Source organism: Pseudomonas sp. NPDC088885, from assembly GCF_044750025.1.
GTDB lineage: Bacteria > Pseudomonadota > Gammaproteobacteria > Pseudomonadales > Pseudomonadaceae > Aquipseudomonas > Aquipseudomonas rustica.
In genome coordinates, this window is record NZ_JBIVJB010000006.1 from 40,816 (window position 1) to 96,981 (window position 56,166).

The 56,166-nt window shown below is 60.0% G+C and carries 55 protein-coding genes and 1 tRNA gene (1 of these 56 only partly in view); 29 read left to right on the plus strand and 27 right to left on the minus strand.

Features of this window, described 5'->3' with window-relative positions; translation table 11 throughout:
• Nucleotides 1-166: 166 nt before the first annotated feature.
• The 9 genes from ACIP1X_RS06065 to ACIP1X_RS06105 all read left to right on the plus strand — a co-directional run bounded on the left by ACIP1X_RS06065 (nt 167) and on the right by ACIP1X_RS06105 (nt 9,731).
• The gene (locus tag ACIP1X_RS06065) at nt 167-1,045 is read left to right on the plus strand and encodes an acyl-CoA dehydrogenase (RefSeq protein WP_400750308.1); all 879 of its coding nucleotides are present in this window, start codon (nt 167-169) and stop codon (nt 1,043-1,045) included.
• A gap of 168 nt (nt 1,046-1,213) precedes the next feature.
• Entirely contained in the window at nt 1,214-2,287 is a 1,074-nt protein-coding gene (locus ACIP1X_RS06070; protein ID WP_400750311.1) for a serine hydrolase domain-containing protein, read from the plus strand.
• Nucleotides 2,284-2,580, plus strand: a complete 297-nt coding sequence (locus ACIP1X_RS06075; protein ID WP_159815367.1) for an amidase — start codon at nt 2,284-2,286, stop codon at nt 2,578-2,580. The genes ACIP1X_RS06070 and ACIP1X_RS06075 overlap by 4 nt, the downstream gene beginning before the upstream one ends.
• A 293-nt stretch (nt 2,581-2,873) precedes the next feature.
• Nucleotides 2,874-4,049, plus strand: coding sequence for a M20 aminoacylase family protein (locus ACIP1X_RS06080; RefSeq protein ID WP_400750314.1), 1,176 nt, complete (start codon nt 2,874-2,876; stop codon nt 4,047-4,049).
• A gap of 78 nt (nt 4,050-4,127) precedes the next feature.
• Nucleotides 4,128-5,438: a citrate-proton symporter gene (locus ACIP1X_RS06085; RefSeq protein WP_053117911.1), complete on the plus strand. Its 1,311-nt coding sequence runs from the start codon at nt 4,128-4,130 to the stop codon at nt 5,436-5,438.
• The gene (locus ACIP1X_RS06090) at nt 5,435-6,892 is read left to right on the plus strand and encodes an amidase (protein ID WP_400750317.1); all 1,458 of its coding nucleotides are present in this window, start codon (nt 5,435-5,437) and stop codon (nt 6,890-6,892) included. The genes ACIP1X_RS06085 and ACIP1X_RS06090 overlap by 4 nt, the downstream gene beginning before the upstream one ends.
• Before the next feature lie 59 nt (nt 6,893-6,951).
• Nucleotides 6,952-7,722: an IclR family transcriptional regulator gene (locus ACIP1X_RS06095; protein WP_400750320.1), complete on the plus strand. Its 771-nt coding sequence runs from the start codon at nt 6,952-6,954 to the stop codon at nt 7,720-7,722.
• A 259-nt stretch (nt 7,723-7,981) separates the two neighbouring features.
• Nucleotides 7,982-8,572, plus strand: a complete 591-nt coding sequence (locus tag ACIP1X_RS06100; RefSeq protein ID WP_400750323.1) for a YceI family protein — start codon at nt 7,982-7,984, stop codon at nt 8,570-8,572.
• A gap of 1 nt (nt 8,573) precedes the next feature.
• Nucleotides 8,574-9,731, plus strand: coding sequence for a phosphatidylserine/phosphatidylglycerophosphate/cardiolipin synthase family protein (locus tag ACIP1X_RS06105; RefSeq protein WP_400750326.1), 1,158 nt, complete (start codon nt 8,574-8,576; stop codon nt 9,729-9,731).
• Between the two features lie 264 nt (nt 9,732-9,995).
• On the opposite strand, the gene bglX is transcribed toward ACIP1X_RS06105, so the two are convergent.
• Nucleotides 9,996-12,287 (minus strand): beta-glucosidase BglX, encoded by a 2,292-nt coding sequence (bglX, locus tag ACIP1X_RS06110; RefSeq protein ID WP_400750329.1) that lies wholly within the window; start codon nt 12,285-12,287, stop codon nt 9,996-9,998.
• Between the two features lie 262 nt (nt 12,288-12,549).
• Here bglX and ACIP1X_RS06115 point away from each other — a divergent pair, with 262 nt between their 5' ends.
• The 4 genes from ACIP1X_RS06115 to ACIP1X_RS06130 all read left to right on the plus strand — a co-directional run bounded on the left by ACIP1X_RS06115 (nt 12,550) and on the right by ACIP1X_RS06130 (nt 16,066).
• The gene (locus ACIP1X_RS06115; RefSeq protein ID WP_159815360.1) at nt 12,550-13,158 is read left to right on the plus strand and encodes a LemA family protein; all 609 of its coding nucleotides are present in this window, start codon (nt 12,550-12,552) and stop codon (nt 13,156-13,158) included.
• A gap of 115 nt (nt 13,159-13,273) precedes the next feature.
• Nucleotides 13,274-14,029: a YgcG family protein gene (locus ACIP1X_RS06120; protein WP_053117926.1), complete on the plus strand. Its 756-nt coding sequence runs from the start codon at nt 13,274-13,276 to the stop codon at nt 14,027-14,029.
• Between the two features lie 33 nt (nt 14,030-14,062).
• Entirely contained in the window at nt 14,063-14,680 is a 618-nt protein-coding gene (locus ACIP1X_RS06125) for a TPM domain-containing protein (protein ID WP_159815848.1), read from the plus strand.
• A gap of 168 nt (nt 14,681-14,848) precedes the next feature.
• A complete protein-coding gene (locus tag ACIP1X_RS06130; RefSeq protein ID WP_400750332.1) occupies nt 14,849-16,066 on the plus strand; it encodes a class I SAM-dependent methyltransferase in 1,218 nt (405 codons plus the stop codon).
• Nucleotides 16,067-16,139: 73 nt separating this feature from the next.
• Here ACIP1X_RS06130 and ACIP1X_RS06135 read toward each other — a convergent pair whose 3' ends face one another.
• Entirely contained in the window at nt 16,140-17,030 is an 891-nt protein-coding gene (locus ACIP1X_RS06135; RefSeq protein ID WP_400750334.1) for a DMT family transporter, read from the minus strand.
• A gap of 200 nt (nt 17,031-17,230) precedes the next feature.
• Between ACIP1X_RS06135 and ACIP1X_RS06140 the strand changes: the two genes are divergently transcribed.
• Nucleotides 17,231-17,812 carry a DJ-1/PfpI family protein gene (locus ACIP1X_RS06140; RefSeq protein ID WP_159815792.1) on the plus strand — a complete coding sequence of 194 codons (582 nt, stop codon included), beginning with the start codon at nt 17,231-17,233 and terminating at the stop codon, nt 17,810-17,812.
• A 13-nt stretch (nt 17,813-17,825) separates the two neighbouring features.
• Entirely contained in the window at nt 17,826-18,131 is a 306-nt protein-coding gene (locus ACIP1X_RS06145; RefSeq protein ID WP_159815793.1) for a ribbon-helix-helix domain-containing protein, read from the plus strand.
• A 124-nt stretch (nt 18,132-18,255) separates the two neighbouring features.
• On the opposite strand, the gene ACIP1X_RS06150 is transcribed toward ACIP1X_RS06145, so the two are convergent.
• From ACIP1X_RS06150 to ACIP1X_RS06160, 3 genes are all read right to left on the minus strand, one after another.
• The gene (locus tag ACIP1X_RS06150) at nt 18,256-20,814 is read right to left on the minus strand and encodes a TonB-dependent hemoglobin/transferrin/lactoferrin family receptor (protein ID WP_400750337.1); all 2,559 of its coding nucleotides are present in this window, start codon (nt 20,812-20,814) and stop codon (nt 18,256-18,258) included.
• 123 nt (nt 20,815-20,937) lie between these two features.
• Complete coding sequence (locus tag ACIP1X_RS06155; RefSeq protein ID WP_400750340.1) at nt 20,938-21,897, minus strand: FecR family protein; 960 nt, start codon at nt 21,895-21,897, stop codon at nt 20,938-20,940.
• Complete coding sequence (locus tag ACIP1X_RS06160) at nt 21,894-22,430, minus strand: RNA polymerase sigma factor (RefSeq protein WP_159815796.1); 537 nt, start codon at nt 22,428-22,430, stop codon at nt 21,894-21,896. Before ACIP1X_RS06160 ends, ACIP1X_RS06155 begins: the two co-directional genes overlap by 4 nt.
• Before the next feature lie 157 nt (nt 22,431-22,587).
• Between ACIP1X_RS06160 and ACIP1X_RS06165 the strand changes: the two genes are divergently transcribed.
• A complete protein-coding gene (locus ACIP1X_RS06165; protein ID WP_159815797.1) occupies nt 22,588-22,932 on the plus strand; it encodes a YegP family protein in 345 nt (114 codons plus the stop codon).
• 305 nt (nt 22,933-23,237) lie between these two features.
• Here ACIP1X_RS06165 and ACIP1X_RS06170 read toward each other — a convergent pair whose 3' ends face one another.
• Both ACIP1X_RS06170 and ACIP1X_RS06175 read right to left on the minus strand, forming a co-directional pair.
• The gene (locus ACIP1X_RS06170; protein ID WP_400750343.1) at nt 23,238-24,119 is read right to left on the minus strand and encodes a dihydrodipicolinate synthase family protein; all 882 of its coding nucleotides are present in this window, start codon (nt 24,117-24,119) and stop codon (nt 23,238-23,240) included.
• A 23-nt stretch (nt 24,120-24,142) separates the two neighbouring features.
• Complete coding sequence (locus tag ACIP1X_RS06175; RefSeq protein ID WP_116254492.1) at nt 24,143-24,925, minus strand: aldolase; 783 nt, start codon at nt 24,923-24,925, stop codon at nt 24,143-24,145.
• A gap of 106 nt (nt 24,926-25,031) precedes the next feature.
• Between ACIP1X_RS06175 and ACIP1X_RS06180 the strand changes: the two genes are divergently transcribed.
• On the plus strand, nt 25,032-25,574 hold the full coding sequence (locus tag ACIP1X_RS06180; protein ID WP_159814246.1) for a helix-turn-helix domain-containing protein: 543 nt from the start codon (nt 25,032-25,034) through the stop codon (nt 25,572-25,574).
• A 186-nt stretch (nt 25,575-25,760) separates the two neighbouring features.
• On the opposite strand, the gene ACIP1X_RS06185 is transcribed toward ACIP1X_RS06180, so the two are convergent.
• Nucleotides 25,761-26,780 (minus strand): DUF4917 family protein, encoded by a 1,020-nt coding sequence (locus ACIP1X_RS06185; RefSeq protein WP_400750347.1) that lies wholly within the window; start codon nt 26,778-26,780, stop codon nt 25,761-25,763.
• A gap of 156 nt (nt 26,781-26,936) precedes the next feature.
• Here ACIP1X_RS06185 and yiaY point away from each other — a divergent pair, with 156 nt between their 5' ends.
• Nucleotides 26,937-28,085 carry an L-threonine dehydrogenase gene (gene yiaY, locus ACIP1X_RS06190; RefSeq protein ID WP_400750350.1) on the plus strand — a complete coding sequence of 383 codons (1,149 nt, stop codon included), beginning with the start codon at nt 26,937-26,939 and terminating at the stop codon, nt 28,083-28,085.
• On the opposite strand, the gene ACIP1X_RS06195 is transcribed toward yiaY, so the two are convergent.
• Both ACIP1X_RS06195 and ACIP1X_RS06200 read right to left on the minus strand, forming a co-directional pair.
• Entirely contained in the window at nt 28,082-29,248 is a 1,167-nt protein-coding gene (locus ACIP1X_RS06195) for an MFS transporter (protein ID WP_400750352.1), read from the minus strand. The two genes, yiaY and ACIP1X_RS06195, sit on opposite strands and share 4 nt — an antisense overlap.
• 15 nt (nt 29,249-29,263) lie before the next feature.
• A complete protein-coding gene (locus ACIP1X_RS06200) occupies nt 29,264-30,499 on the minus strand; it encodes an aminotransferase class I/II-fold pyridoxal phosphate-dependent enzyme (protein WP_400750355.1) in 1,236 nt (411 codons plus the stop codon).
• 232 nt (nt 30,500-30,731) lie between these two features.
• Between ACIP1X_RS06200 and ACIP1X_RS06205 the strand changes: the two genes are divergently transcribed.
• The 4 genes from ACIP1X_RS06205 to ACIP1X_RS06220 all read left to right on the plus strand — a co-directional run bounded on the left by ACIP1X_RS06205 (nt 30,732) and on the right by ACIP1X_RS06220 (nt 35,507).
• Nucleotides 30,732-31,637, plus strand: a complete 906-nt coding sequence (locus ACIP1X_RS06205; RefSeq protein WP_400750358.1) for a LysR family transcriptional regulator — start codon at nt 30,732-30,734, stop codon at nt 31,635-31,637.
• 253 nt (nt 31,638-31,890) lie between these two features.
• A complete protein-coding gene (locus ACIP1X_RS06210) occupies nt 31,891-33,084 on the plus strand; it encodes a CaiB/BaiF CoA transferase family protein (RefSeq protein WP_400750361.1) in 1,194 nt (397 codons plus the stop codon).
• A complete protein-coding gene (locus tag ACIP1X_RS06215; RefSeq protein WP_400750364.1) occupies nt 33,081-34,007 on the plus strand; it encodes a hydroxymethylglutaryl-CoA lyase in 927 nt (308 codons plus the stop codon). Before ACIP1X_RS06210 ends, ACIP1X_RS06215 begins: the two co-directional genes overlap by 4 nt.
• A gap of 168 nt (nt 34,008-34,175) precedes the next feature.
• Complete coding sequence (locus tag ACIP1X_RS06220; protein ID WP_400750367.1) at nt 34,176-35,507, plus strand: MFS transporter; 1,332 nt, start codon at nt 34,176-34,178, stop codon at nt 35,505-35,507.
• Nucleotides 35,508-35,628: 121 nt separating this feature from the next.
• Here the strand turns inward: ACIP1X_RS06220 and ACIP1X_RS06225 are convergent, their stop codons facing one another.
• Nucleotides 35,629-36,117, minus strand: a complete 489-nt coding sequence (locus ACIP1X_RS06225; protein ID WP_400750370.1) for a DMT family transporter — start codon at nt 36,115-36,117, stop codon at nt 35,629-35,631.
• A gap of 77 nt (nt 36,118-36,194) precedes the next feature.
• Between ACIP1X_RS06225 and ACIP1X_RS06230 the strand changes: the two genes are divergently transcribed.
• The 6 genes from ACIP1X_RS06230 (at nt 36,195) to ACIP1X_RS06255 (ending at nt 39,925) form a co-directional block, all read left to right on the plus strand.
• A complete protein-coding gene (locus ACIP1X_RS06230; RefSeq protein ID WP_400750372.1) occupies nt 36,195-37,106 on the plus strand; it encodes a LysR substrate-binding domain-containing protein in 912 nt (303 codons plus the stop codon).
• Nucleotides 37,107-37,127: 21 nt separating this feature from the next.
• Nucleotides 37,128-37,862, plus strand: coding sequence for a hypothetical protein (locus ACIP1X_RS06235; protein ID WP_400750373.1), 735 nt, complete (start codon nt 37,128-37,130; stop codon nt 37,860-37,862).
• 42 nt (nt 37,863-37,904) lie between these two features.
• Complete coding sequence (gene fos / locus ACIP1X_RS06240) at nt 37,905-38,321, plus strand: fosfomycin resistance glutathione transferase (protein WP_400750376.1); 417 nt, start codon at nt 37,905-37,907, stop codon at nt 38,319-38,321.
• 60 nt (nt 38,322-38,381) lie between these two features.
• On the plus strand, nt 38,382-39,020 hold the full coding sequence (locus tag ACIP1X_RS06245; RefSeq protein ID WP_400750379.1) for a LysE family translocator: 639 nt from the start codon (nt 38,382-38,384) through the stop codon (nt 39,018-39,020).
• A 168-nt stretch (nt 39,021-39,188) separates the two neighbouring features.
• Nucleotides 39,189-39,347 (plus strand): KGG domain-containing protein, encoded by a 159-nt coding sequence (locus ACIP1X_RS06250; protein WP_082341401.1) that lies wholly within the window; start codon nt 39,189-39,191, stop codon nt 39,345-39,347.
• A 74-nt stretch (nt 39,348-39,421) separates the two neighbouring features.
• Complete coding sequence (locus tag ACIP1X_RS06255) at nt 39,422-39,925, plus strand: DUF4142 domain-containing protein (RefSeq protein ID WP_053117998.1); 504 nt, start codon at nt 39,422-39,424, stop codon at nt 39,923-39,925.
• Between the two features lie 180 nt (nt 39,926-40,105).
• Here ACIP1X_RS06255 and ACIP1X_RS06260 read toward each other — a convergent pair whose 3' ends face one another.
• Nucleotides 40,106-40,516 (minus strand): low affinity iron permease family protein, encoded by a 411-nt coding sequence (locus ACIP1X_RS06260; protein ID WP_212545232.1) that lies wholly within the window; start codon nt 40,514-40,516, stop codon nt 40,106-40,108.
• Nucleotides 40,517-40,654: 138 nt separating this feature from the next.
• On the opposite strand from ACIP1X_RS06260, the gene tam reads away from it, so the two are divergent.
• Nucleotides 40,655-41,470, plus strand: a complete 816-nt coding sequence (tam, locus tag ACIP1X_RS06265; protein ID WP_400750440.1) for a trans-aconitate 2-methyltransferase — start codon at nt 40,655-40,657, stop codon at nt 41,468-41,470.
• A gap of 222 nt (nt 41,471-41,692) precedes the next feature.
• On the opposite strand, the gene ACIP1X_RS06270 is transcribed toward tam, so the two are convergent.
• From ACIP1X_RS06270 to ACIP1X_RS06340, 15 genes are all read right to left on the minus strand, one after another.
• A complete protein-coding gene (locus ACIP1X_RS06270; protein ID WP_400750382.1) occupies nt 41,693-42,421 on the minus strand; it encodes a class I SAM-dependent methyltransferase in 729 nt (242 codons plus the stop codon).
• A gap of 73 nt (nt 42,422-42,494) precedes the next feature.
• Nucleotides 42,495-42,902, minus strand: coding sequence for a type II toxin-antitoxin system HicB family antitoxin (locus tag ACIP1X_RS06275; protein WP_400750385.1), 408 nt, complete (start codon nt 42,900-42,902; stop codon nt 42,495-42,497).
• 36 nt (nt 42,903-42,938) lie between these two features.
• Nucleotides 42,939-43,118, minus strand: coding sequence for a type II toxin-antitoxin system HicA family toxin (locus ACIP1X_RS06280; protein ID WP_159814214.1), 180 nt, complete (start codon nt 43,116-43,118; stop codon nt 42,939-42,941).
• A 236-nt stretch (nt 43,119-43,354) separates the two neighbouring features.
• A complete protein-coding gene (locus ACIP1X_RS06285) occupies nt 43,355-43,711 on the minus strand; it encodes a type II toxin-antitoxin system HigA family antitoxin (protein ID WP_053118008.1) in 357 nt (118 codons plus the stop codon).
• Nucleotides 43,711-44,013, minus strand: coding sequence for a type II toxin-antitoxin system HigB family toxin (locus ACIP1X_RS06290; RefSeq protein ID WP_400646664.1), 303 nt, complete (start codon nt 44,011-44,013; stop codon nt 43,711-43,713). The genes ACIP1X_RS06285 and ACIP1X_RS06290 overlap by 1 nt, the downstream gene beginning before the upstream one ends.
• Nucleotides 44,014-44,237: 224 nt before the next feature.
• On the minus strand, nt 44,238-45,503 hold the full coding sequence (locus ACIP1X_RS06295) for a type II toxin-antitoxin system HipA family toxin (protein WP_400750388.1): 1,266 nt from the start codon (nt 45,501-45,503) through the stop codon (nt 44,238-44,240).
• Nucleotides 45,496-45,813 carry a helix-turn-helix domain-containing protein gene (locus ACIP1X_RS06300; protein WP_400750391.1) on the minus strand — a complete coding sequence of 106 codons (318 nt, stop codon included), beginning with the start codon at nt 45,811-45,813 and terminating at the stop codon, nt 45,496-45,498. The genes ACIP1X_RS06295 and ACIP1X_RS06300 overlap by 8 nt, the downstream gene beginning before the upstream one ends.
• Nucleotides 45,814-46,078: 265 nt before the next feature.
• Nucleotides 46,079-46,152, minus strand: a tRNA-Gly gene (locus ACIP1X_RS06305).
• A 156-nt stretch (nt 46,153-46,308) separates the two neighbouring features.
• Nucleotides 46,309-47,193 (minus strand): alpha/beta fold hydrolase, encoded by an 885-nt coding sequence (locus tag ACIP1X_RS06310; protein ID WP_053118011.1) that lies wholly within the window; start codon nt 47,191-47,193, stop codon nt 46,309-46,311.
• A 318-nt stretch (nt 47,194-47,511) separates the two neighbouring features.
• Nucleotides 47,512-48,204 (minus strand): pseudouridine synthase, encoded by a 693-nt coding sequence (locus ACIP1X_RS06315; protein WP_400750394.1) that lies wholly within the window; start codon nt 48,202-48,204, stop codon nt 47,512-47,514.
• 33 nt (nt 48,205-48,237) lie between these two features.
• The gene (locus tag ACIP1X_RS06320) at nt 48,238-48,468 is read right to left on the minus strand and encodes a cysteine-rich CWC family protein (protein ID WP_053118015.1); all 231 of its coding nucleotides are present in this window, start codon (nt 48,466-48,468) and stop codon (nt 48,238-48,240) included.
• Nucleotides 48,461-49,948, minus strand: coding sequence for a sensor domain-containing diguanylate cyclase (locus ACIP1X_RS06325; RefSeq protein WP_159814206.1), 1,488 nt, complete (start codon nt 49,946-49,948; stop codon nt 48,461-48,463). The genes ACIP1X_RS06320 and ACIP1X_RS06325 overlap by 8 nt, the downstream gene beginning before the upstream one ends.
• A 214-nt stretch (nt 49,949-50,162) precedes the next feature.
• Entirely contained in the window at nt 50,163-51,935 is a 1,773-nt protein-coding gene (gene atzF / locus ACIP1X_RS06330) for an allophanate hydrolase (RefSeq protein WP_400750397.1), read from the minus strand.
• 24 nt (nt 51,936-51,959) lie between these two features.
• Nucleotides 51,960-55,595: an urea carboxylase gene (gene uca / locus ACIP1X_RS06335; RefSeq protein WP_400750400.1), complete on the minus strand. Its 3,636-nt coding sequence runs from the start codon at nt 55,593-55,595 to the stop codon at nt 51,960-51,962.
• A gap of 282 nt (nt 55,596-55,877) precedes the next feature.
• On the minus strand, nt 55,878-56,166 hold the end of the coding sequence (locus tag ACIP1X_RS06340) for an urea amidolyase associated protein UAAP2 (protein WP_053118023.1). It continues 353 nt past the right edge of the window; the window shows 289 of its 642 coding nt (coding positions 354-642); its start codon lies beyond the right edge, outside the window — the gene reads right to left on this strand; its stop codon occupies nt 55,878-55,880.

Consider the following 56,166-nt stretch of genomic DNA (forward strand, 5'->3'; position numbering starts at 1 on the left):
CGATATGAGTCATGTGAATCTCCGTACGGGCCTTGAACCCGTCGTGGGTTGCAGCCGATCGACTTTCTTTATGCAGCCGTGTTGTGCAAAGTCAGGCTATGTAGCCCCGGTGTCATCGCCATGAACGTTCGGTGATGCTTATATGACAGCCCACAAGGAGCCTCTTATGCCCTGGCCAGATCTGCTGCACAGCCGTGAACGATTGCCCGCCGTTGCTGACCTTGCCGAGGGTTTTGCGACGTTGTTGCAGCAGTTGGGCAACGTCACGCCGTTCGAATTGGCGGTCGCCGGTGGGCGGCGAATGGCGACGCCGGGGCTGGCGTTTCTGGTCGGTTATCAGGCGGCGTTGCGCATGTTGTGGCCGAGTGCACCGCTGAGCCTTGGCGCTTTGTGTGCGACCGAACAGCGCAGTCTGCGCCCGGCAGACATGCAGACGCGGCTGACGGATTTGCGTCTGAGCGGACGCAAGGATTTCGTCACCGCCGGTGATGCGGCGGATTGGTTGTTGATCGCGGCGCGCAGTGAAGAGCCCGGCGAAAGTCCGCGCCTGAGTCTGGCCGTGGTCTACCCCGGCGAGCCCGGCGTGAGCGTGGAAAAACTGCCAGCGCTGCCGTTGATGCCGGACATCAGTCATGGTCGGCTGTTGCTCGATGGTGCGCTGTGTGAGTTGTTGGCCGGGGATGGTTGGGATGCTTACGTGAAGCCGTTTCGCACGCTGGAAGATGTTTATGTGCTGAGTGCGATGACCGCGTGGCTGTATGGCGTTGGGCAGGACAGCGATTGGCCGCAGACGCTGCAATTGCGTTTGCTGGCGCTGTTGGCCGGGTGTGCGGAGGCGAGTCGGCAGCCGCCGAATAATCCGGCCGGGCATGTGTTGTTGGCTGGGTTGTTTGCGCAGTTTGATGCGCTCAAGCCTGAGGTTGATCAGGCGCTGGGGGAGAGTGGCTCGGAGTGGGCGCAGATGTGGCGGCGGGATCAAGGGGTGATGCAGTTGGCGGCGGGGGCTCGGGCTAAGCGATTAGCCAAGGCTTTGGCGGTGGCCTGACTGGCGCTTTCGCGAGCAAGCCCGCTCCCACAGTTGATCGAGTTCCCTCAGCTGGAATGCAATCAAACTGTGGGAGCGGGCTTGCTCGCGAAGGCGGCCGAAAAATCACCACACCCCTGTCATAAACCCCGACTAATCTCAGCAGGTTCATCCCCAGAGCCCCTCACCATGTTCAAAGGCCTGACCCTGCTTCTGCTGCTGATCAGCTTCACCGTTCAGGCCGAACCATGGCCCGGTGAGCAATGGCCGACTGGCGCGACAATCACCAATACTGAAGCGCTGGAAAACTACGCCTTCCCACCCCGCGACGACACCACCCGCAAAGGCATCCGCACCGATGCGCTGCTGATCATCCGCGACGGGCAGATCATCTACGAACGCTACGCCGGCCCGACCAACGCGCAAACCCCGCACCTGACCTGGTCAATCAGCAAAAGCCTGATGGCCGCCGTCCTCGGTGTGGCGTACGGCGAAGGCCTGTTCAAACTTGAGGATCCGGCAGCGAAGTTTTACCCGCCGCTGGCTAAACACCCGCAGATAAAAATCGCTGACTTATTGCATTGGGCCTCAGGCCTCGACTGGCAGGAAGATTACGAATACGCCCCGCTGAAATCCTCGGTGGTGGCGATGCTCTACACCCGTGGTCACCGCGACATGGCGGCTTTTACAGCGGATCACGACAGCTACGCGCCACCGGGTCAGGCTTTCCGTTATTCCAGTGGCGACAGCAATCTGCTCGCCGCCGCACTGAAAAACATCGTCGGCCCGCAGCGCTATGCGGACTATCCATGGACGGCGCTGTTCGAACCCTTGGGCATCCGCCACGCCGTGTGGGAAACCGATGCGACGGGCACGTTTGTCGCGTCGTCTTACGCCTATCTCACCGCGCGCGATCTAGCGCGAGTGGGTCTGTTGATGGCGCGTGATGGGCGCTGGAATGATCGGCAGTTATTGCCCAAGGACTGGCTCGCGTTCAACCTCACACCGTTCGCCGGTTACAAGGCGCATCAAGACGAAGCCGTGCCCGGCGGGCAGTGGTGGCTCAACCGTGCGGCGGATGGCGCGGCGTCTCCGTGGCCCGATGCACCGCCCGACACTTTCGCTGCTCTCGGCCATTGGGGGCAGGCGCTGTATGTGGTTCCCAGCGAAAAACTGCTGATCGTCCGTTATGGCGATGATCGCGATGGCAGTTATCGGCATAACGAGCTGCTCAAACGCGTGCTGCAGGCGGTGCGGCCATGAAGCGCTTTTTGCTGTTGCTGCTGGTTTTGTTGCTCGGCTGGATCGTCTACGAACGGGAAAATTTGTGGGCCTTCCCCGACATCATCAGCGCCTACACCGCCAAGGAGTATTGTTCGTGCCGGTACGTGATGAACAACGATGCCGAGTATTGCCGTGGCTACGTAAAACAATGGCTGCCGACCAGCCAATTCAGCGATGACCCAGCCCGCAAAACCATCACCGTCAGCGGCATGGGGCGCAGCAACAGCGCCCAGTGGCAAAGCGAACGCCAGGGCTGCCGCCTGAATCCCTGAAAACAGACACACAATCCCCCTGCAAACCAACCCCCCCTGTGGGAGCGGGCTTGCTCGCGAAGGCGTCGTGTCAGTCAATACAGTTGTCGCCTCATACACCGCTTTCGCGAGCAAGCCCGCTCCCACAAGGATCTGTGTCGTTTCCCGAATTGCGTTCCACTCTGCGGAACCACATTCGATTGTCCTCGCGCGCGTCTCGCGGTTATCTGGCGGTGAGCACGACCTGCCTTCCAACGTGTCGTGAATTCATTGCGAACAACAAGACCGGGAAAACCCGCGCGAGGAGAACCGTCATGACCCGACATCAGCACATTCTGGCCTGGCTCAGCGACGTCGCCAGCGACCTGCACGCCACCCGCCAGGACATCCACGCCCACCCCGAACTCGGCTTTGAAGAAAGCCGCACCTCGGCGCTGGTCGCCAAATCCCTCGAAAGCTGGGGCTACGAAGTCCACACCGGCATCGGTAAAACCGGCGTTGTCGGTGTGCTGCGCAACGGCAGCAGCTCGCGCAAACTCGGTCTGCGTGCCGACATGGACGCTTTGCCGATCATCGAAAATACCGGCGTCGCCTACAGCAGCCAGCACAAGGGCTGCATGCACGCCTGCGGTCACGATGGCCACACGACCATGCTGCTCGGCGCCGCGCGTTATCTGGCGGCGACACGTCAGTTCGACGGCACCCTCACGCTGATTTTCCAACCCGCCGAAGAAGGTCAGGGCGGCGCCGAAGCGATGCTCGCCGATGGTCTGCTTGAACGTTTCCCCTGCGATGCGCTATTCGGCATGCACAACATGCCGGGCCTGCCCGCTGGGCATCTGGGCTTTCGCGAAGGGCCGATGATGGCTTCGCAGGATCTGCTCAACGTGGTCATCGAAGGCGTCGGCGGCCACGGCTCGATGCCGCACCTGACCGTCGATCCACTGGTCGCTGCGGCGAGTGTGGTGATGGCGCTGCAAACCGTGGTCGCGCGCAACATCGATGCGCAGCAAGCGGCGGTGGTCACCGTCGGTGCACTGCAAGCGGGGGAGGCGGCCAACGTCATTCCGCAGCAGGCGATTCTGCGTCTGAGCTTGCGCGCACTGAATGCCGATGTGCGCGAACAAACCCTCAATCGCGTGCGCAACATCATCGAAACCCAGGCGCAGAGTTTCGGCTGTACTTCGACAATCGAACACCGTCCCGCCTATCCGGTGCTGGTCAACCACGCCGCCGAAACCGAGTTCGCCCGCAGCATTGGCGTCGAGTTGGTCGGCGCCGACGCCGTCGATGGCAACACGCCAAAACTGATGGGCAGCGAAGATTTCGCCTGGATGCTCCAGCGTTGCCCCGGCGCCTATCTGTTTATCGGCAACGGCGTGTCGCGGCCGATGGTGCACAACCCCGCCTATGACTTTAACGACGACATCCTGCTGACTGGCGCCGCCTACTGGGGCGCGCTCACCGAGAGCTGGCTCAAGCCGGCCTGATTTCTTCACGTTCTGCTGCCGCTGAATCCCGAGCGTACTCGCGCACGGGCTCACCCAACAGCTTTTGGAGAATCTCCCATGCAGGCTTCAGGCACAGGTGTTTCGCGTACCCGGCAAGTGGTCGCCGCCGTGATCGGCAACGCGCTGGAATGGTATGACTTCATTGTTTACGGCTTTCTGGCGAGCATCATCGCCCGGCAATTCTTCCCCTCCGAAGACAGCTACGCCTCGCTGCTGATGGCGCTGGCGACCTTCGGCGTCGGCTTCTTCATGCGCCCGGTGGGCGGCATCCTGCTCGGCATGTATTCCGACCGCAAAGGGCGCAAAGCGGCGATGCAGATGATCATTCGTCTGATGACCGTGTCCATTGCAATGATCGCTTTCGCGCCAAGTTACGCCGCCATCGGCATGGGCGCGCCGTTGCTGATTGTGGTCGCGCGGATGCTCCAGGGCTTCGCCACTGGCGGCGAATACGCTAGCGCCACGGCGTTTCTGGTGGAAAGCGCGCCGGCTCATCGCAAAGGTTTGTACGGTTCGTGGCAACTGGTCGGGCAATGCCTGGCAGTGTTTGCCGGCGCGGCGATGGTGGCGTTGGTCACGCACCTGTTTACCCCTGAGACGCTGGACAGTTGGGGCTGGCGTATTCCGTTCGTGCTCGGCCTGTTGATCGGCCCGGTCGGCTTGTGGATTCGCAAGCACATGGAAGAGCCGGAAGAGTTTCTCGAAGCGCGCAAAAAAGCCAAAGGCGCAGCGCCGGGCCTCTGGCAAGTAGTTCGCGAACATCGCCGCAGCCTGCTGGTCTCGATGGGCCTGGCCAGCGGTGCGACGGTGGCGTTTTACGTGGTGCTGGTGAACATGCCGACCTTCGCCCACACCAACCTCGGCTTGCCGCTGGATCAGGTGTTGCTGGTGCAGATGCTCGCGGTGGCGCTGATGACCGTGGTGATTCCGTTCTCCGGCGCACTGTCGGATCGGGTCGGCCGGCGACCGGTGTTGATGGCGTTCACCCTGGCGTTTTTCGTGATGATTTATCCGCTGTACGTGTGGGTCGCGGCGGCGCCTTCGATCGAACGTTTGCTGGTAATGCAGCTGCTGTTGTGCGGCGCGATTGGCGGCTTCTTCGGCCCGGCACCGACGGCGCTGGCCGAGCAATTTCCCATCGAAGTGCGCTCCACCGGCGTGTCGATTGCCTACAACATTTCGGTGATGGTGTTCGGCGGTTTCGCGCCGCTGATCGTGACCTGGTTGAGCAAGGTGCTGGAAACCCCGGTGGCGCCTTCGTTTTATGTGTTGTTCGCTTGCCTGCTGACCTTGCTCGGGATTTATTGCATGCAAGAGGCGCCCCGCGCCAAAGCCCCCAGCGCGCTCAACCTTGGAGTGAAATCTTGAGTCCGTTAGCCATCGATCCGATTGTCGCGCTGGACGCCGATGCGTTGTCCCGCGCGATCCATGCCCGCAAAGTCTCGTGCCGTGAAGTGATGCAGGCGTATCTGCAACACATCGAGCGTTTCAATCCGCAGGTCAACGCGCTGGTGTCGTTGCGTCCGGCGGAGGAGGTTTTGCGCGAGGCCGATGAATGCGATCGGCAACTCGATCGCGGCGAATCCCGAGGCTGGATGCATGGCATGCCGCAGGCGATCAAGGATCTGGCCGCCACCGCTGGACTGCGCACGACCATGGGTTCGCCGTTGTTCGCCGAGCAGGTCCCGCAGCACGATGCGATCAGCGTGGCGCGGGTGCGCGAGTGCGGCGCGATCATCATCGGCAAGAGCAACGTGCCGGAATTCGGCCTCGGTTCACAGACCTACAACAGCGTGTTCGGCACCACCACCAATGCCTACGATGCCAGCCGGATTGCCGGCGGCAGCAGCGGCGGGGCGGCAGTGGCGCTGGCTCTGCGATTGCTGCCGGTGGCCGATGGCAGCGACATGATGGGCTCCCTGCGCAACCCGGCGGCGTTCAATAACGTCTTCGGTTTTCGCCCGTCCCAGGGCCGCGTGCCATATGGGCCGACGCCGGAAGTGTTCGTCCAGCAACTGGCCACCGAAGGGCCGATGGGCCGCAGCGTCACCGACATCGCACGATTGCTGTCGACGCAGGCGGGTTACGATCCTCGCGTGCCGCTGTCGCTGAAAGATCAGCCGCGCAACTTTGCCGAAGGCCTGCAACGGGATTTCAGCGACGTGCGCATCGGCTGGCTTGGCGACTACAACGGCTATCTGCCGATGGACGACGGTGTGCTCAGTTTGTGCGAATCGGCGCTGGCGGATTTCACCGCTCTGGGCTGTCAGGTCGAAGCCTGTCAGCCAGACTTTTCCATGGAGCGTTTGTGGCAAACCTGGCTGACCCATCGGCACTTTCTGGTGCAGGGCAGTCTGGGTGCCGCATACGCCGATCCGCACAAACGCGAGTTGCTCAAACCGGAAGCACAGTGGGAAGTCGAGGGCGGTCTGCGTCTGAGCGCTGCCGATGTTTACAAGGCCTCGGTCGACCGCAGTGAGTGGTATCGCGCGCTGAGTGAATTGTTCGAACGTTACGATTTCCTGCTGTTGCCTACCGCACAAGTGTTCCCTTTTGATGCACAACAGCCATGGCCGCGCGTCGTCGGTGGGCAGACCATGGACACCTATCACCGCTGGATGGAGGTGGTTATCGGCCCGACGTTGGCCGGGTTGCCGAGCATCAGCGTGCCGGTCGGGTTCAACCCGGCGGGGCTGCCGATGGGCCTGCAAATCATCGGCCCGGCGCAGGCGGATCGCGCAGTTCTGCAACTGGCGTATGCCCATGAACAGCTGACCCGTTGGGTCGAACGACGACCACCGCCATGCCTGCAATCGGCTTGAGCGGCCCGCATTTTGCTGCAAAAAGTGTTCATCCATCTGTGCGCAGGGAGATCGAACACATGGGCAGCAAAACAGATACCGGCAGCGTGCGTTCGGTCGAACGCGCGCTGGCGATCGTCGAATTGCTCGGCGAGCATCAGGCGCTGGGGCTGGAGGAATTGCACTACCTCACGAGTCTGCCGAAGGCCACGGTGTCACGGATGCTCGCGACGTTGCAGGAGCAGGGCTGGATCTATCGCGGCCTCAGCGACCGGCGTTATCGCCTGTGCGCCAAGCGTCTGTTTGGTGATCGTCAGCAACGTTTCAAACGGCATCTGGTGGAGAGCGCGGCGCCGATGCTGGTGGAGTTGTGCGAGCGCACCGGGCTGGTGGCGGATCTGTCGTGCTTCGATGGCGAGCGGGTTGAGGTGATGGAGAGCGCGATTCCGCAGGTGTTGCGCAAGCGTTATCCGAACAACTGCCAGATCGTCGGGCATCACGCGAGTTTGTTTCACTCGGCGATGGGCCGGGCGTGCCTTGGTGAGTTGGACAGTGATGAGGTCGAACGGCTGGCCCAACGTGAGCAGTTGAGCGCGGAAAGCTTGGTCAGTGCGACAGAGCAGGCGTTGCATCAGGGTTTTGGTCAGCGCACGGAGGGTTATTGGGAATACCCGGTGCGCCTGCCATTTCTGATTCGTGCGGTGGCGTTGCCGATTCGTGCTGAAGGCAAATTGGTGGGCAGCATGGCGCTGCACTGGCCGATGGATCAGGCGCCGGTGGAGCGGGTGTTGAGTCTGCATTTGAACAGTCTGGCGGCGACGATTGGCGATGTGCAGCAGGTATTGGCCTGACAGCCAAAAGATCGCAGCCTGCGGCAGCTCCTACAGGGGAATGCATTTCAAATGTGGGAGCGGGCTTGCTCGCGAAGGCGTCGTGTCAGTCAATACATGCGCAGTCTGGCACACCGCTTTCGCGAGCAAGCCCGCTCCCACAGGGGATCTGCGCTTTAGGCAGGAGCTGCCGCAGGCTGCGATCTTTTGATCTTGATGTTTGCAATAACCCCATGGCCAGTTAAGGTTCGTGCAGGTTTATCGGCCCCACGAGTCCTCAATGTTCAACCGCTCTCTCATTGCATCCCTGTCCAGCCTGCTGCTCGCCGCTGTCGCGTTGCCGGCGCAGGCCAATTGGTATCTGGACGGCGAGTCGTCGCGGCTGTCGTTCGTCAGCACGAAAAATGCCCACATTTCCGAAGTGCAGCGCTTTCTGGTGCTGCACGGCAAGGTCGATCCCGACGGTCGCGCCGAAGTCGAAGTCGAGCTGGACTCGATCAACAGCGGCATCCCGCTGCGCGATGAGCGCATGCGCAAGGAGCTGTTCCAGATCGAGCAATTCCCCGAAGCGACCATCACCACCCAGATCGACCTGCGCCCGATCAACGATCTGGCCCCCGGCGCGCAGCTGGAGTTGCGCCTGCCGCTGACCGTCAACCTGCATGGCAAACAACACGAATACCCCGCCGAATTGCTGGCGACGCGGCTCGATGATCGACGCTTTCAAGTGGTCACCCTCGAGCCGCTGGTGATCAACGCCGAAGATTTTGACTTGGCGCCGGGCCTGGAAAGCCTGCGCAAACTCGCCGACCTGTCGGCCATCAGTCTGTCGGTACCGGTGGGTGCGGTGCTGATTTTCACGGCGCGCTGACATGCGCGGCGCGGTGTTCCCATGGCGTGACGGCAACCGTTTCGAGCTGTTGATCGACGGCCCGCAATTCTTTCCGCGCATGCTCGAGCAGATTGCTGGCGCTCAAGAGCAGATCGAACTTGAGCTGTACCTGGTCGAGGCCGGTGCCTGTGCCGAAACCATCGTGCAGGCACTTGTGCTGGCCGCCGAGCGTGGGGTGCGCGTGCGCTGTCTGTTCGATGATTACGGCAGCCTCGCCTTCACCCTTAATCTGCGTCAGCGCCTGACCCACGCCGGGGTTGAACTGCGCTTTTACAATCGGCTGAACTGGCGGCGCTGGGTCGGCAACTTCTATCGCGATCACCGCAAATTGTTGCTGGTCGATCAGCGTCTGGCGGTGGTCGGCGGCACCGGTGTCACCGATGAGTTCTGGACGCCGGGCCACGACACCAGTGAATGGCATGAAGTGATGGTCGAGATCAGCGGCCCGTTGGTGATCGACTGGCAATTGCTGTTTGATCGTCAATGGATTGCCAACCGCTACCGCCGCGCCTGGCGCCCGGCTGCGCATTTCGGTCTGCCACGGTTGCCGCGCGTGCCGGACAAGGGCGAGGGCATGGGCCGCGTGGCGTATGCCGATGCCCGTCAGCATCGCGACATTCTGCAGTCGCTATTCCGTGCCCTGAACAGTGGGCAAAAACGCGTGTGGATGGCCACGCCGTACTTCCTGCCAACGTGGAAAATCCGCCGCTCCTTGCGCAAGGCTGCCGCGCGTGGTGTCGACGTGCGTTTGCTGCTGACCGGGCCGCGCACCGATCACCCGTCAGTGCGTTACGCCGGGCATCGTTACTACCCGCGCCTGCTCAAGGCCGGGGTGCAGATCTTTGAATATCAGCCGTGCTTTTTGCATTTGAAAATGGTGCTGGTGGACGATTGGGTGAGCATTGGTTCGTGCAACTTCGACCATTGGAACCTGCGCTTCAATCTGGAGGCGAATCTGGAGGCGCTGGATCCGTCGTTGACGGCAGCGGTAGAGGCGAGTTTTGTGAAGGACTTCGGGCTGAGTCAGCTGGTGAGTCTGGAAGAGTGGCAGCGTCGGCCGTTGTGGCGGCGGGTGAAGCAGCGGGTCTGGGGGTGGGTGGATCGGGTGGTGGTCAACATCCTCGATCGCCGCGGATAAAACCGATTTTGAATACACCCTAAATCCAATGTGGGAGGGGGCTTGCTCCCGAAAGCGGTGTGTCAGGCACTCATATGCTGAATGACACTCCGTCTTCGGGAGCAAGCCCCCTCCCACAGGGTTTTGCAGTGTTGCCGCTGTGTTTGATCGTTCCCACGCTCTGCGTGGGAATGCAGCCCGTGACGCTCCGCGTCACTGGACGCGGAGCGTCCCTTGAGGCATTCCCACGCGGAGCGTGGGAACGATCATCGGGGCAAAAACCGGTTACAGCAGTTCAAAGCTCTGCTGCGTCACGTCCTGCGAATCCAGGCCGATCTGTACGTTGAACTTGCCAGGCTCGGCCGCGTATTTGAGCTGGGCGTTGTAGAACTTCAGGTCATCCTCGGTGATGGTGAAGTGCACGACTTTCTGTTCGCCGGCCTTGAGCATGATTTTCTGGAAGTTCTTCAGTTCTTTGACCGGACGGATCATCGAGCCGGTAACGTCCTGAATGTACAACTGCACCACGGTTTCGCCGTCACGCTTGCCGGTATTTTTCAGCATGACACTGGCGTCGAGCTTGCCGGTGGCGTTCAGCGTGGTCGACGACAGCGCCATGTCGCTCAGGGCGAAATGGGTGTAGCTCAGGCCATAACCGAACGGGAACAGCGGCCCGGTGGTGTCATCGAAATACTGCGAGGTGTAGTTGCCCGGTTTGCCCGGCGTGAACGGCCGGCCAATGCTCAGATGGTTGTAGTACGTCGGGATCTGGCCCACGGAACGCGGGAAGGTCACCGGTAGCTTGCCCGACGGGTTGTAGTCGCCGAACAGCACGTCGGCGATGGCGTTGCCGCCCTCGGTGCCGCTGAACCAGGTTTCCAGAATCGCGTCAGCCGATTGGTTCTCTTCGAGAATGGTCAGCGGGCGGCCGTTCATCAACACCAGCACCAGCGGTTTGCCGGTGGCTTTCAGCGCGCGGATCAGCTCGCGCTGGTTTTCCGGGATGTTCAGGTCGGTGCGGCTGGACGATTCGTGGGACATGCCACGGGACTCGCCGACAGCGGCAACGATCACGTCAGCGTCCTTGGCCGCTTTGACCGCTTCGTCGATCAACACGTTGGCCGGGCGCGGATCATCGACCACTTCCGGTGCATCGAAGTTGAGGAAGTTCAGGTAATCCAGCACCTTCTTGTCGCTGGTGATGTTGGCGCCACGGGCGTAGATCAGGTTCGCCTTGTTGCCGATCAGCGAGCTCATGCCGTCGAACAGGGTGACCGATTGCGTCGGTTTACCCGCCGCTGCCCAACTGCCCATCATGTCGATCGGCGCTTTGGCCAACGGGCCGACCAGCGCGACTTTCGCGTCTTTCTTCAGTGGCAGGGTTTCGTTCTGGTTCTTCAGCAGCACCAGGCTGCGACGCGCGACGTCGCGGGCCTCGGCGCGGTGCAGACGGCTTTCGGCGTAGGTGTCGGCCGGATCGTCTTCAGCCTTGCCGATGCGCAGGTACGGATCCTTGAACAGGCCCATGTCGTACTTGGCCGCGAGGACTTCGCGCACGGCGTTGTCGATGTCTTTCTGTTCGATCTCGCCGGACTTGAGCAGCCCCGGCAGCTCTTTGCCGTAGAGGGTGTCGTTCATGCTCATGTCGATGCCGGCCTTGATCGCCAGCTTCGCCGCTTCACGACCGTCGCGGGCGACGCCGTGTTTGATCAGTTCGAAAATCGCGCCATGGTCGCTGACCGCCAGGCCTTTGAAGCCCCAGTCGCGACGCAGCAGATCGTTCATCAGCCAGGTGTTGGCGGTGGCCGGAATGCCGTTGATCGAGTTCAGCGCAACCATCACGCCACCGGCGCCGGCATCGATCGCGGCACGGTACGGCGGCAGGTAATCCTGGTACATCTTCACCGGGCTCATGTCGACGGTGTTGTAGTCGCGACCGCCTTCAACCGCGCCATACAGGGCGAAGTGTTTGACGCTGGCCATGATGCTGTCGGCCGCGCTCGGGGTGGCGCCCTGATAGGCACGCACCATCACGCCGGCAATGCGCGAGGTCAGGTAGGTGTCTTCACCGAAACCTTCGGAGCTGCGGCCCCAGCGCGGGTCGCGGGAGATGTCGACCATCGGCGCGAAGGTGATGTCGAGGCTGTCGGCGGCGGCTTCTTTGGCAGCGACGCGGCCGGATTTGCCGATCGCGTCCATGTCCCAGCTCGAGGCGAGGGCCAGCGGAATCGGGAAAATCGTGCGGTGACCGTGGATCACGTCGTAGGCGAAAAACATCGGGATCTTCAGACGGCTGCGCATCGCCGCGTCTTGCATCGGGCGGTTTTCCGGGCGGGTGATCGAGTTGAACGTACCGCCGATGTTGCCGGCGGCGATCTCTTTGCGGATCAACTCACGAGGCATTTCCGGGCCGATGCTGATCAGGCGCAACTGGCCGATCTTCTCGTCGAGGGTCATTTGGTTCATCAGGTTGCTGATGAACGCGTCCTTGTTTTCCAGGGGTACCGGGGTCGTGGCGGCCAATACTTGATGACTGGCCAGGCTGACGAACAGACCCAGCAAACACAGCTTCTTCATGAATGTTTTTCTCAAGGGCACAAACGGCGATGCAACGCCGGCCAGCCAAAATTTAGGGAGCGACTATTGTTGTTCGGGTGCAGGCTCAAAAAAGCAGAGCCAAAAACGACAGCCGACACTGCGGCAGCGTGATCGCGCAGGGCACTTTTTAGCCCATTGGCGCGTCGTAATCCAGCGGCGCGGCCGATTATGCCCCAAGAGCCGGCGCAGAGTGTTTCGCGCTCGGTTTTTATAATGAAATGTGCCAAGGAGCATCACTGCGATGAATGTAAGCCCAACCAATCGCTCGCGTTTGCAGGTCGTCACCCTGCTGATGCTGGCCACGCTGTTGACCGCGTGCGGCATCAACAATATCCCGACCCTCGACGAACAGGCCAAAGCCGCGTGGGGGCAAGTGCAGAACCAGTACCAGCGGCGTGCCGACCTGATCCCCAATCTGGTGGAAACGGTGAAGGGTTACGCCAAGCATGAAGAGGAAACCCTGACCGCCGTGATCGAAGCGCGGGCGAAAGCCACGTCGATTCAGGTCGACGCCAGCACGCTCGACAATCCCGAGAAGCTCAAGCAGTTCCAGCAAGCGCAGGATCAACTGACCGGTGCGTTGAGCCGGTTGATGGTGGTCTCCGAGCGCTACCCGGATCTGAAGGCCAACCAGAACTTCCTCGCCCTGCAATCGCAACTTGAGGGCACCGAAAACCGCATCGCCGTGGCGCGCCGCGATTTCATTCTGGCGGTGCAGAAGTACAACACCGAAATCCGCACCTTCCCCGGTCGCCTCTGGCACAGCGTGATGTACAGCGACCTGCCGATCCGCGAAACCTTCGAAGCCACCACGCCCGGTGCGGAAAAGGCCCCGGAAGTGAAATTCTGAGAAAGCCTGTGTAGGAGCTGCCGCAGGCTGCGATCTTTTGACGTTGGTTTGTAGAATCAAGATCAAAAGATCGCAGCCTTCGGCAGCTCCTACAGGGGATCGGTGGGGGGTATGCATGCGTGTGTTGAAGATGGGGCTGGTGTTGCTGTTGTGGGTATTCGCCCTCAGCGCCCGGGCCGAGTTGACGTTCCCGGCGCTGAGCGGCCGGGTGGTGGACGAAGCGCAGATGATCGAGCCGTCGGTGCGCGCGCAGCTGGGCCAGCAGTTGCAGGCCCACGAGCAGGCGACCGGCGAGCAATTGGTCGTCGTCACCGTGCCGGATCTACAGGGCACCACCATCGAGGATTTCGGCGTTCAGCTCGGCCGGCACTGGGGCATCGGCCAGAAGGACAAAAACAACGGCGCGCTGCTGATCGTCGCCCGTGACGAGCGCAAACTGCGCATCGAAGTCGGTTATGGTCTGGAGGATCGGCTGACCGATGCGCAGTCGTCAGTGATCATCCATCAAGTCATCACGCCCGCGTTCAAGACCGGAAATTTCAGCAAAGGCATCAGCGACGGCGTCGCGGCGATGCTGGTGGTGCTCGGCGGCAATCCGCTGGACGAGCCGTCGACGGTGTATGAATCGAGCGGTGATCCGTCCGATGATTTCATCTCGCGGCATCCCGGTTTGTTCGTATTTTTGGTGATGTTGTTCATCCTGACCGTGTTTGTCTTCCAGATGCTCGGTATCCTGCCCGCCGGCCGGGGCGGTGGTGGCGGAGGCGGCGGCTTTGGCGGTGGAGGTTTTGGTGGCGGCGGCGGTGGAGGCGGGGGCTTCAGCGGCGGCGGGGGCAGTTTCGGCGGCGGTGGATCGTCCGGCGGCTGGTGACATTAAAAGAATAATGAGCAGGCACTTTTCAACATGGCATTACTGACCGAACACGAACAACGCAAAGTCGCCGAAGCGATCGCCCGGGTCGAGCGCGACACCGACGCCGAACTGGTGACAGTGCTGGCCGCCCGCGCCGACGACTACGCGTACATCCCGCTGCTGTGGGCGAGTTTGCTGGCGCTGGTGGTGCCGGGCGTCGTGCACTACCTGACCGGCTGGCTGACCATGCACAGTCTGCTGCTGGTGCAGTGGGGCGCGTTTATCGTGCTGTGCCTGCTGTTTCGTTTGCCGAAAATCACCACGCATTTGATCCCGCGTCGCGTGCGCCACTGGCGGGCGTCGAACCTGGCGCGACGGCAGTTTCTCGAACAGAACCTGCATCACACCGTGGGCAGCACCGGGATGCTGATTTTTGTCTGCGAGGCGGAGCGCTATGTGGAGATTCTGGTGGATGAGGGGATTTCCAAGCGGCTGGATAACAAGAGCTGGGATGTGATTGTCGCGGCGTTTACCGAGCAGGTGCGGCAGGGGCGCACGCTGGAAGGGTTTGTGACGTGTATTGAGGCGTGTGGGGAATTGCTCAAAGTGCATGTGCCGGTGACGCAGGTGAGGAATGAATTGCCGAATCGGTTGGTGGTGTTGGCCTAGATCAAAAGATCGCAGCCTTCGGCAGCTCCTACATTGGCCTCTGTAGGAGCTGCCGAAGGCTGCGATCTTTTGATTTGTGCCGTTCGGTAAATAAGAGCGTGTCCCCGACCCCCATCCCCCCTAAAATACCCGCCATTCCCGATTTCGCCCGTCCGAGGCCGCTTTTTCATGTCCGTTACCGTCCCGTCCACCAAACCTGCGCCCGATCACCACGCCCAGTTCATCGAGCTGCTGCAATCCAGCCTCGAGCAGAACGGCTTCATCAAACTGGTGCTGGCCAAGTACGTCGGTGAAGAGGCGGAGCTGCAGCGGGTCATCATCAAAGCGGTCACCGTCAAAGCGCAGCCGAACCTGTCCTTCGTCTATCGCTACAAGACCCGCGACATCACCAAAAACCTGCCGCTGAGCGAAGGCGTGGCGACGATTGCTACACTGCTGCCGGCCTCGTTCAAAAATGCGCATTTACTCGCCGTGACTGACGAAGCCCAGCTCGAATACAGCAAAAAGGGCAAGAGTTCGCTGTTCAAGAGCAAACCTCAGCAATTGCGCGAAGCACCGTCCGCCGAGCACAACCGCGAGAAAAACCGCTTCCTTGAGCTGAGCCGACCGTTCCTCAAGGACTTGGGCGTGACCAACGCGCAGCAAGAGCTGATCCCGGCGATGTCGCGCAAGTGGAAGCAGATCAACAAATTCATCGAAGTATTCAGCCATGCGCTGACCACCTCGCCGCTGGCGTTGGACAAACCGGTGCGCGTCGCGGATTTCGGCTCGGGCAAGGGCTATCTGACCTTTGCGATTCACGATTACCTGCGCAACACCTTGAAGGCCGAGGGCGAAGTCACCGGCGTCGAGTTGCGCGAAGAAATGGTCAACCTGTGCAACGCAGCAGCGGCGAAGCTTGATCATCCGGGGCTGGTGTTCAAGTGCGGTGACGTGCGCAGCGTGGCGCCGAGCGAACTGGACGTGATGATCGCTTTGCATGCCTGCGACATCGCCACTGACTACGCGATCCACACCGGCATTCGTTCGGGGGCGTCGATCATCATGTGCTCGCCGTGCTGCCACAAACAGATCCGCCTGCAAATCCAGAGCCCGGCGCTGCTCAAGCCGATGCTGCAATACGGTTTGCACCTCGGTCAGCAGGCGGAAATGGTTACCGACAGTTTGCGGGCGCTGTTCCTGGATGTATGCGGTTACGAGACCAAGGTGTTCGAGTTCATCTCGCTCGATCACACCAACAAGAACAAGATGATTCTCGCGGTGAAACGCGCCGAGCCGGTCGATCCGGCTCAGCTGTTGGTGAAGATCGAAGAGTTGAAAGCGTTCTACCACATCAGCGAACACTGCCTGGAAACCCTGCTGCGCGCCGACGGTTACCTGGCCTGATTTTGTAGGAGCAAGGCTTGCCCGCGAAGGCGATCGTGCTGTCGCCATCGCGGGCAAGCCTTGCTCCTACAAGTCATGTGGTGGCAATGCGGGCTGGTTGCACCGTGGTTTTGCGGCCGAGCATGACCGTTGCGATGACACCACACGCAAACACCCAGGTAATCGGCTCGACGTGTTCGCCAAAGAACAACGCCGAAAACGCGATGGTGAAGAAGATCTGCAACAACTGGATCTGACTGACCCGAGCGATCCCGCCCATCGCCAGCCCCGCGTACCAGGCAAAAAATCCAAGAAACTGCGAAAACAGCGCGACATAGCCAAACGCCCACCAAGCCTTGGCCGACACCGCGCCGTGATGTTGCAGCGCCAGATACAGCACCGGCCCGATCAACAACGGTGTCGACAGCACCAGCGCCCAGCAGATCACCTGCCAGCCGCCCATCTCCTTGGCCAACCGGCCGCCCTCGGCATAACCCAGACCACCCACGGCAATCGCGCCGAGCATCAGCAAATCCCCCGCCTGAATACTCCCAGCCCCGGTGTACAACGCATAACCGAGCACCAACGCACTGCCCAACGCGGCGCAGGCCCAGAAGGCTTTTGACGGACGCTCATGAGACAACCACGCGGCATACAGCGCCACGCACAGCGGCTGCAAACCGTTGACCAATGCCCCGTGCGACGCCGGCAGCGTTTGCATGGCCCACGCCGACAACACCGGGAAACCGAGGATCACTCCGGCGATCACCAGGCTCAGGCCTTTGACTTGCTGCCACGTTGGCCACTTTTCGCGGCGCCACAACAACAGCATCGCCGCCGGAATCGCCGCGAACAACGCGCGACCCAAGCCGTTGAGCAGCGGATGCAGTTCCTGCACCACGATGCGGGTGAAGGGCAGGGTGAGGCTGAAAATCACCACGCCGAGCAGGCCGAGGGCCATGCCGGTGTTTTCGCGCGAGGACATGAGGGGAGACCAGAATCGTAGAGAATTGGAAGGTGTCCTCATCTAGCCATAAACCGGGGGGGTGTGGCTGTTACAGCTAGGCACTTACTTATCCGTACAGTTGCGGGTAATCCCCGCAACGTAGGAGCCCGTTGTTACCCGTCACTGTCGAATAGGTCTACCTTGAACACTCCCAAGCATTTCCCAGAGGAGTCCTCCCCATGGCCGCGAAAAAGATTCTGATGCTGGTTGGCGATTACGTCGAAGACTACGAAGTGATGGTGCCGTTTCAGGCACTGCAGATGGTCGGGCACACCGTCCACGCCGTGTGCCCGGACAAGCCGTCCGGCGGTACCGTGCGCACTGCGATCCATGACTTCGAAGGCGACCAGACTTACAGCGAAAAACCCGGTCACCTGTTCGCCCTCAACTTCGACTTCGCCAAGGTCAGCGAAGGCGATTACGACGCGCTGCTGATCCCCGGCGGTCGGGCCCCGGAATACCTGCGTCTCAACGAAAAAGTCCTCGACCTGGTGCGCGCCTTCGACAAGGCCGGCAAACCGATCGCGGCGGTCTGCCACGGTGCTCAGTTGCTGGCAGCGGCCGGCGTGCTCGAAGGTCGCGAGTGCAGCGCCTATCCGGCCTGCGCCCCGGAAGTGCGACTGGCGGGCGGTACGTACATCGACATCGCCGTGACGGATGGCCACGTTCAAGGCAATCTGGCCACAGCCCCGGCATGGCCGGCGCACCCGAACTGGCTGGCCGGTTTCCTCGGCTTGCTCGGCACTAAAATCACCCTGTAACGAGGATTCGCCGATGTGCGAGCTCTACGTCAAGGCCGACCCGATTCTCTACGAATCACGCTCGCGCTCGCTGCGCATCTGCGGCGTGGTGACGACGTTGCGTCTGGAGAATCAGTTCTGGGACATCCTCAGCGAGATCGCCGAGGTCGACGGCATGACCACCAACCAATTGATCGCCAAGCTGTATGAAGAGGTGATGGATTATCGCGGGGAGGTGGTGAATTTTGCGTCGTTCTTGCGGGTGAGTTGTACGCGGTATTTGAGTCAGCGGCGGGGGGCGGTTCCGGAGTTATCGGTGGTGCGGGCTGGGGTGAAATAGCCTGGACCGCGTTGACTCATTCGCGAGCAAGCCCGCTCCCACATTGGATCTGTGGCGTTCACAAATCCCCTGTGGGAGCGGGCTTGCTCGCGAAGAGGCCGGTACAGGCGCTACAAATCCAGGATCAGAAAAACCGCGTCAAACTCACCTTGGCATTTCGCCCCTGGCTGTAAGCCATGTCGCCACTCAACGCCGGCCGGTAGCTTTCGTTGAACAGGTTATCGACGGTCAAATTGACCTCGGTGCCTTTCAGATACGGCTGCTGCGGTTTCCAGTTGGCGAACAGGCCCTGAACGTTGTAACGGTCGTTGTCGTAGTGATCGTAGTAAACATCGCCCAGCGAGTTTTTGCTCTGCCCATACAGGTCGCTCGGCAGGCGATCGGTCTTGCGCACGAACTCGCCCTGCCAGCCGACCTGCGCGTCCCAGCTCGGAATCTTAACGCCCACAACGGCGATCCATTTCGGCGGCGGAATGTCCCGCGCCCAGACGTCCGGGCCCCAGGGATTGGTGTAGGCGCCTTCGTGTTTGCCGGTCATCCACGAGTACGACAGCGAGCCGAACAGGTAGCTCGAGTCGTAGAAACTCTCGACCTCGAAACCCTTGATGGTCAGCCCGCCGATGTTGCGGTAGTTGCTCATCGGCCCCGAGCCTTTGCAGTCGGTGGCGATGCTGCCGCCCTTGTTCCACTGATTTTGGCAACCGATGCCGGTGGCTTTGAAAATCTCGTCGTCGATCTTGTTGCGGAACAGCGTGGTGCGGATCTGCACGTTGTCGTGGTCGGCGAACACGTTGGAGAAGTGGCTGATGTTGCCCGCGCGCCAACCGGTGATGCGCTCCGGATCGAGGTCGACGCTGGTCGCGGTGCGGCTGCCCAAACCCTGCACTTCATATTGTTCATCGAGCACCGGCGCGCGCCAGGTTTTGCTGTAGTCGACGAAGAATGCGACGTCCGGGGTCATTTTCCAGAACGCCGACAGGCGCGGTGACCAACCGGTGTAGGTGCGGTCGCTGTAGTCGTGGCCGATCTCTGGATCCTGACTGCTGTAGTACGGCGCGTCGTTGGCTTCGCCGCGATTGCGCACGTGGTCGTAACGCACGGACGGCGTCAGGGTGAAGTCGCCGTAGGTGATCGCGTCTTGCAGGTAAACGCTGTTGGTGTCGACCTTGCCCTTGGGCATGAAGTACGGCTGGAAGTGGCCGAAGTTGTACTTGGGCACATCGTAAGTCGCGCCGGGCATCCACATGTCGGTGTTGCGCGCATGCTTGCGGATTTCCACGCCGCTGGTCACGGCATGTTCCAGCGAACCGGTTTCGAAGCGGCTGATGTTGCGCAGTTCGACGATGCGATCCTTGTAATCGGTGTCCATCTTGCGTCCGCCAGATGCGGCCTGGAAAAACGCCGTGGCGTCGCGTTCGTCGGTCTGATCGGTGTCGGATTCCGAGTAGCTCAACTTCATGTCGATCAGACGGTTATCCAGCGGCTGATACTGGTAGTACGTCGACCACGTGGTGTCGATGGTTTCGCGATTGGCGAGGAAGCGTTTCAGCGCACCGTCGTAGCCGTATTTTTTGATGTTGTCCGGTGTCGGCGGGTTCGGGTAGGTCGCCGAAGAGAACGGCGTCCAGCGCTGGCTTTCCGAATGCGAGTACATCATCCCGGCGCTGTGCTCGTCGTTCAGGTGCAGGTTGACCTTGACCAGTTGGCCGTCGAGATCCAGCGCACTGTTGGGCAAACGCTTGGGGTTGATCGGGTAGTAGTTGTCCGGATTCGGCAGGTTGTCGGCGAGCTTCATATCGCCGCCGTCGCGTTTGGTCAGGTACACCAGCGCGTCGGCGCGGCCATCGTCGGTGCGGCCGAACACTGCGCCGCTGTAGGTTTGCTGATGGTCGTTGCTGGCGTAACCGTATTTGACCATCGCACCGCTGTTGCGGCCTTCCTGGAGCATGTCCGGCGCGTCTTTGGTTTCCATGTGCACGGTGCCGCCGAAACCACCGTTGCCGGTGAACAGCGAGTGCGGGCCTTTCTCCACTTCGATGCTGCGGATCAGCTCCGGCTCGATGAAAATCGTCCCTTGCTGATAACGCTCGAAGCCGCTTTTGGTCGCGCCATCGAGGGTCAGCGGAACGTCTTCGGCTTCGCCCAGGCCCCAGATATTGATCTTCTGGCCGCCCGGTTTCATCGAGCCGCTCATGCTTACGCCAGGCAATGTCGCCAACAGCGCAGGCACGTTGTTCGGTTGATGGCGATCAATGTCAGCCTGGGTCAGGGTCGAGCGGCCGACGGTGCTGGAGTCGACTTCGGTACCGGTGCCGATCACGCTCAACGCGTCGAGCTGAATGCTGTCGCTGCTGCTGGTGACCGATTCCACCGGGCGCACCACGTAGGTTTGATTGACCTTGATCAGGCCGAACTGGCTGTTGTCGAGCAACTGGCGGATCGCCGCTTCCGCGCTGAATTCACCGTCGATGGCCGGCGCCTTGAGGTTGCGCAATTGCGCTTCGTCGAACAGCAACTGGATCTTCGCTTGCTGAGCGATCTGGCTCAGCGAGGTCGCCATCGACTGCGCCGGCAATTGCAGACGGATGGCCTCGGCGTGGGCTTGCACGCTGAACGCCAGGCAGGCGGCGAGCAGGGTCGGTCGAAGGCAGGTGAGCGGGTACGGCGAAAGCACGCGAAACATGGAATCCCCCAGGGCGGCGAAAAGGCCAAAAAGGCCTGCGTCAGCAACGCAGACCCGGAGGAAGACGCGGCAGGCAAAAAAAACCTCACATGCGAATGCAAAATATTCTCATGTGAGGTTGTTTCAGCGATTTTCGATGCGGATCCGACCGTCGGCCAAGGCTACGGTTATCACCGGGATCAACGCGGGGAGGGCGCTGATCAACGCGTCGGGATCTTCGACGTCGAGGTTGCCGGAGACTTTGATCTGCCCCAGTTTTGCGTTCGCCAGCAGCACCGGTTTCGCCCGGTACTGATTCAACTCATCGACCAGACTCGACAGTTCGCGATTGCGAAACGACAAATGCCCGGTGCGCCAATCGGCGACCTGACTGACTGCCACCGTTTGCTGTTGCATGTCGCCACTGGCGAGATCGACCGCCACTTGTTGTTGCGCGCCAAGCAGCAGCGGTGCGCGTTTGTCCGGGGCGAACGCGACCTGACCGTGGGCGACGCTGACGACCAGTTGCTGATCGGTGCGCCGCACATCGAAACCGGTGCCGACCACGCGCACCGTGGCGTCGCCGCTGTGCACCCACATCGGCCGCTCCTTGTCCGGCGCGACTTCCACATAGAATTGGCCGCGCTCGAGAAAAATCCGCCGCTGATGGCTGTCGAAGTCGATGCGCAACTGCGTGTTGGCGTTCACCGACAAGGTGCTGCCGTCCGGCAATTCGACGGTGTGCATGCCTTTCGATTGAGCGGTGATCTGTTGCTGATAAACCTCGTGGGACGTGCCCAGATGCGAGGCCAAAACGGCGCAGACCAAAGCTGCCGCGACTGCCAGGGCCGGGCGCCAGGCGTTCTTCGATTTGCGCGCGCGGATCGGCGTCGGTTGATTGAGTTGCTGCAAGGCGCCGAGGTCGGCCCACAGTTCTTCGAAGGCGCGATAGGCCTTGGCGTGTTCCGGTTCGCGCAGCCAGCGCTCGAACGCCTGACGCACGGTGCGACCCTGTGGCTGGCGGTTGCGGGTGAACCACGCGGCGGCTTGGGCGTCGATGCTGTTATCGGCCTGGTCGCTGTCGAAATCGTAAGGGTGGTTCATGCTGGCTGCTCCGTGCCGTTGTCGTGATCCAGGCGTTGCTTGCAATGCATCAGGGCGAAGGCGATGTGTTTCTCCACCATGCTCAGGGAAATCCCCATGCGCTCGGCGATCTGCGCCTGACTCAAGCCTTCGAAGCGGTGCAGCATAAGGGCCTCGCGCCGACGTGGCGAGAGTTCGGCGAGGACTTCTTTCAGTTGCTCAAGGCGTTGCTGGCGCTGCGCGGCGGCCATCGGCTCGTGATGTTCATCACTGACCGGCTCGGCATCGTTGTCGTGATGGGGCTGGACGATGTGCCGCACCTTTTGTTTACGCCAGTGATCACGCAGCAGATTGCGCGCCATCTGAAACAGAAACGCACGCGGCTGCTCGACCTTGGCGCGGTCGCGATAGTCGAGCCATTGGGTGAACACGTCTTGAGTCATGTCCGCCGCGTCACTGGGATTCTCCGTGCGCTTGCGCAGGTAATGCAGGATGTCCCCGTAAAACCGGCGAAAAGCATCGGCCGACAGCGGATCGGGCGTGAGGCGAGGCATGGATATCCTTCTTGACGAAGCAGGGCGCAGAAAGCACCGGATGATATCGAGAATTATTGTCATTTGTCATGTTGGCGATCACATCTGTCATCGAACAGTGGCTAAACCGGCGAAACGGGCTTTACTTTCGGGGGGGCAAATCGACAGGAGCAGCAACATGTCCGGATGGTACGAGTTGAGTAAAAGCAGCAACGGCCAGTTCAGGTTCGTCCTGAAAGCGGCGAACGCCGAAACGATTCTGACCAGCGAGCTGTACACCACTCGCGCGGCGGCCGAAGGCGGCATCGCCTCGGTGCAAACCAACAGCGCGCTGGATGACCGTTACGAAAAAAAATCGACGAAGGACGGCCATCCGTACTTCAACCTCAAGGCGGCCAACCATCAGATTATTGGCAGCAGCGAGGCGTATTCATCGGATGCGGCGTGCGACAAAGGCATCGCCAGCGTCAAGGCGAACGGGCCGACAAAAGCCATCAAGGACAAAACCCTGCCAGTCCTCTAACCCCATTTCAAATCCACCAAAAATCCCCTGTGGGAGCGGGCTTGCTCGCGAATGCGGTCGATCAGTCAGCATCTTGGTTGACTGACACACCGCCTTCGCGAGCAAGCCCGCTCCCACATTGGGTTTTGCGTTTTTCGGGAGATCAGCGCTGGAGTTCAGGATGGTGCAGTTGGGGCTGGCCTGCCGCACACATCCCCTGTAGGAGCTGCGGCACGCTGCGATCTTTTGATTTTGAACTTGTAAAAATCAAGATCAAAAGATCGCAGCGTGCCGCAGCTCCTACAGGGGTTTTGATTGCCGGGGGATCAGCGCAGGGTTTTCAGGATTGCTTGTAGTTGGGTCTGGCCTGCCGCGCTCAATGCAAATACCGGCAGGCGTGGATCACCCACTTCCAGCCCGGTCTGGCGTAACCCGGCCTTGATCGTCGCCGGCAAGCCGCCCTTCAGAATGAAGTCCAGCAGCGGCAACTGGCGATAAAACAGATCCCGCGCGCGATCCAGATCGCCCGCCATCGCTGCTTCATACAGATCCAGATTCAACTGCGGAATCAGGTTCGGCGCTGCCGTGCACCAGCCCTTCGCCCCGGCCGCGAACGCTTCCAGCGCCAGTGGATTGCAGCCGTTGTAAAACGGCACCTGACCTTCGCCGAGCAATTGCAGTTTGTGCATGCGCTGGATGTCGCCGGTGCTCTCCTTGACCATGGTCACGTTTTCCACGGCATTGACGATGCGCAGAATCAGATCGACCGACATGTCGGTGCCGCTGGTGGCCGGGTTGTTGTAGAGCATGATCGGCACGCCGATGCTCTCGCCAATCGCGCGGTAGTGGGCGAGGATTTCCGCTTCGGTGAGTTTCCAGTACGAGGCCGGCAGCACCATCACCACGTCGGCGCCGTGGGCTTCGGCGAAGCGTGCGCGACGCACGGCTTTGGCGGTGGTCAGGTCGGACACGCTGACGATGGTCGGCATCCGTTTGGCCACGTGCTTGATACTGAATTCAGCAACTTGATCCCACTCCGAATCGCTCAGGTAAGCGCCTTCGCCAGTGCTGCCCAATGGTGCGATGGCGTGGACGCCGCTGGCGATCAGGCGGTCGATCGATTGGCCGAGTGCTGGCAGATCCAGCCCTTCGCCATTGGCGCTGAACGGGGTGATGGTGTAGCCGATGATGCCGTGAATGTTGGACATGGGAGCGTCTCCGTAATGAGGTTTCAGTTCAGGCAATCGGCGTGTTGGCGCAGGTTCTGCCGAGCGTAATAGTTGAAGGCGGCGGCATGGCGTTTCGGCTTGGCGATCCAGTCATGGGCTTCGCGGCCCAGCGCGGGGATGATCGGTTTGATCGTGCCTGCCGCCATCGCCAGTAGCTGCAACTTCGCCGCGCGTTCGATCAATTGGGCGATGACACACGCCTCTTCAATCGTCGTGCCGGTCGACAGCTGACCGTGGTGCGAAAGCACAATCGCGCGTTTGTCGCCCAGCGCACCGGCGATCAACTCGCCTTCTTCATTGCCCACCGGCACGCCCGGCCAGCCTTCGAGAAACGCGCAGTCGTCGTACAGCGGGCACAGATCCATGTGGGAAATCTGCAGCGGCACTTCGAGCATCGACAGCGCGGCAACGTGCGTCGGGTGGGTGTGGATGATGCAGTTCACGTCCGGGCGAGCGCGGTACACCCAGCTGTGAAAACGGTTGGCCGGGTTGGCCATGCCGTGACCTTCGAGAACCTCCAGATCCTCGTTGACCAGCAGCAGGTTGCTCGCGGTGATTTCGTCGAAACCCAGGCCCAATTGCTGAGTGTAATAGGTGCCGGGCTGCGGGCCACGGGCAGTGATTTGTCCGGCCAGGCCGGAGTCGTGACCATTTTCGAAAAGAATCCGGCAGGTCAAAGCCAGCTTTTGCCGGTCTGTCCACGTATTATCCGCAAGGCTTTTTTGCATCTGGGTCAGCGCTTGTTTGACCAGTTGGTCTTTGGGTAGTGCTAATGTCTTGGCCATGTCTGTGTCCTTTGGGTGATTGCAAATGACACGAAAGAGGCTATATGACACAAAGTGTCATTGGCAAGCACAAATTGTCGCTTCCTTGATGGAATAACCGCTGCGCATGTCTATCCGTTTGAAATTATTGAGAAAAAAACTTGGCGTAACCCTTGAGGCACTGGCCGAAAAATCCGGCATGACCAAGAGTTATCTGTCGAAAGTCGAGCGCGGGCTGAACACCCCGTCGATTGCCGCCGCGTTGAAACTGGCGAAAGCGCTGAACGTGAAGGTCGAGGAATTGTTCTCGGAAGACAACGTCAGCCTCGACAGCTACAGCCTGGTACGCAGCCACGAGCGGCAGTCACTGGCGGCGAATGATCAGAGCCCGGGTTATGCGGTGCTGGCGCATCAGGTCAGCGAGCGCAATTTGCTGCCGTTCATCATCTATCCGCCGAGCGAATTCAGCGACAAGACCTTCAAGGAGCATCTGGGCGAGGAGTTTCTATTCGTTCATGAAGGGCAGGTGGAAGTGGATTTCATGAACGAGAAAGTGTTGCTGCAACGCGGTGATGCGCTGCACTTCAATGCACAGAAACCGCACCGGATCCGGTCGGTAGGGGAGGTGCAGGCGCAGTTGCTGGTGGTGGTGCACAGCGCTGAGGATTGAGGCGCCCCCAAAAGCTTCGCGAGCAAGCCCGCTCCCACAGGGGAATGCATTCCAAATGTGCGAACTGGCTCGCCAGCGATTGATGCTGACTGACTCAACGATATCGCTGGCAAGGCAGTTCCCACAGGGGAATGCGATTCACATGTGGGAGCGGGCTTGCTCGCGAAGGCGTCGGTGCGGCTTACATCAAACCTCGACCGGCACCGACAATTTCGGACTGCCCAGCGCATGCGTCTTCGCATCAAAAAACCGCAACTCAACCCCCGTCCCGTCAAACACCTGCGCGTAGTGCCGCTTCTGATGCTGCACAAACGCCGCACTGCGCGGATAAATCGAGATGGCCACAGTCTTCGGTTTCGCCAAGCGTAGCGCCCGCACAATGTGCGCATCCTGCTCGGCCAACGCGTGGCCAAATATACACAAACCGCCGCCATGCCCGAGCAATTGCTGATAACAGAACGACAGATAATCCGAACTGCGAATGGTTTTGAGCTTGTCCGCACTCGGCCCTTCGGTGACGAACAGCGGCACGTCATCCAGCGTCTTGATCGTATTGTTGATCGCGAAGCTGCCGAGCAGCGTGCCCTCGGTCGAGGTCAGTTTGCGCGCGGTGCCGTCCTGATTGCGCACCAGGTGCAGGCCACCGTGCAGGTACAGCAGACGCGGTTTGTCAGTGGCGCTTTCGCTCAGATCGAAACTCGCGTTGGCGCCGTTGAACAGGTCGTCGATGGCATCGCTTTGGTGTTGCAGCGCCCAGTAGTTGAGCAAGTCGTAATTGGTGGTGAACACTGTGCGATAGCGCGCCAGTTCTTCATTCAGCGTCGCCAGCGTCGAGGCTTTCACCAGGCGCCACGGAATGTGCACGGCGTGCACCGTGTTGATCAGCGCTTCCTTGATCGCGTAGTAGCGATTGCGCGGGGCGGCGGAGCTGACGGCCAGCGCCTTGTTGACCCGGCTGGTGGTTTTCAGTGCGCCGAGCACCTGCTCGAAACTGCGCGTCTGCATTGCATCGAACACCGCCAATTCCGACGCACTCAACGGTTTCTCTTCGACGGTGCGGGCGTTTTCGAACAGCGAGTCGTAGCCGAAATCGTCCCACACCGCGCGGCTGGCGCCATTGCCCACCAGCAGGCCGTTGAACTCGGTCGCGGCGCGCAGGGTGTTCCAGTCTTCAAGGCTGGCGTCGACATCCAGAAAATCGGTCATTGCGTAGGCGGTCTCAAAACATAGGGGCTGATGGGCGGCGACTTTATCACGAGCGGGCATTGAGCCAGATCAACATCGGCGCTGACCGATCGGTCGATGCTGTGCTTATCCGCTGAATCGGAGCAGTCGATTCGGCCCCTGTCAGGAGACGCGCGCATGACCAGCACCTTTTTCATTCCGGCGGTAAACATCATGGGCAACGGCTGCCTCGACGAAGCCATGGTCGCGATCCGCAACTACGGTTTTCGCAAAGCGCTGATCGTCACCGACACGGGGCTGGCCAAGGCCGGCGTGGCGACGATGGTCGCCGAGAAGCTGGCCATGCAGGACATCGATTCGGTGATTTTCGACGGCGCCAAAGCGAACCCGAGCATCGCCAACGTCGAGTCCGGGCTGGGTTTGCTCAAGGAAACCCGCTGCGATTTCGTCGTGTCGCTGGGCGGCGGTTCGCCCCACGACTGCGCCAAGGGCATTGCCCTGTGTGCAACCAACGGCGGGGAAATCGGTGATTACGAAGGTGTTGATCAATCGAGCAAGCCACAACTGCCGCTGATCGCGATCAACACCACCGCCGGCACCGCCAGCGAGATGACCCGTTTCTGCATCATTACCGACGAATCGCGTCACGTGAAAATGGCCATCGTCGACCGCAATGTCACGCCGCTGCTGTCGGTCAACGACCCGGAACTGATGGTCGCCATGCCCAAAAGCCTGACCGCCGCCACCGGCATGGACGCATTGACCCACGCCATCGAGGCTTACGTTTCGACCGCCGCCAACCCGATCACCGACGCCTGCGCGTTGAAAGCAATCACCCTGATCAGCAACAACCTGCGCCTGGCCGTGCGCGACGGCACAGATCTCGCCGCGCGGGAGAACATGGCCTACGCGCAGTTCCTCGCCGGCATGGCTTTCAACAACGCCTCGCTCGGTTTTGTGCACGCGATGGCGCACCAGTTGGGCGGTTTCTACGACTTGCCCCACGGCGTGTGCAACGCGGTGTTGCTGCCGCATGTGCAGACCTTCAACGCGCTGGTCTGCGCCGATCGCCTGACCGATGTCGCCCACGCAATGGGCGCCGACATTCGTGGTTGCAGCGCCGAGGAGGGCGCGCAAGCGGCGATCACCGCGATCCGCACCTTGGCCAAAGACGTCGACATCCCGAGCGGTCTGCGCGAACTCGGCGCCAAACTCAGCGACATCCCGATCCTCGCCACCAATGCACTGAAAGACGCCTGCGGCATTACCAATCCGCGCGCGGCGGATCAACGGCAAATCGAGGAAATCTTCCGCAACGCCTTCTAACGCTTGCCATCCCCCGGCGCGAACTTCACGCAGAGCATCGCGCCGACGGCCAGCAACGTGCACAGCAGCGACAATGGCCAAGCTTGTGGACTGGCGATCAGACTGGCCATCGCGCCGATGATCGCCGCCATCAATTGATGGATAAAACCGCTCAGTGCCATCGCATAAGCACCGGCAATCGGCGCGCCATCGTTGGCGCGTGACAGGCTGATCGGGTAGTTCAACGACTGCCCGAACACCGCCACGCAATACGGCAGCCAAAACAGTAGCGCGATGGAACTGGCCGCCAGACTGCCCAGCAACATCACGCCGCTACCGGCCAGCACCAGACCGACGCCAACGGTCATCAACCACGCCTGACCGGTGCGCAACACGAAGTGATTGACCGCCAGCGCACCCAGAAAATACGCCGCGCTGATTGGCCAGCCGAGCAAACCGTAATCCACCGTCGACCAGGCGAACGGCCCCTGCAAAACCAGCGGCGCTGCGGTGTTGAAGGCGATGATCACGCCGTAGCCCAAACCACCGGCCAGCGCCGGCAAAAGAAATGCCCGATGCAGCAGAATCTGCCGATAAGCCGACCACGATGAGGCGCTGATCGGTTCGTCAGCGACGGCAGGGAAAGCCACCCGCGAAACGATCAGCGCCATCACCAGGCAGACCACGCCGAGCAGGTAGAAAATCGCCTGCCAGCCCAGCGTCACCTCGATGATCGAGCCCAAGTATTGGCCGATGCCCAGCGCCACTACGAACGAGATCGAAATCCACGACAACGCCTTGGCCAGCAGATCGCCGCGAAAGCTGTCGCGGATCAGCACCCGCGCCATCACCGAAATACCGCTTGCACCGATGCCTTGCAGCAGTCGCAGCAGCAAAAACCACTCAAGCGTCGAACCCAGCGGCAAGGCCAGATTGGCCAGGCCGTAAATCGCCAGCGCCGCCAGCAACACCGGTTTGCGGCCAATGCGCTGGGCCAGACTGCCCCAGAACAACATCGGCAGCGCCATGCCGATCAGGTACAGCGACAACCCCCACGACACCTGCGCAGGATCCGCCCGCAGATAACCGGCGATTTCCGGCAGCGCCGGCAAATAAATACTCATGCCCAACTGGGCAAGAAAAACCGTGCTACAGGTGATCAGGAGAGTGACGCTGGCGTTCATGATTCGTCCCTGTTTTCAGTCGTCGAGATCACAGCGGTGGGTGCGCAACAGCTCGGTGATCAGTTCACAGAAGCGGCGGATCAGTGCTGGCGGCATGTCCGCGCGCAGCGTAATGCGGATGGCTGCCTTACCTTGTGCCACCACCGGAAAAAACACCGCACTGGTGAAAAAACCCTGTTCGGCCAGTTCGCTGGCCACTCGATTGGCCACCGCCGCCTGCCCGCATTTGATCAAGCGGATGGCCATGTTGCTGTGGCATTGATCGGTGCTGATCAGGCTGTCGAAGAGGCGGATATTAGCCTGAAGGTTGCTTTGCAGCGCGGCGAATTCAGCGCTGCGATGCAGGCGGATCGACGCTCTGCCGGCACCGATCGCAGCGCAGTTGAGACTCTGCGACCAGTTGCTCGGCCCGCCGTAACGCTGGATCAATGTTTTCTGCCGCTCATTGCCCAGCATCACCAAACCGCCGCTGGCACCAAACGACTTGGCCAGCGACGCGACGATCAGGCAGTCCTCTTCCAGCGCCGCCACCCGTGGCCGCACCAGGCCGGCGCCGTGCTGACCGACCGCGGACAACGCATGGGAATCATCCAGATACAGAAACAGCCCGTAGCGATCCTTCAGATACAACAGACCTTCCATGTTGGCTACGCCGCCCATGCTGTACGCGCCATCGGCGATATACGCCACGCGGCCGTGTTGCTGGCAGGCGCGTTCGAGAAAATCCATATCGTTGTGCGGCGCGGTGACCACGCGGGTCTCATCGGCGCACGCAGCTTTCAAATGATTCATCGAGTAGTGCGCGTGGCGGTCGAAGACCATCACCGGCGGCTGACCTTCGGTGAAGATGCCGCTGGCCAGCAACGGCAGGATCCCCGCGCTGGCGGCGCTGCACGACAAGGTACTCAGACAGACCGTATCAAAGAGTTGCGACAACTCGTTTTCGTACTGCTCGAGAATCGCCAGTTTGCAGCGATTTTTCGAGTTGGCGACGCGCAAACTGCCGGTTTCACGCAGGGCGGCGATGGCGCCTTCGAGCAGGGCCGGGTGGTGATCGAGCCCCAGATAAGAGGTCGTGCAGAAGTGATGGAATTCACGCCCGTACTGATCGAGCAGGTGGTTGGGGCTTTTTACTTCGACATTGAGACCGGCGACTTTGCCCTGTTCGGCGATGTCCCAATCGTAGTCGGCGAGGGCAATGATCTTGCGGAAATTGGAATACAGATTCGGGGTGTGCAACGGAAGATTCACAGGCGACATTCCTTGAGCGTAGCGATCCATGGGGTGTTGCAATTTGTGTGTGTTGCCAGACTTTACAGAGCGAAAAGTCGGACAAAAATAGGCCGATTCCGCGAATCCTGAGAGGCAAAAGAGTTTTGTTTGTAGGGCGAAGCCATGAACGTTGGCGGATTAATCACATGTCTGACTTCAACGAAAACCGGGCTATCCTGCCGACTCGAATGTCCCCGCCAGCGAGACTTCCATGCTGCAAAAAAGCCTGATTCGCCGCCTCGACCTGATCACCCTGCAACTGTTTGTCGCCGTGCATGAAGAGGGCACGCTGACCCGCGCCGCCGCGCGCGAAGCCATTGCGGTGTCGGCGGCGAGCAAGCGCTTGATGGAGCTGGAAGAGGCGCTGGGCATCAGTTTGTTCGTGCGCCAGGCCAAGGGCATGACGCTGACGCCGGCGGGGGAAACGCTGCTGCACCATGCGCGGCAGATGTTGTTTAACGTCGAGAAGATGGGCCTGGAACTGGGCGAGCACAGCCACGGTGTGCGCGGCTATGTGCGCATGCTTGCGAACCTCTCGGCGATCATTCAGTTTCTGCCGGAAGACTTGCGCGACTTTTCCGCGCGGCATGCGCAGGTCAAGACTGACCTTGAGGAACGGCCCAGCGCCGGGGTGATTCAGGGCGTGCTCGATGGCGTCGCGGATCTCGGTATTTGCTCCAACGACAGTGACATCAAGGGCCTGCACAGCGTGTTGTACCGCGAGGACAAACTGGTGGTGGTGATGCTGCCGGAGCATCCGTTGGCCGCGCGTGAATCCGTAGCTTTTGCCGAAACGCTGGACAGTGATTACGTCGGTTTGCACGCGGCCAGTTCGATCAACATGCGCACCCACGCGGCGGCGCGGCAGGCGGGCAAGGTGCTGCGCATTCGCATTCATGTGCCGGGGTTTGATGCGGTGTGCCGGATGGTGCAGGCCAACATGGGCATCGGGATTTTGCCGCAGCGGGCGTATGAGTTGTTTGGTCAGGCGCTGGGGCTGCACGCGGTGCCGTTGACCGATGACTGGTCGGATCGCGCGTTGATTGTGGTGGTGCGCGATGAGGCGGGGTTGTCGCCGGTGAGCCGGTTGTTGTTTGAGCATTTGCGTGGGCAGTAGATCTCGATTGGCTGTTCTGGCCCCTTCGCGAGCAAGCCCGCTCCCACGGGGTTTTGTGCTGCATTCAAATAGTGTGGCTGGCATCAATCCCCTGTGGGAGCGGGCTTGCTCGCGAAGACTGATGTGAGCACGCCGCACATCTGACTGAAGCGTTCGCATTTCGCGAACGCCCTTTGCCGAACGAAGGTTGGATTCCTTCATCACCGCGCCTCTAGTCTTGCCGGCATATTCCAAGAACAAGAGGTACCCCGCGATGACTGCCCCCCTGAGTGCGATCAAAGTGATCGAAATCGGTACCCTGATCGCTGCGCCGTTCGCCGCGCGCATGCTCGCCGAGTTCGGCGCCGAGGTGATCAAGATCGAAGCCATGGGTCAGGGCGACCCGCTGCGCAAATGGCGCAAGCTGCACGAAGGCACGTCGTTGTGGTGGTACCTGCAATCGCGCAACAAGCAGTCGCTGGCGCTCAATCTCAAATCCCCGGAAGGCATCGAACTGGTCAAGCAACTGGCGACCGACGCCGACGTGATCATCGAAAACCTGCGCCCCGGTGCGCTGGAAAAACTCGGCCTGGGCTGGGACGTACTCCACGCGCTCAATCCCAACCTCACCCTCGTGCGCATTTCCGGTTACGGCCAGACCGGTCCTTACCGTGATCGCCCCGGTTTCGGTGCGATCGGCGAGGCGATGGGCGGCATCCGCTACACCACCGGCACCCCCGGTTCGCCACCGGCGCGGGTCGGTGTCAGCCTCGGCGATTCGCTGGCCTCCTTGCACGCAGTAATCGGCGCGTTGATGTCGCTGCTGCGGGTCAAAACCGGGCAGGGCGGTGGCCAGATCGTCGATGTGTCGCTGGCCGAAAGCGTGTTCAACGTCATGGAAAGTCTGGTGCCGGAATACGACATGCTCGGCCACGTTCGCGAACGTAGTGGCGGCGCTTTGCCCGGCATTGCACCGTCCAATACCTATTTAACGGCTGACGGCGCTTACGTGGTGATCGCCGGCAACAGCGATCCGATCTACAAGCGGTTGATGCAAACCATCGGTCGCGACGATCTGGCTGACGCCGAAGAATTCGCCCACAACGACGGCCGCGCAGCCAAGAGCGGAATCCTCGACGCCGCCATCACTCACTGGACGAGCAGCCAGCCGATCAACGACGTGCTCGCCGCCCTCGAAGCTGCCGAAGTCCCGGCCGGGCGCATCTATTCGGTGGCCGACATCGTCGCCGATCCGCACTATCAGGCGCGCGGCATGCTGCTCGACGCCGAACTGCCCGGCGGCGCAACCGTGAAGATGCCTGGCATCGTGCCGAAACTCTCGGAAACCCCCGGTGGCGTGAACTGGTCGGGGCCGACCCTCGGCCAGCACACCGACGGTATTCTCGCCGGTCTCGGCCTGACTGAACTCGACATCAAACGCCTGAAAAGCCAGGGAGTAGTGCAATGATTTCCGACTATTCGCAAACCTTGATCGTCCAGGAAGTCTCGCCTCGCGACGGCTTGCAGATCGAGCCGACGTGGGTGGAAACCGTCGACAAAATCGCGCTGATCGATCAACTGTCGCTGGCGGGTTTCAGCCGCATCGAAGCCGGCTCGTTTGTGTCGCCGAAAGCCATTCCGGCGCTGCGTGATGGCGAGCAGGTGTTCCAAGGCATTCAGCGTCAATCGGGGGTGATTTACGTCGCGCTGATCCCCAATCTCAAAGGCGCGCAGCGCGCACTGGAGGCCGGTGCCGATGAGCTGAATCTGGTGATGTCCGCCAGCCAGACGCACAACCTCGCCAACATGCGCATGCGTTGCGAGGGTTCACTGGCGGCGTTTGCCGACATTGTTGCTTTTGCCGATGGCTCGGGTGTGCGGCTCAACGGCAGCATCGCGACGACGTTCGGTTGCCCGTTCGAAGGCAAGATTGACGAGGATCGCGTGCTGCGGATTGTCGACGCTTATCAGGAACTGGGCATTCAAGGCATCACCCTCGCCGACACCACTGGCATGGCCAATCCGCGTCAGGTGGATCGCTTGATACGGCGGGTTTTGCAGCGGGTTTCGGCGACGGATCTCACACTGCATTTCCATAACACCCGGGGCTTGGGGTTGTGCAATGTGCTGGCGGCATACGAGGCAGGAGCGCGGCGATTTGATGCGGCGCTGGGCGGTCTCGGTGGTTGTCCGTTTGCACCCGGGGCGTCGGGCAATATTTGCACTGAAGACTTGGTGAATTTGTGCGATGAGATCGGCATTCACACCGGCATCGACTTGCCGCTGCTGTTGAAGCTCTCGCGCGGATTGCCGGATCTCCTCGGCCACGAAGTTCCCGGCCAACTGGCCAAGGCCGGGCGCAATTGCGACCTGCACCCGATCCCCACCTGATCACCCCTCTGTAGGAGCAAAGCTTGCTCGCGAACGCGGTGTGTCATTCAGCAGTGATGCGACTGCCCTGACGCCTTCGCGAGCAAGCTCGGCTCCTACAGGAACAGCGTCATAACCAGACAACAAAAACAATCGGACGCCCACCGGCAGTCCGCCTGGAGAAAAGCTATGAGCCTCAATGTAATGGAGGCGGGCGCGAGCTCGTCTGTCGATCACGACGCCGAAAAAGCCCTGGTCAGCAAAGTCGCCTGGCGCCTGATGCCGTTGATCATGGTCTGCTACCTGTTCGCCTTTTTCGACCGCATCAACATCAGCTTCGCCAAGTTCCAGCTGCAAGCCGACCTGAGTCTGAGCGACACCGCTTACGGCCTCGGCGCCGGGCTGTTTGTGGTCGGTTACGTGCTGTTCGAAGTGCCGAGCAACATGATGCTCTACAAGGTCGGCGCGCGACGCTGGATCGCGCGGATCATGATGTCGTGGGGCGTGGCGACGGCGCTGATGGTCTTCGTCACCAGCGAATGGCAGTTCTATGCGCTGCGCTTTTTGATCGGCGCGATGGAAGCCGGTTTTGCGCCGGGCGTGTTGTATTACCTGACGCTGTGGTTCCCGCAGCACTTCCGTGGACGCATCACTTCCCTGTTGTTTCTTGCCTCTGCATTCGCCGGGTTGGTCGGCGCACCGTTCTCCGGGCTGGTACTCGAACATCTCGACGGTGTGATGCAGATGCGTGGCTGGCATTGGCTGTTTCTGCTCGGTGGTCTGCCGTGCATCGGCCTAGGGTTTCTAGTGCTGACGCTACTCAAGGATCGCATCGAGGACGCGCACTGGCTGACCGCTGACGAGAAAAAATTGCTGTCCAGCCGCATTGCCCATCACGAACCGTACAAGAGCGGCGGTTCGTTGCTGGCGGCGCTACGGATTCCCGGGTTTCTGACCTTGGGTCTGATCTACTTTTTGATCCAGGTCGCGTCTTACGGCTTGAATTTCTGGGCGCCACAATTGATCCGCAGCGCGGGCACCGAGAGCCCGGTGATGATCGGTCTGCTGACCGCCATCCCTTACATCTGCGGGGCGATCACCATGATCGTGATCGGGCGGTTGTCGGACGCTACCGGCGAGCGCCGCAAGTTTGTTGCGGGGCTGGTGGTGGTCGGTGCGATCGGGTTCTTCAGTGCGGGGATTTTTGCTGATCACACCACGTTCCTGATCGTCGCCCTCGGCTTGCTCGGCGCCGGCATTATCGCCGCTATTCCAAGCTTCTGGACGCTGCCACCGAAGTTGCTGGCCGGTGCCGGCGCAGGTGCGGCGGGCGGGATCGCGGTGATCAATACGCTGGGGCAGTTCGGCGGCATCGTCAGCCCGGTGATGGTCGGGCGGATCAAGGATCTTACCGGCAGCACCACGCCGGCGCTGTATGTCATTGGCGTGGCGGCGTTGATCGCAGCGGCGCTGCTGTTGTGGGGATTGCCGCAGAAATTGCGCACGCTCGATAAGTACTGATATCAGCTCTGACGCCTTCGCGAGCAAGCCCGCTCCCACAGTTGAAACGCGTTCCCCCCTGTGGGAGCGGGCTTGCTCGCGAAGACTGATTTTCAGTCCCTGAAATTTATTGATCGCCCCATTATCCAACCACCGCTACATCCCTCTCAAACACCCCACCAAACTGAATCAACACCACCCCCGCAACCAACAACACCGCGCCAAACAGCCGAGGCAATGTCAGCTGTTTCTCCACCAACCCAAACAAGCCAAAGTGATCCAGCAGCATCGACGCGAGCACCTGACCCGCCAGCGCCAACGCCACAAACCCCGAAGCCCCGAGCTTAGGCAGCAACACCACCGCCAGCGCGACAAAACAAACCCCAAACGCACCGCCGGCCCACATCCACATCGGCGCCTTGCTGATAAACGCCAGCGACGGCAGCGGCAACCGCAACGCCAAAATCACCGGCAGCAACACCAGCACACTTACCAACAACGACGCCAACGTCGCCCACAATGGATGGCCCAATCCGCGCGCCAGGTTGCTGTTGATCGCGCTCTGAAACGGCACTACCGCCCCGGCAAATGCGGCCAACCCCAACAGACCCGCCCACTGCAACGTACTCATGATCATTCTCCAACAGGTTTTGCTGGACTCTAGAGTATTCATCGCGCAGATTTAAATTCCGTTTCGTCATCCAGAACATGCATGAGATGAATGATCTGCGCCGCATCGACCTCAACCTGCTGGTGATCCTCGACGCCTTGCTCAGCGAGCAGCACGTCACCCGCGCCGCCGAGCGCCTGCACCTCAGCCAACCGGCGGTCAGTCATGCGCTGGCGCGTCTGCGTGATTTGCTCGGCGACCCGTTGCTGGTGCGCGCCGGCGCAACCCTGGCGCCCACCGCGCGAGCGCTGGAACTGGTCGCACCGCTCGCTGAAGCACTCGCTCAAGTGCAATCGCTGCTGGCACCAAACACCTTCGATCCGGCCAGCGCCCGACGCACCTTTCGCCTAGCGATGTCGGACTACGGCGCGGCGATCATCCTCCCCGATCTGATCCGAACCCTGCGCCGCGAAGCGCCGGGCATCGACCTGCAAATCAGCCATGCCAGCCGTGAAGGCATGCTCGAAGGCGTGCTCAATGGCGATATCGACCTCGCCGCCGGCGTCTTCCCGGAAATGCCCCACGAATTGCGCAGCACGCTGCTGTTCGAAGAACGCTACGTCTGCCTGCTCGACCGCCATACCCTGCCGGCCAACGGCGTGCTCGATCTGCCCACCTACCTGTCGCGCCCGCACGTACTGCTGGAAATGCGCGGCAGTGGCACAACGGAAATCGAGCGAGCCCTGACCTCCCTGCGCGAACGCCGTCGCGTCGCGATCAGCCTGCCGCACTGGAACGTCGCGCCGCAGTTGATCAGTGGCACGGATTTGATTCTCACCGTGTCATCGCGCAGCGTGCGCGATTTGGAGCACGGGGATTTGATTGTTGTGCCGCCACCGTTTGATATTCCGGCGTTTACGTTTGTACTGGCTTGGCACAAGCGACGGGGTGGGGATCAAGCGTTGAATTGGTTGAATCGGAAGATTGAGGAGGGGATAGTGCGCGGCTGAACATTCATCAAGGAACGGGACGTGACAGTGAAGTCTGGATGGATAAGCGCGGTAACCCTTGGCATTTTGTTTTTGGTGGGTCAGGCCCACGCCGATTGCGTGAAACCTGAGTTTGAGGGGGAGTATGGCTTTGCTGCCTGCAAGGAGTGGCCAGCTTATCCGGGGCTAATCATTACGGCGAAGTCCCAATGGGAGCCCGGATCCACCCATGGCGAGACTGGGCCGGACGGCACTTACGATCTCGATCTGGCTATCTTGGAAGCGGGTACTGCGAATCCGCTCGCGAGCTGGCACCGCGATACTGCCTTTGAGTCAGATGCTATCGCCCTGCAAGAATTGATCATCGACACGGCCCGCTACAGGCTTACGCCAGAGCTGCGCGCATTTGGTGTGCGCGCTGACTTTAAGGGTTCCTCGCGGGTTAATCCGGTAGCTGAACACCAGTTATCGCTCTATGTGAAAGAAGGTCAAACGCTGCGTCCGGTACTTGAGCGCCTGGTGGTTTACGAGTTTGGCGGTGAGTGGGATGGCAACTGTGCTGGCGAGCGTTATGAGCTTTCGCGGACAGTCGAGATTGCGAAAACCACGAGTCATGGGTTTGCCGATTTGACTATCAAAACGCAGCGATCCGGGATTACCGGTGTCGCTGAGGGCGATGCGTGTGAGGACAAAGTCAGTGAAGCCAAACCAGTGCTGACAACACTGCGCTACGACGGCAAGGCTTATGTTTTGCCAAATGGGTTCAGTGGGTTGTAATTGACGTTGTTACTTCCGAATACCTCAGAGGTTACTGAACCGATGCTCACCGGCCTCAACCACCTGACCCTCGCCGTTAGCGATCTGAACCGCAGTCTGGCGTTTTATCGTGACGTATTACAGTTGCGCGTCGACGCGACGTGGGACGTCGGCGCCTATCTTTCGCTTCCGGGACTGTGGCTGTGCCTGTCGCTCGATCCATTACGCACTAGCGAGCCGGGCGCCGACTACACCCATTACGCCTTCAGCCTCAACGCTGCGGATTTTGCGCTTTTTGTACAAACGCTAAAAGCAGCAAACGTGCGGGAATGGCGCGATAACCGCAGCGAAGGTGCGTCGTTCTATTTTCTCGATCCTGATGGCCACAAACTCGAAGCTCACGTCGGCGATCTGGCCTCGCGACTCGCAGCGTGTCGGCAGAGACCGTACGCCGGCATGCGTTTTTACGACGGGCAGTGATCAGGCGCAATCGGCTGATATAGACTGGCCGCCACGTGTTCTGGCGCTTGCAGGTTTTCCATGACTCTATCGTTGCTAATGGCCGTTCTGGCCTCGGGTTTCATTTACGGCATCACGCCGGGGCCGGGTGTGCTGGCGGTGTTCGGTATTGGCGCGGCCCATGGGCGACGGGCCGGGGCGGGGTTTCTCTGCGGGCATCTGCTCGGCGATGTGGTCTGGTGCAGCACGGCGCTGATCGCGATTGTTGGCGCTCGGGAAATCGGCAGCACGGCATTCGACGTGCTCGGCGTGCTCAGCGGTCTGTACCTGTTCTGGCTCGGCTGGCGCGCGGTGCGGGCGCAGCGACGCAATACGGACGAACCGCAGGGCGCGGCGCGCAATCCATTCTGGCACGGCATTCTGTTCGGGCTGACCAATCCCAAGGCGTACCCGGTGGCGGTGGCGACGTTTACTGCGCTGCTGTCGAGCCGTGCCGAGTTGCTCAACTGGTCGATGCTGCCGACGCTGATTGCCCTGAGCTTCCTTGGCGGCCTGCTCGCCTACGCTATTCTCATCGGTGTTGTCGGCGCGCAGCGGGTGCGCACGCTGTATCAGCGCCACGAGTTGCTGATCACCCGGTTGTGCGGGGTGATGTTCATCGGTTTCGCCATCAACGCGCTGGTGCATGCGTTGCCGGGGCTGATGCCGAACAAGGCTTGAAGGTGACTGTACATCGCGCAGCGCGGCAATCATCGGGCGCTGCATTAGCTGATTGCGCTCCACCGTTCGTCAGTGCAACGACAACTTTTCTAAACCTTTGCTGGCCAGAAAATTCTCAATCTAGGCGGGCACCTGCTCGCCACGATCATTACCAAGAGGTAGAGAATCATGCCTAATTCAAGAAACTCGAACTCGGGAAACTTCGCTAACGATCGAACGAAGGCGTCTGAAGCCGGTCGCAAAGGTGGGAAAACCACTACAACGACTGTCGACAAAGACCCTGCGAAAACAGAAATGGGCCGCAAGCCCGGTCAGAAATCGAAGTAGTCAGTGAAGTCGTTTTGATTGAGAGGCGGGGGCGTAAGCTCCCGCTTGAATTTAGAGAGAAGGAGGGCGCGACCATGAGCCGGATGGCCACCCGTTTACGCAATTTGAGTGTTGTTTCGCTGTTGAGCCTGTGCGCCACCAGTGCTTTTGCCCAGTCGCCTGCCGATTTCATCAACGATGCGTCGGCCAAAGGCATGGCTGATATCGAAGCCAGCCGCTTGGCCCACGGGAAAACCGAATCCAAAGAGGTCAAGGATTACACCATCGTCGTCATCAATGACCGCACCACCGCCAATCAGCATCTGGCGAAAATTGCCAAGAAGCTCGATTTGCCGATCGCGCCGCGCGAAGAAATCGCCGATAAGGCTAAAGAGCTGATTCCAGAGGTGAAGGACGGCGCGACGTTTGACCAGGCCTATGCAGCGAGTCAGGTCAAAGCTACCGAAGAGGCCATTCAGCAGATCGAGCAGGAAGCGCAGACCACTGACGTGCCTGAGATCAAAGCCTTCGCCGACGAGACCCTGCCGAAACTGCAGAATCACCTGGAAATGGCCCGAGCCTTACAGGCCAGCCGCTAATCTCACAGACAACACAGATCCCCTGTGGCGAGGGGATTTATCCCCGATGGGCTGCGCAGCAGTCGTTAAAACATTCAATGCAGTGTGTCAGGTTGAATTCGATAGCAGGATAAGGGGCTGCTTCGCAGCCCAACGGGGATAAATCCCCTCGCCACAAGTGTTTTCATTCGCCCTACCAACTTAGCACTCATTCAAATCCTGCTTCGACTTGCTCTTCTCACCCAGCCCTTCAAGGTTAAACACCTCGCCCTCGCCCAACGAGCGGTAATGCCTGCGCAACGCCTCCAGCTGTTTCAAATCCAGCGCCTCCAGCCCGAGCATCGCGTTCTGCGCTTCCTTGGTCACCAGCAGCAACTCATCAATCTTCAAATGCAGAATGTCGGTGTCGCGGTTCTGCGTGTTCTGGATCAGGAACACCATCAGGAACGTGATGATCGTGGTCGAGGTGTTGATGATCAGTTGCCACGTATCGTTGTAATTAAAGATCGGCCCGCTCAACCCCCACAGCCCGATCAGGATCAACGCCCCCATAAACGTCTTCGGGCTACCGGCCCACAGAGCAAGCTTCTGGGAAATCTTCGCGAATTTCATAGCCGTATTCCTTATTGGGGGAGTGCATGAAATTCAGACACTGACGGCGTTGTGAAAATTCTAATTACAAATCAGTGAATGGAACCGGACGTTGGTAGGGCAGCGCAGGCCAGTCGGATCACGGTATGGTAGCGGCAGCTGTTTTTTCCAGGTTTTGAAGCAAACGCCTTACAGGAGAACGCAATGAGTTGGTCCGCCAAGCAATACGTCGCTTTCGAAGATGAACGCACCCGCCCCGCCCGCGATCTGCTGGCGGCGATTCCCACGGCAGAGGCGCGAGCGGTGGTTGATATCGGTTGTGGCCCGGGCAATTCGACGGAGCTTCTGCTGCAGCGTTTTCCTGAGGCGAAAATCTGCGGGCTGGACAGCTCGCCGGACATGATCGACGCGGCACGCAAGCGTTTACCGCAGTTGCAGTTCGAGGTGGCAGAGATTGATCGATGGGCGGACACCGGGCCGTTTGATGTGATCTTCGCCAATGCCGTGTTGCAATGGATGCCGGATCACGCAGCCTTGTTGCCCGCGTTGGCCAACAAGTTGTCGGCGGGCGGCAGTCTGGCGATTCAGATGCCGGATAACCTCAACGAACCGTCTCACCGCTTGATGCGTGAAGTCGCCGCGAATGGCCCATGGGCCGCGAAGCTCGCCGGCGCGGCGGGGCAGAGGACGGACATGGCGAGTGCCAGCGATTATTTCTCGATGCTGCGCCCGCATTGTGCGCGGGTCGATGTCTGGCGCACGACGTATCACCATCAATTGTCGGGTGGCGCGGCAGGGGTGGTTGAGTGGTTCAAGGGTAGCGGGTTGATTCCGTTTTTGAGTCCGCTGACTGAAGCGGAGCGGGCGGAGTATCTGGAGCAATACCTGAGGGAAGTCGCGAAGGCTTATCCGGCGTTGGCGGATGGGTCGGTGCTGTTGCCGTTTCCGCGATTGTTTATCGTTGCGACTCGCTGAAACGAACGAATGCTTTGTTCGACTTGAGAGCGGTGGGATGGCGTCAAGCGAGCCCCTCACCCCAGCCCTCTCCCAAGGGAGAGGGAGCTGAATTGGGTGTTTTTCAGAATTTCAGTTCGGCTGAATATCCCAGGTCGATGTAGCTCGAACAGGCACCTCGGTCAGTTCCTTCTCCCTCTGGGAGAGGGCTAGGGTGAGGGGCTATTCCAAGGTTGAATCCGTTCAGTGCTGCACCGCGACCAGCATCATCATCGGTCGCTCCCGCTCTTCCGCCAGCGCCGGTTGTGCCGCCACCTCGGCATCACTCGGCCCCCATTCATTGACATGACGAATGGTGAACCCCGCCTCAATCAACGAATTGAGTAGCGTCCCGATCGTGCGATGCTGCTTGATCACGCCCTCCGCCAACCAATGGGTCACCCGCTCACCTTCCATCTGATAACCGTCCAGCGGCCAACGCTTGTTGCCCTCGCTATCAACCAGCCATCCCGGATTGCGCGGGGCCATAAAGATCGGATGCTCGATGGAAAACACAAAGTGCGCACCCGGTTTCAACGCCGCATACAGATGAGCAAACAGCCCCGACAAGTTCTTGATGTAGTGCAGCGCCAGTGAACTGTACGCCAGATCAACACTGCAAACCGGCAGGTCGAGCTGCTCAAGATCGGCACGTTCATAACGAATATTCGTCGCCACCGTAGTCTGCCGCGCGCGCTCCAGCATCTTCTCCGAAACATCCAGACCCAGCACATTGGCGGCACCGCTCTCACTGGCCCAACGGCTGAACCAACCATAACCACATCCCAGATCGACCACATTCAAACCATGCATGGCCGGCAGCAACGCTCTGAGTGCCGGCCATTCCGGCGCGGCATCGAGCCCGCCGATGGAGCGGTTCATCTGGCTGTAGCCCTGGAAAAACTCGGGATCGTCGTAGATGTTTTGCGTCATGGGATGAGTACTCTTTCAAAATTTTGTTGCAGAGAATGGCTCAGTTCCAATGCCTGTTAAGACAAAGACGAATTCAACCCTGCTGCAACACCTTCAAAGCCGCCGACGCGAGAAACCCCGAGCGGCTCTTTTCTTCCGGATGGTGCAACACATACTCATCAATACGATTAAGCAGGTGCCCCGGCAGGGTGATGTTGAGCTTCTGGGCTTTGCCCAAATATTTGACCACGTCGATGTCCACCACCGCCCACGCGCAACCGGCGTATTTCGGATTAGCCACATTCACGCCCAGTTTGCTGGCAGACGGGATAGGCGCACCGTCCTCGGCCAGAATCTCGAAATGGCCTTCGATCGCTTCGCGAGCCATGGCGACAGCATCGTCGAGGTCATCACCTGCGGAAAAACAGCCAGGAATGTCCGGCACTTCCACGCCCCAGGCGTGTTCGTTATCACCTATTGAAATCGCAATCGGATAAAGCATGTGTGTTGTCCTCCATGGCGCAACTGACTGAGTGAGTCAAAGCAGCGCCTGCTGCAAAATACTGATGGCCGTTTTTTTGAGCAGATCCTTCTTCGGATGCGGCACAGTGACCAAGCCGGGTTTGCTCGGATGCTTGAAGTGATGGTGACTGCCTCTGATCCTCACCAGATACCAACCGTCTGCGACGAGTTGGCCGATTAAAAAACGGCTATTCACAACACCTCCTTGTGGTGTGCTTGGTGGTTACTATACCTACTGAATTATCGTGATCAACATGCTAATCCCTGTGCGGTCATCGTCCTTTGATAGGCGCATCGGCTTAGTGCAGTCTAGGTAAGGCTCAGGGGAGGGTAAGGAGGGTGTGTTTCAAGGATTTGCGCTCGAGTTTTTACCAAACCCCAAACACAAAAAAACCGGCCTTTAAAACCGGTTTATCTTGCAGCCAGAAGCATTCAAGCCCCTGCAAGCAAGCTCTCGTAGGGGATTCGCAAGCCTTCATGCAAGCGCTTGATCATCGACAGGCTCAGTTTGCGCTTGCGATTCAATACCTCGGATACGCGTCCACTGGTGCCAATGAACGGTTCCAGGTCACGTGGCGTCAACCCCTGCTGTTCCATGCGAAATTTAATCGCTTCAATCGGATCGGAAGGTGGCATTGGAAAATGCTGGTCTTCGTACTTCTCGATCAGCAATGCGAGAATTTCCAGCTCGTCGCCCTCAGGCGAGTTGAGTTCGGCGCCCCACAACTGCTCCATGCGTGCAAACGCGGCGGCGAGGTCTTCCGGACTCCGAATGGGTTTGATGTTCATTACACGGTCTCCGCGTTAATCTGGTCATATTGGGCATGGCTGCCAACGAAGCGGATGAAGCCGAGCTGCCGTTGATAGTCGATCGCCAAAATCACTCGATACTTGTTACCGCCGATATTGAACACCACTCTTGCGCCTTTAAGGATGCTTGCTGTTCTCAGTTCGGCTTTTACTGCCTGTGGCGTACGGTATTCGGCCTTTTCCATGTGTCGATACCATTCAACAAGCGGTGTCTCGGAGTCAGCGAAAGCAGGATGGCTTTCCCAGAATTGCCGCAAAGTTGATCTTGCCATTATCCGCATCCATGCCTCCTCCCGTTTTGGGAGATATTAGTCGTCGCTTTGCAGAGACGCAATGTGAAATATCCAGTGCAAGGGGCAAAACGGCTGCCCCTTTGATCAGAATAGGAGGCGTGTAGTGAGAGGAGGTGTGGTTTATTTTTCAAGAAGTGACCGGCTGGCACTGCTCTTCTCAGTGACTCAAAAAAAACAGCCGAATGGCTGGTTCATATCGCAGAAGTCCAAGCCTATTTCCGACGCAGATTTGCGACGTTATCGTCGATCCGGTTTTGGATAGTGAGCAATGTCTCCCGGGTGATCAAATCGGGATAAAGACGTTCGGCCGTCACTGAAAACTCACTGGCAATGTCGCAAACCCCATCAATCATTTCAGCGGCTTTATTGGCTGGAACCTCTGCTTCCCGCGCAAGCTTGAGCATGGCCTTGCGTTCAATTTCCAGGGCTTCACCCATCACGTCCATCTGATGATATCCACCAGGCCCCTCGCAAAAAGTGACGTCGTAAGCCGGCGCCAGCTTCCATTCGCCGCTGGCAGTCATGAGGTAGGCGAAGTTTTTCGGGTGATCGTCGCGGTTGTTGAAGGCGACATTAAAAACCACGCGTTCGAATGCTAGTGCTTTTTCTCGAACGTCGTTGGTGCATTTGTGAGTGGCGCGCAAGAAATTGACGTAATCCAATGCACCCGGGGATTGGAAATCCGCGCCGGTATAAGCCGCGAGACTTTGCATGGGCACACGTAAGCCATCTTGGCGATCGAAGCGTTTGCTGGCGAAGGCGGCCATTCCGTCAGGCAGGCTGAAATACTGAGTATCAGGTGTCTGGATGCCGCACATGCGCAGGCATTCGGCGTAAACCATTTCTATGGCGCAGACTTCGGGGTGTTCTTGCTGTGCGGGGAATTTCACCAGCCAGGCTTCAAACCCCGGCGTGGCCGCAGTGGTAAAGATTTCGGTTTCAGGGTCGCGATAAACCAAAGCCTTGGGTCTGGCGCCTTGCGGAGAGCCTCCTACCAGCAGCAGTTTTTGCAGGAGTTCGCCACCTTCGCCTTTGAGCACTTCGCGTACTTCGGTTGCCAGCAGGGCAATGGGAACATGGATCTGCGGTTCCAGCGCTTCGGGTGCAACCGGCTCAAACGACATGGCGCCCATGGCATTGTTGCCGATGTAGGCCAGTCGCTCCAAAGGGCCAATTCGCGCCGGGTTGAGCCCGCGGCGTTTGAACAAGCGATCCATCAAAAGCATGCCCCAGCCGTCAGGCAGGGAATCATAGACCGGGCCGGGCAGACTCATTTGATGAGACGGAAAATCCCGTCGCAGCCGGGTTCCCTCTAGTGGAAGGCGCAAGGACGATAATTCCAGTCCTTTCTTTTTGGCCTCATCACTGAACTCAAACGCAATGAGCGGCCGGCCGGTCAAGGCCGTTGTGGAAACGAGCGTGCCCCACCGCCAGCGTTCGCCCCAGCCATCGTAGAAGACATCAACCTGTTCAAGCATCGTCGGATTTCCTTTTGATGCGATGACGCTTGGCGCTTTTTTCGTAGCGCAAGATGTCATCGAGGGTATCGAGCTTTGGCTGGAACAACCCTTCAAGCTCTTTACCACGTCCAAGCACCATGGCCACTCGCACCAGGCTCTCGAAACTCACATTGCGCCCGGCTTCCATGCTGGACACTGTGTTGCCACCGACGCCTGCGCGTGAGGCCACATCGGCTTGCGACATGCCAAGCGCCAAGCGCTCCGTACGTAGACGTGAGCCCAGTTTTTTAATGATTTCGTCAGGCGTGCTGAGGCCTAAATCCAACATGATGTGTCTACTGCCTGGAGAATGCTTCAACGAATGAAAGGTGCGATCACTCAAATCGTTTAGCGAGAAACGATAACTCCTGAATATTGTGGCTTATCTTCAGAAATTAGCAATAACTCACAATATAAGGGAATTAAAACAAGGTGAGCGCTTCGTGTTCACTGCACTTACCAAACCCCAGACACAAAAAAACCGGCCCTATAGGCCGGTTTTCTGTATTCCTGCATCCCCCGTCAAAAAATCACGACGTGAGACAAAATTTGATTGGAGCGGGTAGAGGGAATCGAACCCTCGTCGGAAGCTTGGGAAGCTACTGTTCTACCATTAAACTATACCCGCTCAGAGCGGCTGACTTTGTACCAGACTCGGCCACGGATTTGAAGTTTCTTTTGCAAAATAAGCCTTTGAATCGTTGAAAACGGTCAATCGCGGACGAGCGCTGCGGGTCGCAAATCAAAAGCTCAACCCCGCAGGCTCGCGCGCGACGACACTTTTTCAAATAGCCAATGCATGTTGATCCTGAACAAACGAGTAACGCGTTCGGCTGGTTTGCTGCGCCGGTTTCAGAAAGCCGAGCAAGGCGTTCTGGCTATCGCGGCACGCCGCTTTGTGCTCCATATCGAGAAAATGCCCGGTGGCTTGCAGGGTGGTGAAGGTGCTCTGCGCGACGTGGTTGCCGAACAGGCGCGCATCGTCGGCGGCGGTGTATTCGTCCCATTCGCCGTTTAGAAACAGCACTGGCACGTTGATCTTTTTCGCCGCGTTCAAGTAGCACTGGCGGTCGCTGTGCAGCACGTCGCTGATGTGGAAATGCATCTGCCCGTATTCGTGCTCGGCCAGGCTGCTGACATGGCGGTAGTTGAAGCGCTTGAACAGCGAAGGCAAATGTTTGCCGATGGTGTCGTTGACCAGATGGCCGACGCGGTCGCCGTCGCGCTGGCCGAGGTAGTCGACGCCACGTTCAAGGTAGTCGAGCATGTGCGCGTTGATCACCGGCGAGAATGAGCTGATCACCGCCCGTTCGATACGCCGAGGCTGGTGGGCGAGGGCGACCAGAGTCGCAGCACCGCCCCAGGAAAACGACAGCACGTGCTCTGCGCCAAAGTGGTCAATCAGCTCCAGCAGGATTTGCCCTTCGACTTCCTTTGTCAGATGTTTCTCGTGGCGGTTGTGGGCTTTTGACCGACCCGCGTAGGGCTGGTCGTAGCAGACCACGTTGAATTGCGGGTGCAGGTTCTTCACGGTTTGTGCAAACGACGCAGTCGTGGCCATCGAGCCGTTGACCAGAATGATGGTCTTTTCTGCGGCGTCTGCGCGATAGAACTCCGTGTAAACCCGATACTGACCCTGTATATCCAGCACAGCGATTTCTGGCCTCATGTCATAAGACTCCTGGCAAGCAAGCGGGTATGCGCGCAATGGTGAGATTGCACGAGCTTTGTGACAGGTAGGCATACGCCTGGAATTTGCTTGGCCCATGTCGATCCGATAAGGCAGGTCGACGGGTATTGTTATTGGCGGGCAGTTTGTCGGCTGAGGCGCAGCCCTTGGGGCTGACGACCGACAAAAAGTTTCTTGGAAGTATGTTGTGACTCGTCGGTCACATTTCGGCCGACATCCTGATTCAAGCAGGGGAGGCAGGATCGCGCAAGTGCCGTTGGTAAATTGTTCGACAACTTCTGCTCAGCGGTCGCGGGCTTAGAACAAATGAATCTCTTCGGTGCGCAAAGCGCGGTATTCGCCCGGTTTTAGCGCGTCATCAAGCTGCAACAGCCCCATGGATTCACGGTGCAAGCGCAGGACTTTGTTGTTGAAGAAACCAAACATGCGCTTCACCTGATGGTAACGCCCCTCGACGATGCTCAGCCGCGCCGAGCGTGGGCCGAGCAGCTCCAGTTGCGCCGGCTGCGTGGTCAGATCCTCGAACGCGAAGTAAATCCCCTCGGCAAAGGTGATCGCATATTCCGCGCCAATTTCCTGCTCGGTCTCGACGTAATAGACCTTCGGCAGTTTGGTCTGGGGCTGGGTCAAGCGCCGCGACCACGCGCCGTCGTTGGTGATCAGCATCAGCCCGGTGGTGTTGAAGTCCAGACGCCCGGCGATGTGCAGGTCGTCCTTGTTCGGTTCATCGATCAGGTCGAGCACGGTCGGGTGTTGCGGATCGCGAGTGGCGCTGACGCAGCCGGGCGGTTTGTGCAGCATGAAATAGCGCGCCGGTTTGCCGACTTGCAGCACTTCGTCATCAACCTCTACGCGACTGAACTCCAGGACCTCGCTGTGCGGATCGCTGACGACTTTTCCGTCAATCCGCACGCGCTTTTCCACCAGCAACAGGCGCACCTGCTGACGGTTGAAGCGCGGTAGATTGCTGAGGAAACGGTCGACGCGCATGTTCAGTGTTCGATCAATGAAGGGGCGCGCATCTTACGGGATCGGCCGCTTGGCCGCTTGCAGTTGCGCCTCGACCTGCGCGCAACGCGGGCACAGACACGATTGGTTGCGCAGTGCTGGCGGCAGCGCTTCGAGCACCGCCGGGTCGATGCTGACGCCGTAGCACCAGCATTCGCGGTCGGCGGTACGCGGGTCGGCCAGGCTGCAGTCGTTGCGGGCGCCGCAGGCCGGGCAATGGTCGGGTTTAACGTCGGAATCAGGCATAAGTCGAGTGAGGCATTTCCACGCAGGTGCGGTTGCGGCCGGTTTGTTTGGCCCGGTACATCGCATGATCGGCCCGCGACAGCAGACTGTGCAAGGTGTCATCGCGTTGCAGGGTGGTGGCGCCGATGCTCACCGTCAGATTCAGGGTGTGACCGTTGTAGGCATATTCCTGTTGTTCGACGTGCTGACGAATTTTCTCGGCGATGTTCTGACCGGTGTCGCCGTCGGTGTCTTTCAGCAACACGATAAATTCCTCACCGCCCCAACGGCAGACGATGTCGGCGTGGCGCAGGCAACTTTGCAGATCGCGGGCGAAGCCAATCAACACCTGATCACCGGCCATGTGCCCGTAGGTGTCGTTCAGCGCTTTGAAGTGATCGAGGTCGATCAGCAACGCCGTCAGCGGTTTGGTCTCGCGTTGCGCTTCGTGCAGGGCTTGCGCGGCGAGCAGGTCGAAGCCGCGACGGTTGGGCAGTTCGGTAAGGCTGTCGAGGGTCGCCTGCGCCTGGATCTTGCGCTGATAGCGTTTGATCACGCGATTGAGCAACGCCAACACGCTCAGCGTCACCAGCAAGCAGATCAACAGATTGAGATAGAGCGACTGACGGATTTCGCTCAACGCACCGTCTTCGCGTTTATCGACGAACAGGTACCAGTTCAGCTCGGGAATGAAGCGCACGTTGAGAAAATGTCCTTGGCCTTCAGCGGAATACTCGTAGCTGCCGCTGTGCGGTTTCGGCAACTGACTGACCAGGCTTTTCATGCTCTCGATTTCGCCAAGACTCTGGCCGATGTGTGCGCCTTCCGGGCCACCTTCGGCGCCGGTCAGCACCAGTCGGCCAAAGGTGTCGACGAAGTACACGCTGCGTTGATAGCGCTGCTGGTATTTGTCGATCAGCTTGATCACTGCGTCGACGGTCAGACCGACGCCGGCCGCGCCGATGAATCGGTCGTGATAGTCGTAGACTTTGTAGTTGATGAAGAAGGTCAGGTTGTCCTTGTTGGCCAGATCGGGGTCAACGTTGATCTCGTACGGATCCTTCATGTCGCGCACGCGGAAGTACCAGGCGTCGCGCGGTTCTTCGACTTTGATCTGCTTGAGCACGCCTTTGGCGTGGTAGTAGGTGAGGGTGCTGTTGGAGACGAAAAACGCGGTGTAGGCGCCGTAATGGGTCATGACCTCGTTGAGGTAGCGAGTCATTTGTTCGGGGTTTTGCTCGCCGTTGACCACCCAGTCGCGCATGAAGGTGTCGCGGGACATCATCGAGGAAATCAGGATCGGTCGGACGAGGTCTTTCTGGATTTCCGAATAGACCGTGTCGGACGTCAGCGGCAGCTCGGTGTTGACGATGTTGTCGCGGATCGAGGCGCGTGAGGCGTAGTAGCTCAGCAGGGACGTGGCAAGGAAACCGGCGCCGAGCAGAGCGATCAGCGTGAGTACCAGCGAGCGTTGGGAGTACAGCGCAGATCGATGCGGCATGGCAGTTCCGTTGGCAGTGGCCCGATGGCATGCATTCTAGTGGGACTGCGGGGAAATAACTGCTCCATGTGCGGCGCGAATGGTCGTTCCCGTATTTCCATGTTGCTACGCTGTCCCTGTAGGAGTGAGCCTGCTCGCGATAGCGGTAGATCAGTCACATCTTCGGTGAATGTCATACCGCTATCGCGAGCAGGCTCACTCCTACAGATGGCGGTCAGGCCAGGGTTTTCAGGTAGGCCCGCCAGCCGCCGAGGTGGCTGATGTCTTTGGCGCCTTCAAGACCATACTGCTCACAAATAAACCCACTCTCCCAGCGCCCATCCGCCAATTGCACCTTGCCCAATCCCAGCGGCGCCGGAATCCCCATCAGAAACGAACCCAACTCGTTGCTCGGCAACTCCCACACCTCCACCGCAATCGCCACGCCGCCGTCCTTCACCCGCACCATTCCCGGACGCAACGGCGGGCCGCCGGCCAAGGCGTGCAGTTGATAATCCTGCGAGCTGAACGTGGTTTCGATCAACCGCCCACCGCGCTGCGTCAGTTGCCAGTTCAACGCCAACCCTTGCAGATGTGCGCCACACACCACAATCCGCGCACGATCATTGCGCGCTACGTTCGCGGGCGTCGGCAATGCAGTGTCCTGCTGACGCTGCATCGCATCCGCCACACTCAACAGATATTGATCGGTAAACACCCGCCCAAACAGCGTCACGCCCCACGGCATCCCGTTAGCCATAAATCCGCTCGGCACGGCGACGGCGGCGTAGTCGAGCAGGTTCATGAAGTTGGTGTAGTAACCCAGTTCAGAATTGCGCAGCACCGGTTCGGCGTGCAGTTCGGCGAGAGTCACCGGGCGGCCGATGGTCGGCGTCAGTACACAGTCGAGACCTTCGAGTGCTTGATCGCACAGCGCTTTCAACGCTTGCAGTCGGTACTGCGCGCGGAAAGTCTGCACGCCGCTCACCGCCGGGGCTTTGGCCAGCACGGCGCGGATCACCGGCAAAACGGCTTGCGGATTCTGTTCCATCAATTCGCCGGCAACGCTGTAACGCTCGGCGACCCACGGCCCTTCGTAAAGCAAACGCGCCACTTCAAGAAATGGCGTCAGGTCCAGTTCAACCGCTTCGCCACCCAAGGCCTTGAGTCGGTCGATGGCATCGCCGAACAACAGCGGCCCTTCGACACAGCCGAAAAACTGCAGATCCTGCGCACGCGGCACACCGAAACGAAATGGCCGTGGCGCACCAAACGCCGAGCCGTCATTCCACGACGGATTGCGGCGGCTGTACTCATCGCGCGGATCGAGTTTCGCGGTTAACGCCAGCAACTGACTGGCCTCGCGCGCCGTTGCGGTAAACGTGGTCACGCAATCCAGCGTACGGCACGCCGGCACCACACCGGCGGTGGAGATCAGCCCCTTGCTGGCCTTCAATCCGAGCAGATTATTCAACGCCGCCGGCACCCGACCGGAGCCTGCGGTGTCGGTGCCCAAAGCAAAACTCGCCACGCCCAAGGCCACCGCCAGCGACGAACCGGCGCTGGAACCGCCCGATGGATATTCCGGCAATACGCTGTTCGGGCAGGCGCCATAAGGCGAGCGGCTGCCATTGAGCCCCGTGGCAAATTGATCGAGGTTGGTCTTGCCCAGCGGAATCGCCCCCAACGCGATCAGTTGCTCGACGATGGTCGCCGAGCGCTCCGGCACATAAGCAAAATCCGGGCACGCGGCGGTGGTCGGAATGCCGGCCAGATCGATGTTGTCCTTGATCGCAAACGGCACGCCGTACAGCGGCAGACTTTCGGGATCACGACCATCGAGGGCCGCCAGATACGGCTCCAGTTCGGCGACGCTGAGCAGGTGGATGAACAGGTGGTAATCCGGGTTCAGCGCGGCTGCTTTGTCGCGCAGTGTCGGCAGCAGTTGACGCGGTGTGGTGTCACCATTGCGGTACGCCTGGCGCAGAACATCGAGTTGCAGATTCATGAGTTGATCCTTATTCAATTGGCTTCAGTCGAGTTCCAGCACCACGACCCGTTGTCCCGCACGCACCGCCGAACCGGGTTGCACACGGATCTCGCGCACCACGCCGGCCATCGGCGCGAGCAGCGGGATTTCCATCTTCATCGACTCGAGAATCACCAGCACATCGCCGGCCGCAACACGGCTGCCAGCCTCGACCTGCACCTGCCAGAGATTGCCGGCGATGTGGCTGTCGACGCTGTGTTCACCCTCCGCCAGCAGCGCGTCCTCGCAGGATTCGACCACCGCTTCTTCGCTGTCGAAATGCGCCTGACCACTGGCGATCCAGCGTTCGCGTTCGGCATTGAAGGCACCCTGTTGCTGAGCGCGAAAGGCGCTGATGCCCTCGGCTTCACGACTGAGAAACGCTTGGTAATCGGCGAGGTTGAGCTGGCTGTGTTCGATGTTCAGATCGAAGCGCCCCAGCGGAAAATCGCGGCGGATGCGCAGCAGTTCTTCAGCGCTGACCGGGTAGAAACGGATCTGATCGAAGAAGCGCAGCAGCCACGGTTTACCGTCGAACGCGGCGACTTCGCGGTAGCGGTTCCACATCTGCAAGGTACGCCCGACAAACTGATAACCGCCCGGGCCTTCCATGCCGTACACGCACATATAAGCGCCGCCGATGCCCACCGAATTCTCGGCCGTCCAGGTGCGCGCCGGGTTGTATTTGGTGGTCACCAAACGGTGGCGCGGATCGAGCGGTGTGGCCACCGGCGCACCGAGGTAGACATCGCCGAGGCCCATCACCAGATAGCTCGCATCGAATACGGTGCGCTGCACTTCGTCGAGATTCGGCAGGTCGTTGATGCGGCGGATGAACTCCAGATTGCTCGGGCACCACGGCGCGTCCTTGCGCACGGTGGTCATGTATTTCTCGATCGCCAATTGGCAGGCCGGATCGTCCCAAGACAGCGGCAGATGGACGATGCGCGACGGCACTTGCAGGTCGTTGGCGGCGCACACCGCGTCCCATTCGCCGGCGATGATGCCGAGCAGATCGGCGAGCGGCAGTTGCTCCGGCTGGTAATGGATTTGCAGCGAGCGGATGCCGGGGGTGAGGTCGATCACGCCGTGCAGGGCTTTGTGTTCCAACGCTTGCATGAGGGCGTGGGCGCGGAAGCGCAGGACGAGATTGAGCTCCGGCTCGCCGATTTCCAGCAATAGATGGGTATCCCCGGAAACCCTCGCAACAAGCCGCTGATCCCCCTGACCCAACGCCAACACTACAGGCGACAAAAGCCCCTGTAGGCCTTCGCCTGCTTGCGATGAAGTTGATGCGGTGTCTGATCTGGCCTCTTCGCGAGCAGGCTCGCTCCCACAGGGGAGATCCCATTTCAGGGCGAGGTTGCGGGCGGTTTTGAGGTCGATCGGAATGAACTGGACTTTATCGCCCGCCTTGAGCTGCCCCAGTTGCCACAGATCCGCCTCGATCACCGTCACCGGGCAGACAAATCCGCCAAGGCTCGGGCCATCCGGGCCGAGGATCACCGGCATGTCCCCGGTGAAATCCACCGCGCCGATGGCGTACGGATTGTCGTGAATATTCGACGGATGCAACCCGGCTTCACCTCCGTCCGCGCGTACCCATTCCGGCTTCGGCCCGATCAAGCGAACGCCGGTGCGGCTCGAGTTGAAATGTACTTCCCATTGGGTTTCAAAGAACGTGCCGATGTAGTGCTCAGTGAAGTATTCCGGCGCAGCGTGCGGGCCGTAAATCACCCGAATCTGCCGCACCGCAGGTAACGCGGTGACGTGTGCTTCGGCCAGTTGTTGACCGCTGCTGTGATCAGTCAGAGCAGGCACATGCAACACATCACCCGCGCGCAACGCGCGACCACCATGCCCACCAAACTGACCCAACGTGAAAGTGCTTTTGCTACCCAGATAATCCGGCACCTGCAAGCCACCGCGCAGGCACAGATAGCTGCGAGTTCCGGCACCGCTGATGCTACCGAGATACAACGTCGCACCCGCCGGGATCAGCAGGGCGGTGTTCATCGGCACGCTGTCACCCTCAAGCGTCAGCGCGATCGGCGCACCGGTCACCGCGATCACCGCTGCACAATTGAAGCGCAGCAGCGGCCCGCTCATGGTGATTTCCAGCGCCGCCGCGCCTTCAGCATTGCCCAGCAAGCGATTGCCCAGACGCAGCGCGCGGCTGTCCATCGGCCCCGACGGCGGCACGCCGACCGCCCAGTAACCGAGGCGACCGGGATAATCCTGCACGCTGGTTTGCGTGCCTGCGCTGAGCACTTCAAAAGTGTTGGCGCGATAGACCAGACCTTCCAGACAACGCGTCCACGGCTCACCGCTGGCGAACGGCGTGTCGAGGAGAATCTGCCGCAGGTAATCACGGTTGGTTTCCACGCCGTACAACAGACTGTCGCCCAGCGCTTGATGCAATTCGGCCCGCGCCTGTTCGCGGTTGGGCGCCCAGGTAATGACCTTGGCGATCATCGGATCGAAATACGGCGGGATCTCGCAACCCGCCTCGACCCACGTGTCGATGCGCAGTTGAATACCGTTGGCCGGCGGAAACTGCACTGCCGTCAGCAGGCCCGGGCTCGGCTGGAAATCACGCCCCGGATCTTCCGCATACAGCCGCGCCTGAATCGCATGGCCTTCGGGTTTCAACTGACGAGATAACTCGCTCAGCGGCGGCAGATCACCGGCGGCCAGCTCCACCATCCAGCGCACCAGATCCACGCCCCAGACCTGTTCGGTGACACCGTGCTCGACCTGCAAGCGCGTGTTCACTTCGAGGAAATAGAAGCGCTGCGCCTCGCTGTCGAAAACGAATTCCACGGTGCCGGCGCTGCGGTAGTTAACGGCTTTCGCCAGTTTGATCGCCGCCGCGCACAGCTCTTCGGCCATGCCATCCGGCAGGTTTGGTGCCGGGGTTTCTTCGAGGACTTTCTGATTGCGCCGTTGCACCGAGCAGTCGCGCACGCCGAGGGCGATGACTTCACCGCGACCATCGCCGAACACCTGCACTTCCAAATGGCGGGCGCGCTGGATGTACTTCTCGATGAACACGCCGGCGTCGCTGAAGTTGTTCTGACCGAGGCGTTTGACTGCCTCGAACGATTCGCTCAATTCGCTGGCGCTGCGGCACACGCGCATGCCAATGCCGCCACCGCCAGCGGTGCTTTTCAGCATCACCGGGTAGCCGACTTGTTCGCCAGCAATCAGCGCGGCGTCGAGGCTGTCGAGCAGTTCGGTACCTTCGAGCATCGGCACGCCGTGTTGTTTGGCCAGTGCGCGAGCGGTGTGCTTGAGGCCGAATACGCGCAGCTGCTCTGGCGTCGGGCCAATGAAGGCGATGTTCTGCGCTTCGCATGCTTCGGCGAACGCGGCGTTCTCGGACAGAAATCCGTAGCCGGGATGGATCGCCGTGGCACCGCTTTGCTTGGCGATGGCGAGGATTTTGTCGACGGCCAGATACGTGCCGGCAGCGGCGCCTTCACCGAGGCTGTGCGCTTCATCGGCTTGCAGGATGTGCAGGCTGGCGGCGTCGGCTTCGGAATACACGGCCACGCCTTTGACCTGCAATGAGGCGAGGGTGCGCAGGATGCGGCAGGCAATGGCGCCACGGTTGGCGATGAGGATTTTTTCGAACATGGCATAACCCCTGAAGGGGAAGCGGGCCGTCCCGCCGTTTTTCGACAGACATCCGGGCCGTCCCGGATGAAAAAACACGTCTCTCAAACTCACCACAGCCCCCCTGTGGGAGCGGGCTTGCTCGCGAAAGCGGTGTGTCAGTCAGCGGTGATGTATCTGATACACCGCATTCGCGAGCAAGCCCGCTCCCACAGGTTGATCAGGGGTGTTTGGGGGATTTCAGGCACTGCCCGGAGCGCGCCTGGCACAGGGCGAAAAGCAAGCGGCGTAAACGGCGGATAGTCAGTTCCATACCAGCAGCTCCGCAGGTGTCGGGTTGTAGGCATTGCACGGATTATTCAACTGCGGACAATTGGAAATCAGCACGATGACATCCATCTCCGCGCGCAAATCCACATACTTGCCCGGCGCCGAAATTCCGTCTTCAAACGTCAGCCCGCCGTCCGCCGTGACCGGCACATTCATGAAGAAATTGATGTTCGGCCCGATGTCGCTTTTGCCCAAGCGTCCGTCATGCACACAGGCGCGCAGGTAGTTGTCGCGGCAGCTGTGCATGTAGCGTTTTTCCAGG

Coding starts and splice junctions, on each gene's coding strand:
- ACIP1X_RS06210 (WP_400750361.1), top strand. CDS start 31,891: ATGACTGCCCCCCTGAGTGCGATCAAAGTGATCGAAATCGGTACCCTG.
- ACIP1X_RS06165 (WP_159815797.1), top strand. CDS start 22,588: ATGTCCGGATGGTACGAGTTGAGTAAAAGCAGCAACGGCCAGTTCAGG.
- ACIP1X_RS06195 (WP_400750352.1), bottom strand. CDS start 29,248: ATGAACGCCAGCGTCACTCTCCTGATCACCTGTAGCACGGTTTTTCTT.
- ACIP1X_RS06100 (WP_400750323.1), top strand. CDS start 7,982: ATGTTCAACCGCTCTCTCATTGCATCCCTGTCCAGCCTGCTGCTCGCC.
- ACIP1X_RS06095 (WP_400750320.1), top strand. CDS start 6,952: ATGGGCAGCAAAACAGATACCGGCAGCGTGCGTTCGGTCGAACGCGCG.
- ACIP1X_RS06260 (WP_212545232.1), bottom strand. CDS start 40,516: ATGAAATTCGCGAAGATTTCCCAGAAGCTTGCTCTGTGGGCCGGTAGC.
- ACIP1X_RS06315 (WP_400750394.1), bottom strand. CDS start 48,204: ATGCGCGTCGACCGTTTCCTCAGCAATCTACCGCGCTTCAACCGTCAG.
- ACIP1X_RS06125 (WP_159815848.1), top strand. CDS start 14,063: ATGGCATTACTGACCGAACACGAACAACGCAAAGTCGCCGAAGCGATC.
- ACIP1X_RS06275 (WP_400750385.1), bottom strand. CDS start 42,902: ATGCTTTATCCGATTGCGATTTCAATAGGTGATAACGAACACGCCTGG.
- ACIP1X_RS06120 (WP_053117926.1), top strand. CDS start 13,274: ATGCGTGTGTTGAAGATGGGGCTGGTGTTGCTGTTGTGGGTATTCGCC.
- ACIP1X_RS06215 (WP_400750364.1), top strand. CDS start 33,081: ATGATTTCCGACTATTCGCAAACCTTGATCGTCCAGGAAGTCTCGCCT.
- ACIP1X_RS06075 (WP_159815367.1), top strand. CDS start 2,284: ATGAAGCGCTTTTTGCTGTTGCTGCTGGTTTTGTTGCTCGGCTGGATC.
- ACIP1X_RS06175 (WP_116254492.1), bottom strand. CDS start 24,925: ATGGCCAAGACATTAGCACTACCCAAAGACCAACTGGTCAAACAAGCG.
- ACIP1X_RS06225 (WP_400750370.1), bottom strand. CDS start 36,117: ATGAGTACGTTGCAGTGGGCGGGTCTGTTGGGGTTGGCCGCATTTGCC.
- ACIP1X_RS06245 (WP_400750379.1), top strand. CDS start 38,382: ATGACTCTATCGTTGCTAATGGCCGTTCTGGCCTCGGGTTTCATTTAC.
- ACIP1X_RS06170 (WP_400750343.1), bottom strand. CDS start 24,119: ATGTCCAACATTCACGGCATCATCGGCTACACCATCACCCCGTTCAGC.
- ACIP1X_RS06105 (WP_400750326.1), top strand. CDS start 8,574: ATGCGCGGCGCGGTGTTCCCATGGCGTGACGGCAACCGTTTCGAGCTG.
- ACIP1X_RS06140 (WP_159815792.1), top strand. CDS start 17,231: ATGGCCGCGAAAAAGATTCTGATGCTGGTTGGCGATTACGTCGAAGAC.
- ACIP1X_RS06085 (WP_053117911.1), top strand. CDS start 4,128: ATGCAGGCTTCAGGCACAGGTGTTTCGCGTACCCGGCAAGTGGTCGCC.
- ACIP1X_RS06185 (WP_400750347.1), bottom strand. CDS start 26,780: ATGACCGATTTTCTGGATGTCGACGCCAGCCTTGAAGACTGGAACACC.
- ACIP1X_RS06270 (WP_400750382.1), bottom strand. CDS start 42,421: ATGACGCAAAACATCTACGACGATCCCGAGTTTTTCCAGGGCTACAGC.
- ACIP1X_RS06070 (WP_400750311.1), top strand. CDS start 1,214: ATGTTCAAAGGCCTGACCCTGCTTCTGCTGCTGATCAGCTTCACCGTT.
- ACIP1X_RS06080 (WP_400750314.1), top strand. CDS start 2,874: ATGACCCGACATCAGCACATTCTGGCCTGGCTCAGCGACGTCGCCAGC.
- ACIP1X_RS06285 (WP_053118008.1), bottom strand. CDS start 43,711: ATGAACATCAAACCCATTCGGAGTCCGGAAGACCTCGCCGCCGCGTTT.
- ACIP1X_RS06160 (WP_159815796.1), bottom strand. CDS start 22,430: ATGCCTCGCCTCACGCCCGATCCGCTGTCGGCCGATGCTTTTCGCCGG.
- uca (WP_400750400.1), bottom strand. CDS start 55,595: ATGTTCGAAAAAATCCTCATCGCCAACCGTGGCGCCATTGCCTGCCGC.
- ACIP1X_RS06205 (WP_400750358.1), top strand. CDS start 30,732: ATGCTGCAAAAAAGCCTGATTCGCCGCCTCGACCTGATCACCCTGCAA.
- bglX (WP_400750329.1), bottom strand. CDS start 12,287: ATGAAGAAGCTGTGTTTGCTGGGTCTGTTCGTCAGCCTGGCCAGTCAT.
- ACIP1X_RS06220 (WP_400750367.1), top strand. CDS start 34,176: ATGAGCCTCAATGTAATGGAGGCGGGCGCGAGCTCGTCTGTCGATCAC.
- ACIP1X_RS06310 (WP_053118011.1), bottom strand. CDS start 47,193: ATGAGGCCAGAAATCGCTGTGCTGGATATACAGGGTCAGTATCGGGTT.
- ACIP1X_RS06130 (WP_400750332.1), top strand. CDS start 14,849: ATGTCCGTTACCGTCCCGTCCACCAAACCTGCGCCCGATCACCACGCC.
- ACIP1X_RS06295 (WP_400750388.1), bottom strand. CDS start 45,503: ATGCTTGAACAGGTTGATGTCTTCTACGATGGCTGGGGCGAACGCTGG.
- ACIP1X_RS06320 (WP_053118015.1), bottom strand. CDS start 48,468: ATGCCTGATTCCGACGTTAAACCCGACCATTGCCCGGCCTGCGGCGCC.
- atzF (WP_400750397.1), bottom strand. CDS start 51,935: ATGAATCTGCAACTCGATGTTCTGCGCCAGGCGTACCGCAATGGTGAC.
- fos (WP_400750376.1), top strand. CDS start 37,905: ATGCTCACCGGCCTCAACCACCTGACCCTCGCCGTTAGCGATCTGAAC.
- ACIP1X_RS06300 (WP_400750391.1), bottom strand. CDS start 45,813: ATGTTGGATTTAGGCCTCAGCACGCCTGACGAAATCATTAAAAAACTG.
- ACIP1X_RS06325 (WP_159814206.1), bottom strand. CDS start 49,948: ATGCCGCATCGATCTGCGCTGTACTCCCAACGCTCGCTGGTACTCACG.
- ACIP1X_RS06250 (WP_082341401.1), top strand. CDS start 39,189: ATGCCTAATTCAAGAAACTCGAACTCGGGAAACTTCGCTAACGATCGA.
- ACIP1X_RS06255 (WP_053117998.1), top strand. CDS start 39,422: ATGAGCCGGATGGCCACCCGTTTACGCAATTTGAGTGTTGTTTCGCTG.
- ACIP1X_RS06115 (WP_159815360.1), top strand. CDS start 12,550: ATGAATGTAAGCCCAACCAATCGCTCGCGTTTGCAGGTCGTCACCCTG.
- ACIP1X_RS06155 (WP_400750340.1), bottom strand. CDS start 21,897: ATGAACCACCCTTACGATTTCGACAGCGACCAGGCCGATAACAGCATC.
- ACIP1X_RS06135 (WP_400750334.1), bottom strand. CDS start 17,030: ATGTCCTCGCGCGAAAACACCGGCATGGCCCTCGGCCTGCTCGGCGTG.
- yiaY (WP_400750350.1), top strand. CDS start 26,937: ATGACCAGCACCTTTTTCATTCCGGCGGTAAACATCATGGGCAACGGC.
- ACIP1X_RS06180 (WP_159814246.1), top strand. CDS start 25,032: ATGTCTATCCGTTTGAAATTATTGAGAAAAAAACTTGGCGTAACCCTT.
- ACIP1X_RS06150 (WP_400750337.1), bottom strand. CDS start 20,814: ATGTTTCGCGTGCTTTCGCCGTACCCGCTCACCTGCCTTCGACCGACC.
- ACIP1X_RS06065 (WP_400750308.1), top strand. CDS start 167: ATGCCCTGGCCAGATCTGCTGCACAGCCGTGAACGATTGCCCGCCGTT.
- ACIP1X_RS06290 (WP_400646664.1), bottom strand. CDS start 44,013: ATGCGGATAATGGCAAGATCAACTTTGCGGCAATTCTGGGAAAGCCAT.
- ACIP1X_RS06230 (WP_400750372.1), top strand. CDS start 36,195: ATGCATGAGATGAATGATCTGCGCCGCATCGACCTCAACCTGCTGGTG.
- ACIP1X_RS06145 (WP_159815793.1), top strand. CDS start 17,826: ATGTGCGAGCTCTACGTCAAGGCCGACCCGATTCTCTACGAATCACGC.